Annotated in this window: 52 protein-coding genes (2 of these 52 cut by a window edge); 21 read left to right on the top strand and 31 right to left on the bottom strand. The window is 63.3% G+C overall.

Annotation, left to right across the window (positions count from 1 at the left end; all coding sequences use genetic code 11):
• The 6 genes in view from BM269_RS08235 to BM269_RS29640 are tightly spaced (each overlapping or abutting the next) and all read left to right on the top strand, a layout consistent with a single transcriptional unit that may run on beyond the window.
• Window positions 1-703, top strand: the final stretch of a protein-coding gene (locus tag BM269_RS08235) for an NAD(P)H-dependent oxidoreductase subunit E (RefSeq protein ID WP_090436529.1). Its footprint begins 986 nt before the window's first position; only the last 703 of its 1,689 coding nucleotides appear in the window; its start codon lies off the left edge, out of view; its stop codon occupies window positions 701-703.
• Entirely contained in the window at window positions 700-3,483 is a 2,784-nt protein-coding gene (gene fdhF / locus BM269_RS08230; protein ID WP_090436528.1) for a formate dehydrogenase subunit alpha, read from the top strand. The genes BM269_RS08235 and fdhF overlap by 4 nt, the downstream gene beginning before the upstream one ends.
• Complete coding sequence (locus BM269_RS08225) at window positions 3,480-4,436, top strand: formate dehydrogenase accessory sulfurtransferase FdhD (RefSeq protein WP_090436527.1); 957 nt, start codon at window positions 3,480-3,482, stop codon at window positions 4,434-4,436. Before fdhF ends, BM269_RS08225 begins: the two co-directional genes overlap by 4 nt.
• The gene (locus tag BM269_RS08220) at window positions 4,436-5,143 is read left to right on the top strand and encodes an ABC transporter permease (RefSeq protein ID WP_090436526.1); all 708 of its coding nucleotides are present in this window, start codon (window positions 4,436-4,438) and stop codon (window positions 5,141-5,143) included. Before BM269_RS08225 ends, BM269_RS08220 begins: the two co-directional genes overlap by 1 nt.
• On the top strand, window positions 5,140-5,793 hold the full coding sequence (locus BM269_RS29645; protein ID WP_211482670.1) for an energy-coupling factor ABC transporter ATP-binding protein: 654 nt from the start codon (window positions 5,140-5,142) through the stop codon (window positions 5,791-5,793). Before BM269_RS08220 ends, BM269_RS29645 begins: the two co-directional genes overlap by 4 nt.
• On the top strand, window positions 5,794-6,600 hold the full coding sequence (locus BM269_RS29640; RefSeq protein WP_211482669.1) for an ABC transporter substrate-binding protein: 807 nt from the start codon (window positions 5,794-5,796) through the stop codon (window positions 6,598-6,600). It begins immediately after the preceding gene.
• Here BM269_RS29640 and BM269_RS08210 read toward each other — a convergent pair.
• A complete protein-coding gene (locus BM269_RS08210; RefSeq protein WP_090436525.1) occupies window positions 6,597-7,478 on the bottom strand; it encodes an alpha/beta fold hydrolase in 882 nt (293 codons plus the stop codon). The genes BM269_RS29640 and BM269_RS08210 overlap by 4 nt on opposite strands.
• Window positions 7,479-7,539: 61 nt before the next feature.
• On the opposite strand from BM269_RS08210, the gene trxC reads away from it, so the two are divergent.
• On the top strand, window positions 7,540-7,974 hold the full coding sequence (gene trxC, locus BM269_RS08205; RefSeq protein WP_090436524.1) for a thioredoxin TrxC: 435 nt from the start codon (window positions 7,540-7,542) through the stop codon (window positions 7,972-7,974).
• Here the strand turns inward: trxC and BM269_RS08200 are convergent.
• Genes BM269_RS08200 through dctP form a run of 10 tightly spaced genes read right to left on the bottom strand, consistent with a single transcriptional unit; the run spans window position 7,971 to window position 16,934 of the window.
• A complete protein-coding gene (locus BM269_RS08200; protein WP_090436523.1) occupies window positions 7,971-8,864 on the bottom strand; it encodes an acyltransferase domain-containing protein in 894 nt (297 codons plus the stop codon). The genes trxC and BM269_RS08200 overlap by 4 nt on opposite strands.
• Window positions 8,861-9,787, bottom strand: coding sequence for a triphosphoribosyl-dephospho-CoA synthase MdcB (gene mdcB / locus BM269_RS08195; RefSeq protein WP_090436522.1), 927 nt, complete (start codon window positions 9,785-9,787; stop codon window positions 8,861-8,863). Before mdcB ends, BM269_RS08200 begins: the two co-directional genes overlap by 4 nt.
• Entirely contained in the window at window positions 9,784-10,446 is a 663-nt protein-coding gene (mdcG, locus tag BM269_RS08190; protein WP_090436521.1) for a malonate decarboxylase holo-[acyl-carrier-protein] synthase, read from the bottom strand. Before mdcG ends, mdcB begins: the two co-directional genes overlap by 4 nt.
• On the bottom strand, window positions 10,430-11,146 hold the full coding sequence (gene mdcE / locus BM269_RS08185) for a biotin-independent malonate decarboxylase subunit gamma (protein ID WP_090436520.1): 717 nt from the start codon (window positions 11,144-11,146) through the stop codon (window positions 10,430-10,432). Before mdcE ends, mdcG begins: the two co-directional genes overlap by 17 nt.
• Before the next feature lie 2 nt (window positions 11,147-11,148).
• Window positions 11,149-12,033 carry a biotin-independent malonate decarboxylase subunit beta gene (locus tag BM269_RS08180; RefSeq protein ID WP_090436519.1) on the bottom strand — a complete coding sequence of 295 codons (885 nt, stop codon included), beginning with the start codon at window positions 12,031-12,033 and terminating at the stop codon, window positions 11,149-11,151.
• Entirely contained in the window at window positions 12,030-12,344 is a 315-nt protein-coding gene (mdcC, locus tag BM269_RS08175; RefSeq protein ID WP_090436518.1) for a malonate decarboxylase acyl carrier protein, read from the bottom strand. The genes BM269_RS08180 and mdcC overlap by 4 nt, the downstream gene beginning before the upstream one ends.
• An 8-nt stretch (window positions 12,345-12,352) precedes the next feature.
• Window positions 12,353-14,020 carry a malonate decarboxylase subunit alpha gene (gene mdcA / locus BM269_RS08170; protein ID WP_090436517.1) on the bottom strand — a complete coding sequence of 556 codons (1,668 nt, stop codon included), beginning with the start codon at window positions 14,018-14,020 and terminating at the stop codon, window positions 12,353-12,355.
• A complete protein-coding gene (locus BM269_RS08165) occupies window positions 14,021-15,370 on the bottom strand; it encodes a TRAP transporter large permease (protein WP_090436516.1) in 1,350 nt (449 codons plus the stop codon). It abuts the gene before it with no gap.
• Window positions 15,367-15,921, bottom strand: a complete 555-nt coding sequence (locus BM269_RS08160) for a TRAP transporter small permease (protein WP_090436515.1) — start codon at window positions 15,919-15,921, stop codon at window positions 15,367-15,369. The genes BM269_RS08165 and BM269_RS08160 overlap by 4 nt, the downstream gene beginning before the upstream one ends.
• A complete protein-coding gene (dctP, locus tag BM269_RS08155) occupies window positions 15,918-16,934 on the bottom strand; it encodes a TRAP transporter substrate-binding protein DctP (RefSeq protein WP_090436514.1) in 1,017 nt (338 codons plus the stop codon). The genes BM269_RS08160 and dctP overlap by 4 nt, the downstream gene beginning before the upstream one ends.
• A gap of 128 nt (window positions 16,935-17,062) precedes the next feature.
• Between dctP and BM269_RS08150 the strand changes: the two genes are divergently transcribed.
• The 4 genes from BM269_RS08150 to BM269_RS08135 are packed head-to-tail and all read left to right on the top strand — an operon-like array spanning window position 17,063 to window position 19,947.
• Window positions 17,063-17,725, top strand: a complete 663-nt coding sequence (locus BM269_RS08150; RefSeq protein ID WP_090436513.1) for a GntR family transcriptional regulator — start codon at window positions 17,063-17,065, stop codon at window positions 17,723-17,725.
• 55 nt (window positions 17,726-17,780) lie between these two features.
• Window positions 17,781-19,022: an MFS transporter gene (locus tag BM269_RS08145; protein ID WP_090436512.1), complete on the top strand. Its 1,242-nt coding sequence runs from the start codon at window positions 17,781-17,783 to the stop codon at window positions 19,020-19,022.
• Entirely contained in the window at window positions 19,019-19,639 is a 621-nt protein-coding gene (locus tag BM269_RS08140; RefSeq protein WP_090436511.1) for a helix-turn-helix transcriptional regulator, read from the top strand. Before BM269_RS08145 ends, BM269_RS08140 begins: the two co-directional genes overlap by 4 nt.
• Window positions 19,640-19,689: 50 nt before the next feature.
• The gene (locus BM269_RS08135; protein ID WP_090436510.1) at window positions 19,690-19,947 is read left to right on the top strand and encodes a hypothetical protein; all 258 of its coding nucleotides are present in this window, start codon (window positions 19,690-19,692) and stop codon (window positions 19,945-19,947) included.
• Here BM269_RS08135 and BM269_RS08130 read toward each other — a convergent pair.
• Complete coding sequence (locus BM269_RS08130) at window positions 19,917-21,119, bottom strand: multidrug effflux MFS transporter (RefSeq protein ID WP_090436509.1); 1,203 nt, start codon at window positions 21,117-21,119, stop codon at window positions 19,917-19,919. The two genes, BM269_RS08135 and BM269_RS08130, sit on opposite strands and share 31 nt — an antisense overlap.
• A gap of 126 nt (window positions 21,120-21,245) precedes the next feature.
• Between BM269_RS08130 and epsC the strand changes: the two genes are divergently transcribed.
• From epsC to BM269_RS08110, 4 genes are all read left to right on the top strand, one after another.
• On the top strand, window positions 21,246-22,163 hold the full coding sequence (epsC, locus tag BM269_RS08125) for a serine O-acetyltransferase EpsC (RefSeq protein WP_090436508.1): 918 nt from the start codon (window positions 21,246-21,248) through the stop codon (window positions 22,161-22,163).
• 147 nt (window positions 22,164-22,310) lie between these two features.
• Window positions 22,311-22,877, top strand: a complete 567-nt coding sequence (locus tag BM269_RS08120; RefSeq protein ID WP_090436507.1) for a YceI family protein — start codon at window positions 22,311-22,313, stop codon at window positions 22,875-22,877.
• A gap of 3 nt (window positions 22,878-22,880) precedes the next feature.
• On the top strand, window positions 22,881-24,641 hold the full coding sequence (locus tag BM269_RS08115; protein WP_090436506.1) for an amidohydrolase: 1,761 nt from the start codon (window positions 22,881-22,883) through the stop codon (window positions 24,639-24,641).
• Window positions 24,642-24,850: 209 nt separating this feature from the next.
• Window positions 24,851-25,054 (top strand): hypothetical protein, encoded by a 204-nt coding sequence (locus BM269_RS08110; protein WP_090436505.1) that lies wholly within the window; start codon window positions 24,851-24,853, stop codon window positions 25,052-25,054.
• Between the two features lie 286 nt (window positions 25,055-25,340).
• On the opposite strand, the gene BM269_RS08105 is transcribed toward BM269_RS08110, so the two are convergent.
• The 3 genes from BM269_RS08105 to BM269_RS08095 form a co-directional block, all read right to left on the bottom strand.
• Window positions 25,341-26,039: a PleD family two-component system response regulator gene (locus tag BM269_RS08105; protein ID WP_229204545.1), complete on the bottom strand. Its 699-nt coding sequence runs from the start codon at window positions 26,037-26,039 to the stop codon at window positions 25,341-25,343.
• 293 nt (window positions 26,040-26,332) lie between these two features.
• The gene (locus BM269_RS08100) at window positions 26,333-26,950 is read right to left on the bottom strand and encodes a phosphohydrolase (protein ID WP_090436504.1); all 618 of its coding nucleotides are present in this window, start codon (window positions 26,948-26,950) and stop codon (window positions 26,333-26,335) included.
• Entirely contained in the window at window positions 26,947-28,599 is a 1,653-nt protein-coding gene (locus BM269_RS08095) for an ATP-binding protein (protein WP_229204544.1), read from the bottom strand. Before BM269_RS08095 ends, BM269_RS08100 begins: the two co-directional genes overlap by 4 nt.
• A gap of 161 nt (window positions 28,600-28,760) precedes the next feature.
• Here BM269_RS08095 and BM269_RS08090 point away from each other — a divergent pair, with 161 nt between their 5' ends.
• Window positions 28,761-29,390 carry a LysE family translocator gene (locus BM269_RS08090; RefSeq protein ID WP_090436502.1) on the top strand — a complete coding sequence of 210 codons (630 nt, stop codon included), beginning with the start codon at window positions 28,761-28,763 and terminating at the stop codon, window positions 29,388-29,390.
• On the opposite strand, the gene BM269_RS08085 is transcribed toward BM269_RS08090, so the two are convergent.
• On the bottom strand, window positions 29,374-30,000 hold the full coding sequence (locus BM269_RS08085; protein WP_229204543.1) for a YceI family protein: 627 nt from the start codon (window positions 29,998-30,000) through the stop codon (window positions 29,374-29,376). The two genes, BM269_RS08090 and BM269_RS08085, sit on opposite strands and share 17 nt — an antisense overlap.
• 466 nt (window positions 30,001-30,466) lie before the next feature.
• Between BM269_RS08085 and BM269_RS08080 the strand changes: the two genes are divergently transcribed.
• The 3 genes from BM269_RS08080 to BM269_RS08070 are packed head-to-tail and all read left to right on the top strand — an operon-like array spanning window position 30,467 to window position 32,608.
• The gene (locus tag BM269_RS08080) at window positions 30,467-31,165 is read left to right on the top strand and encodes a glutathione S-transferase family protein (RefSeq protein ID WP_090436500.1); all 699 of its coding nucleotides are present in this window, start codon (window positions 30,467-30,469) and stop codon (window positions 31,163-31,165) included.
• Between the two features lie 24 nt (window positions 31,166-31,189).
• Window positions 31,190-31,813, top strand: coding sequence for a glutathione S-transferase family protein (locus BM269_RS08075; protein ID WP_090436499.1), 624 nt, complete (start codon window positions 31,190-31,192; stop codon window positions 31,811-31,813).
• A 3-nt stretch (window positions 31,814-31,816) separates the two neighbouring features.
• Window positions 31,817-32,608, top strand: coding sequence for a substrate-binding periplasmic protein (locus tag BM269_RS08070; RefSeq protein ID WP_090436498.1), 792 nt, complete (start codon window positions 31,817-31,819; stop codon window positions 32,606-32,608).
• On the opposite strand, the gene BM269_RS08065 is transcribed toward BM269_RS08070, so the two are convergent.
• From BM269_RS08065 to BM269_RS08040, 6 genes are read right to left on the bottom strand one after another with little or no spacing between them, the layout of a single operon-like run.
• A complete protein-coding gene (locus tag BM269_RS08065) occupies window positions 32,577-33,644 on the bottom strand; it encodes a branched-chain amino acid ABC transporter permease (protein ID WP_170860317.1) in 1,068 nt (355 codons plus the stop codon). The genes BM269_RS08070 and BM269_RS08065 overlap by 32 nt on opposite strands.
• A 1-nt stretch (window position 33,645) precedes the next feature.
• Window positions 33,646-34,620, bottom strand: a complete 975-nt coding sequence (locus BM269_RS08060; RefSeq protein ID WP_090436497.1) for a branched-chain amino acid ABC transporter permease — start codon at window positions 34,618-34,620, stop codon at window positions 33,646-33,648.
• Window positions 34,621-34,633: 13 nt separating this feature from the next.
• Window positions 34,634-35,356, bottom strand: coding sequence for an ABC transporter ATP-binding protein (locus BM269_RS08055; RefSeq protein WP_090436496.1), 723 nt, complete (start codon window positions 35,354-35,356; stop codon window positions 34,634-34,636).
• Window positions 35,349-36,098: an ABC transporter ATP-binding protein gene (locus tag BM269_RS08050; protein ID WP_211482673.1), complete on the bottom strand. Its 750-nt coding sequence runs from the start codon at window positions 36,096-36,098 to the stop codon at window positions 35,349-35,351. The genes BM269_RS08055 and BM269_RS08050 overlap by 8 nt, the downstream gene beginning before the upstream one ends.
• 13 nt (window positions 36,099-36,111) lie before the next feature.
• Window positions 36,112-37,284, bottom strand: coding sequence for a substrate-binding domain-containing protein (locus tag BM269_RS08045; RefSeq protein WP_090436494.1), 1,173 nt, complete (start codon window positions 37,282-37,284; stop codon window positions 36,112-36,114).
• Between the two features lie 3 nt (window positions 37,285-37,287).
• Complete coding sequence (locus tag BM269_RS08040; protein ID WP_090436493.1) at window positions 37,288-38,154, bottom strand: alpha/beta fold hydrolase; 867 nt, start codon at window positions 38,152-38,154, stop codon at window positions 37,288-37,290.
• Window positions 38,155-38,291: 137 nt separating this feature from the next.
• On the opposite strand from BM269_RS08040, the gene BM269_RS08035 reads away from it, so the two are divergent.
• Window positions 38,292-39,194: a LysR family transcriptional regulator gene (locus BM269_RS08035; RefSeq protein WP_090436492.1), complete on the top strand. Its 903-nt coding sequence runs from the start codon at window positions 38,292-38,294 to the stop codon at window positions 39,192-39,194.
• Here the strand turns inward: BM269_RS08035 and BM269_RS29005 are convergent.
• From BM269_RS29005 to BM269_RS08015, 5 genes are all read right to left on the bottom strand, one after another.
• The gene (locus BM269_RS29005) at window positions 39,080-39,688 is read right to left on the bottom strand and encodes a hypothetical protein (RefSeq protein WP_139232687.1); all 609 of its coding nucleotides are present in this window, start codon (window positions 39,686-39,688) and stop codon (window positions 39,080-39,082) included. The genes BM269_RS08035 and BM269_RS29005 overlap by 115 nt on opposite strands.
• A 2-nt stretch (window positions 39,689-39,690) precedes the next feature.
• Window positions 39,691-40,569, bottom strand: a complete 879-nt coding sequence (locus BM269_RS08030; protein WP_090436491.1) for an MbnB/TglH/ChrH family RiPP precursor modification enzyme — start codon at window positions 40,567-40,569, stop codon at window positions 39,691-39,693.
• The gene (locus BM269_RS08025) at window positions 40,553-40,807 is read right to left on the bottom strand and encodes a hypothetical protein (RefSeq protein ID WP_090436490.1); all 255 of its coding nucleotides are present in this window, start codon (window positions 40,805-40,807) and stop codon (window positions 40,553-40,555) included. Before BM269_RS08025 ends, BM269_RS08030 begins: the two co-directional genes overlap by 17 nt.
• 150 nt (window positions 40,808-40,957) lie before the next feature.
• A complete protein-coding gene (locus tag BM269_RS08020; protein ID WP_090436489.1) occupies window positions 40,958-43,603 on the bottom strand; it encodes an ATP-binding protein in 2,646 nt (881 codons plus the stop codon).
• 66 nt (window positions 43,604-43,669) lie between these two features.
• Window positions 43,670-46,006: a TonB-dependent receptor gene (locus BM269_RS08015; RefSeq protein WP_170860316.1), complete on the bottom strand. Its 2,337-nt coding sequence runs from the start codon at window positions 46,004-46,006 to the stop codon at window positions 43,670-43,672.
• A 212-nt stretch (window positions 46,007-46,218) separates the two neighbouring features.
• Here BM269_RS08015 and BM269_RS08010 point away from each other — a divergent pair, with 212 nt between their 5' ends.
• A complete protein-coding gene (locus BM269_RS08010) occupies window positions 46,219-48,447 on the top strand; it encodes an alpha-galactosidase (protein ID WP_090436487.1) in 2,229 nt (742 codons plus the stop codon).
• A gap of 9 nt (window positions 48,448-48,456) precedes the next feature.
• On the opposite strand, the gene BM269_RS08005 is transcribed toward BM269_RS08010, so the two are convergent.
• The 4 genes from BM269_RS08005 to BM269_RS07990 form a co-directional block, all read right to left on the bottom strand.
• Window positions 48,457-48,957, bottom strand: coding sequence for a hypothetical protein (locus tag BM269_RS08005; RefSeq protein WP_139232686.1), 501 nt, complete (start codon window positions 48,955-48,957; stop codon window positions 48,457-48,459).
• A gap of 15 nt (window positions 48,958-48,972) precedes the next feature.
• Window positions 48,973-49,821, bottom strand: coding sequence for a CheR family methyltransferase (locus tag BM269_RS08000; protein WP_090436485.1), 849 nt, complete (start codon window positions 49,819-49,821; stop codon window positions 48,973-48,975).
• Entirely contained in the window at window positions 49,821-54,716 is a 4,896-nt protein-coding gene (locus tag BM269_RS07995) for a HAMP domain-containing protein (RefSeq protein WP_090436484.1), read from the bottom strand. The genes BM269_RS08000 and BM269_RS07995 overlap by 1 nt, the downstream gene beginning before the upstream one ends.
• A 255-nt stretch (window positions 54,717-54,971) precedes the next feature.
• A protein-coding gene (locus BM269_RS07990; RefSeq protein ID WP_090436483.1) for a prolyl oligopeptidase family serine peptidase crosses the window boundary here: on the bottom strand, window positions 54,972-56,927 show its 3' portion. 117 nt of this gene lie beyond the right edge of the window; only the last 1,956 of its 2,073 coding nucleotides appear in the window; the start codon falls outside the window, past its right edge; the stop codon is at window positions 54,972-54,974.

Raw genomic sequence — 56,927 nt, 5'->3', positions numbered from 1 at the left:
CGAAGAATCGGCGATGATCGAATCGATTGAAGGCAAGCGCGGCATGCCCCGGCTGCGGCCGCCTTACGTGGCCCAGGCCGGCCTGTTCGGCCGCCCCACGCTGGAACACAACTTCGAAACCTTGTATTGGGTGCCGGAGATCCTGGCGAAAGGGGCTGCATGGTTCGCCAGCCATGGCCGCAACGGCCGCCAAGGCTTGCGTTCGTTTTCCGTATCCGGCCGTGTAAAACAAGCGGGCGTCAAGCTGGCGCCGGCCGGCATCACCGTGCAAGAGCTGATTGACGAATACTGCGGCGGCATGCAGGACGGCCACCAACTCTATGCCTACCTGCCTGGTGGAGCGTCAGGGGGCATCCTCCCCGCCGGCATGAACAACATCCCGCTCGACTTCGATACGCTGCAGCCATATGGATGCTTCATCGGTTCCGCAGCCATCATCGTACTGTCGCAGCATGACACTGCACGCGCGGCAGCCGGCAACCTGATGCGCTTCTTCCGCCACGAGTCCTGCGGCCAGTGCACGCCATGCCGCGTTGGAACGGCAAAGGCGGTCGAACTGATCGGGCAGCCGGTGTGGGACGCAGGCCTGCTCGGTGAGCTATCGCAAGTCATGCGCGACGCCTCGATCTGCGGACTTGGCCAGGCAGCGCCCAATGCGGTCGACTGCGTGCTGAAATACTTCCCGCATGAGGTCGCGCGATGATCGCTTTTGAACTCAATGGACGTGCAGTGCATGCGGCGGAAGGCGAAACGCTGCTGCAGGCCGCTCGCCGCGAAGGGATCGAGATCCCGCACCTTTGCTACCAGGACGGCATGGCGCCAGCCGGCAACTGCCGCGCATGCATGGTGGAGATCGATGGCGAACGCGTGCTGGCCCCATCGTGCTGCCGCCATCCGGCGCAAGGGATGAAGGTCAGCACCGACAACCCGCGTGCACTCGCCGCGCAAAGGATGGTGCTGGAACTGCTGCTGGCCGATATGCCCGCGCAAGCGCATACGCGCCTTAGCGAGATCGATCACTGGGCCGCGGCGCTCGCAGTCGGCAAGCCGCGCTTCCCGGCCCGGCGGCAGCCCGCGTGCGACCTGACGCATGCGGCCATCGCGGTCAACCTTGACGCCTGCATCCAATGCACGCGCTGCCTGCGCGCCTGCCGCGACCAGCAGATGAACGACGTGATCGGCCTGGCCTGGCGCGGCGACCACGAGAAAATCGTATTCGACATGGACGATCCGATGGGCGCATCCACCTGCGTGGCCTGCGGCGAATGCGTGCAAGCCTGCCCGACCGGGGCCCTGATGCCGGCGCGCGATGCCGCGCTGGCGGTGCCGGACAAGCGTATCGACTCGGTGTGCCCCTATTGCGGCGTGGGCTGCCAGCTCACCTACAACGTCAAGGACAACAAGATCCTGTATGTGGAGGGCCGCAACGGCCCGGCCAACCAGGGCCGGTTGTGCGTGAAGGGCCGCTACGGTTCCGACTACGCCCATCACCCGCACCGCTTGACCATTCCCCTGGTACGCCGCGCCGATGCGCCGCCGAAATCCGGCGGCTTCAGCATGGATCCCGAGCGCGTTGACGAGGTGTTTCGTGAAGCCAGCTGGGAGGAAGCGCTGGCGCTGGCCGGCGGCAAGCTGGCCGCCATCCGCGATACGCACGGCGCGCGCGCCTTGGCAGGCTTCGGTTCGGCCAAGGGCAGCAACGAAGAAGCCTACCTGTTCCAGAAGCTGGTGCGCATCGGCTTCGGCAGCAACAATGTCGACCACTGCACGCGTTTGTGCCACGCCTCTTCGGTTGCTGCGCTGCTGGAAGGCATAGGCTCGGCTGCCGTCTCCAATCCGGTCAAGGATGTGATGAAGGCTGAGGTGGTCATCCTGATCGGCGCCAATCCGGCCGTCAATCACCCGGTGGCGGCGACGTGGATCAAGAACGCCGTGCGGCAAGGCACCAAGCTGGTGGTATGCGACCCGCGCCGCTCCGACTTGTCGCGCATCGCCAGCCACTTCCTGCAATTCAAACCCGATACCGACGTGGCGCTGCTGAACGCGATGATGAACGTAATCGTGACGGAAGGACTGGTGGACCAGGACTTCATCGCCGGCCGCACCATCGGCTACGACGAGCTGGCAGTGAATGTAGCCGGATACAGCCCGGAAGCCATGGCACCGATCTGCGGCATCGAGGCCGATACGATTCGCGAGGTGGCGCGCTTGTATGCCAAATCGCGTGCCTCGATGATCCTATGGGGCATGGGAATTTCGCAGCATGTGCACGGCACCGACAATGCCCGCTGCCTGATCGCGCTGTCCCTGATGACGGGGCAGATCGGCCGGCCAGGCACCGGCCTGCATCCGCTGCGAGGGCAGAACAATGTACAGGGCGCCTCGGACGCCGGCCTGATCCCGATGATGTACCCGGACTACCAGCGTGTGGCCGATCCGGCCGCCAAGGCCCGTTTCGAAAGTGCCTGGGGCGTGGCGCCCGGCACGCTGGACGACCAGCCCGGCCTGACGGTGGTGGAGGTGATGGATGCCGCCGAAGCAGGGCGGGTCAAGGGCATGTACATCATGGGCGAGAACCCCGCCATGTCCGACCCCGATGCCAACCATGCGCGGGCGGCGCTGGCCTCGCTGGAACACCTGGTGGTGCAGGATATCTTCCTGACCGAAACCGCCTATCTGGCCGACGTGATCCTGCCCGCCAGCGCCTTCCCGGAAAAGACCGGCAGCTTCACCAACACCGACCGGCTGGTGCAGATCGGGCGCCAGGCGTTGGACCCGCCGGGCCAAGCGCGGCAGGACCTGTGGATCATCCAGCACCTTGCGCAGCGGCTTGGACTGGACTGGCAGTACGGCAGCGCGGCTGACGTATTTGCGGAGATGCGGCAGGTGATGCCCAGCATCGCTGGCATCACGTGGGAACGACTGGAACGCGAACACGCGGTAACCTATCCCTGCCAGGAAGAAGGCGACCCCGGCACGCCGGTCGTATTTACCGAGGATTTCCCGCGCGATTCCGGCAGGGCGCGTTTTGTGCCAGCTGATATCATCCCGGCCGACGAAAGACCCGACGCCGCCTACCCGATGGTGCTGATCACCGGCCGCCAGCTCGAACACTGGCACACCGGCAGCATGACGCGCCGTACGGCGGTGTTGGATGCGATCGAACCGGACCCGGTCGCGCTGGTGCACCCGCTGGACCTGGCTGCCCTCGGTGGCAAGCCTGGCGACGTGGTGACGATTGCTTCGCGAAGGGGACAGGTTGCGCTGTATGCACGGGCCGACGACAGTTCGCCGCGCGGGGCAGTGTTCGTGCCGTTCTGCTACTACGAAGCGGCGATCAACAAGCTGACCAACCCCGCGCTCGACCCGTTTGGCAAGATCCCCGAATTCAAGTACTGTGCAATCAAAGTCACGCTGGGCGGCACGGTCGGCGCCCAATCCAGTTTTGGCGGCGGCAAGGCGATGGAGACAACAGGCGCATGAGACTACCGCAGATGACCCAGGCCAGCGTGCCGCTGACGCAGGAAGTGGAAGCGATCGACGAAAAGGGCCGTCGCTCGCTGATTCACATTCCCGCCGAACGCCCGCTGACGGTGTACGTGGACAAGCGCGAACTGGTGACCCTGATGACGCTGGGCGGCGCTCCCGAAGCGCTGGTGCTCGGCTACCTGCGCAACCAGCGCCTGGTGCGTGCGCTGGAAGATGTGGCATCGATCCATGTCGACTGGTCGGTTGGCGCGGCGGCGGTCAAAACGCGCGGCGGCGTGGCCGATATCGAAGAGCGCACCGCACGCAAGGTAGTGACGACCGGCTGCGGCCAGGGTTCCGTATTCGGCGACTTGATGGACGACGTGGACGGCATCGTACTGCCGCCGGAAGAGCGGCTGAAGCAATCGGGCGTATACCGGATTGTCGAAACCATCCGCACGCAGCAGTCGATCTACAAGCAAGCCGGCTCGGTGCACGGCTGCGCCTTGTTCACGCAAGCCGGCGAGCTGCTGTATTTTGTCGAAGACGTCGGCCGCCACAATGCGGTCGACTCGATCGCCGGGAAGATGTGGCTGGACGGCGTGGACGGCGGCGACAAGGTGTTTTACACAACCGGCCGCCTGACATCCGAAATGGTGATCAAAGGCGCACAGATGTCGATTCCCTTCCTGTTGTCGCGCTCCGGCACCACGCAAATGGGCCACAGCGTCGCCACCCGCCTCGGCATGACCCTGCTGGCCCGCTGCACCGGCCGCCACTTCCTGCTGTTGACCTCCCCCGAGCGCCTGATCCCCGAACCCGAGTTGGCCGAACTACCGCAGAGGCCGTGTCCCACCATGGGGTCACACCCGAATCGGGACACGGCCTCTGCCGCGCTCACAGTCGAGGCCGTGTCTCATTTCGGGTGTGACCCCAAGGTGGGACACGAGCTCGACCGGGAGGCGTGATGGGGCTGGTGGATGCGGTGCGCGGGGCGTTCGGGCTGCTGGTCAACGGCGATCCTGTGCTGTGGCGGATTGTGTGGATCTCGGTCAGTACCAGCGTGCTTGGCTTGTTGATTGCGACACCGTTCGCGGTCGCGGGCGGCTATGCGATTGCGATGACGCAGTTTCGCGGGCGGCGGGTGGTGATCTGGCTGGTGCAGGCGGCCTTGTCGTTGCCGACGGTGCTGATTGGGCTTCTGCTGTACATGACGCTGTCGCGCCATGGGCCGATGGGCGGGCTGCAATGGCTGTTCTCGCAGCCGGGCATCGTGGCGGGACAGGTGGTGATCGCGCTGCCGGTGCTGCTGGCCTTTACGTTGTCGGCGGTGCAGGCGGCCGATCCACGCCTTGCGGAAACCGCCATCGCGCATGGGGCCTCTCCCTGGCGCGTCATGTCGACCCTCCTGTATGAAGTGCGCTTTGGCGTGATGGCGGCGATCATCAGCGGCTTCGGGCGTGTGATTTCGGAGGTCGGCTGCGCGATGATGGTAGGCGGGAATATCGCCGGCGAAACGCGCACCATCACGACCGCCATTGCGCTGGAAACCAGCAAAGGTGAGTTCGCGCAGGGCATCGCATTGGGTGTCGTGCTGGTCACCATTGCGCTGGCGATGAACGGTGCGATGATGGTGCTGCAAGGCGATGCCCACGCTGCCAGGGGCCGGGGATGACGTCCATGCTTTCGATCGCGCGGCTGACCAAGCGCTATGGTGAGAACCTGCTGTTCGAGCTGCAGGATTTCAAGCTCGATGCAGGGCGCGCCTACGTCCTGACCGGCATGAACGGTGCGGGGAAAAGCACCTTGCTGCGCGTCCTGGCTGGCCTGGCGCCAGCCGATGCGGAGGGCGTGCACTTCGGCGGCAAGCCTGTGAGGCTGGCGCCTTACCCGGCCGCCCTGCGGCGCGACATCGTCTACGTGCACCAGCATCCGGTGATGTTCTCGACCAGCGTGGCCGGGAACATCGGCTACGGCCTGAAGGCGCGCGGCATGGCGCGCACCGAGGCGTCCAGCCTGGTCGAGGAGGCGATGTACTGGGCCGGTGTGCAGCATTTGCGAGGCAGCCACCCTGCCACATTGTCCGGCGGCGAAAAGCAGCGTGTGGCGCTGGCCCGCGCCAAGGTACTGCATCCGCGCCTGTTGCTGCTCGACGAACCGACCGCCAGCCTGGATGGCGAGGCGCGCGAACAAGTATTGGCTTTGATTCCATCGTTGACCCAGTCGGGCAGTACAGTCGTCATGGCCTGCCACGACCGTGACTTGATTAACCTGCCGGACGTACGGCGCTTGAAGCTGCGCGACGGCCAACTTGAGGAGAAATGAATGCAACGCAGGCTCCTGCTTATTCTCGCCGCGGCATGTGCGCTGTCCGGCAACGCTTATGCACAGCAAATTATCCGGCTGTCCACCACGACCAGCACGGAAAATTCCGGTTTGCTGGCCCATCTGCTGCCGGCCTTCGAGGCCGGGACCAACAGCAAGGTACACGTGATTTCGGTCGGCACCGGCAAGGCGCTCGAGCTGTCGAAAAATGGCGACGTGGATGTGACCCTGGTACATGCGCGCTCGGCGGAAGACAAGTTTGTCGCCGATGGCTGGGGTATCGACCGGCGCGACGTGATGTACAACGACTTCATCGTGGTCGGCCCGCCAGGCGATCCATCGGGCATCAAGGGTGGCAGGGATGTCCTGGCTGCCTTCCGCAAGCTGGCGGGAGGTCCGGCAAAGTTCATTTCGCGCGGCGATAATTCGGGCACGGACATCATGGAAAAAGCTTACTGGAAGCAGGCTGGCGCGCAGCCGGCCGGCGCGCAGTACGTTTCCGCGGGCCTGGGCATGGGCGAGGTGCTGAACATGGCGGCTGAAATGGGCGGATATACGCTGACCGACCGTGCCACATATGGCGTGTACCAGGCCAAAACCGGCCTGGCGTTGATGGTGGAAGGGGACCAGCGGATGTTCAACCCGTACGGAATCATCGCCACCAATCCGGCCAGGCATCCGGGTGTGAACTACAAAGGAGCGCGCCAGTTGATCGACTGGATTACGTCGCCGGAAGGACAAGCGAAGATCGCCCAGTTCCGGCCCGGCGGGCAGCAATTGTTCTTCCCGAGCGCCAAGCCTGATTAAGCGCGCTGCAGCCAGGCCAGCAGGGCGTCGGCCACGGCGCCCGGATTCTCGCGTTGGGGGAAGTGGCCGACGCCTGCCAGCAGTGCGCGGTGATATGGCCCGCTGAACAGGTGTCCCTTGTGCTCCGAGGTTTGCGGGCTGTTCGCGCCATCTTCCGTGCCATGCAAGGTGAGTGTCGGCACGCTGATCATGGATTCGTGCCGCAGCCGGCTTTCCTGCAGGGCGTAGCGTGGATCGGGTGAAGCCAGTCCCCAGCGGTGGCGGTAAGAGTGGACCGTCACGTCAACCCAGTCCGGGTTGTCCCAGGCATGCATGGTGTCGTGGAAGACGCCCTCGCCGAAATGCCATGAAGGCGACCAGGTGCGCCAAAGCAGGAGGGCGAACTCGCGGCGTTCCTTGCGCAGTGCTTCGGCGCCACGATCGGTGGACAGATACCAGTGGTACCAGTAATTGCGCGCCTGGTGCAGGCTCAGGGCCTGGTTCGGATCATTGGTACCCCAGCCGACCGACAGGGCCATGCAGCGCATCACGCGTTCCGGTGCCAGCAAAGCTGCGTTGTAGGCGGCGCGGGCTCCCCAGTCGTGGCCGGCCACATTGAATCGTTCGATGCCCAGCGCCGTGGCGAAATCCAGCAGGTCTTGCGCAAGGGCGCTCAACTGGCCGCTGCGCGGTGTGGCAGGATCGAGGAAGCGGGTTTCGCCGAAGCCGCGCAGGCTCGGCACGATCACGCGGTAGCCGGATCCTGCAAGGAAGGGCAGCACGCCGTCCCAGGTGTGCATATCATCCGGCCAGCCGTGAAGCAGGAAGATCGGCTCCCCCTGCATGTCGCCATGCTGGCGGAAGGCAATGCGCAAGCGGTCGGTGTTCACGTATTCCATGTTCCCTCCTGGCTGGCGAAGCGTGCCCTCGGGATTATAAGCCTGCGCTATACTGGGACCTATGGAAAACTTGCATATCGTCTGCCCACACTGCGACGCGGTCAACCGTGTTCCCTCGGTGCGCCTGGAGCAGGAGGCCAACTGCGGCAAGTGCCAGCGCCCCTTGTTTACCGGCCACCCTGTGGACTTGTCCACCGGGCGCTTCCTCAAGCATATCGAGCGCAACGATATTCCAGTACTGGTGGACTTCTGGGCGCCGTGGTGCGGGCCTTGCCGCACGATGGCACCGTTCTATGAGCAGGCGACCCAGCACCTGGAGCCGTATTTCCGTGTGGTGAAGGTCAATACCGAGGCGGAACAGCAACTGGGCGCCCGTTTCGCCATCCGCAGCATTCCGACCTTGGCGGTATTCAAGGGCGGCCGCGAACTGGCGCGCCAGGCCGGTGCGATGGACAGCAAGAGCATCATCGCCTGGGTGCAGCAGCACCTGCGCTAGACCTGCGCCAGCCAGTTCCGGATTCCGTCAATTGAGCGGAAGTCGGCCACCGAGCGGCATTCTATTCCAGGGTGGCGCGCCGACAACATCTTCGACAATGCACTTCCCGGTCCCAGTTCCAGGGCGGCTGTGATGCCACGCTCGGCGCAGGCGTCCATGCAATCAGACCACAGAATCGCTTCGGCAATCTGGCGGGAGAGATGGCTGAGAGCCGTTTCCTTATCGCGAATCGGCGTGGCGTCGATGCCGCCCAGGACGGGCGCCCGTAACGTGCCGAAATCTTCTTGCGCGAGCAGGCTGGCGAATGGTTCGACCGCGCCTTGCAGGTAGGGGGTGTGCGAGGCGATGGCAACCGGCAGCGCCACGATGCGTGCGCCTGGGACAGAGATGGCTGCGGCATCGGCAGCGAGGCCGCCGGCCACGCAGCTATCCTCGCCGGCTTCTATCGCGATATGGAAGCCATGGGACGCCAGTTGGGGGCGCAACGCCGCCGTGCGCCGGCCGCTGATCGCCAGCATGGCGTGCGGGCTGTCGGAGGCGACGCAGGCGTCCATCAGCGCGGCACGCTGTGCCGCGAGGGCGACGGTGCGCTCGGCGGTGAATGCGCCCGCCACGCCGTAGGCCGTCAGCTCACCAATGCTGTAGCCTGCCACCAGCGCGGGTTGCGGGCAATCGCGGCGCAGCGCCTCCCATGTGGCGAGACTGCTGGCGACGATGGCCGGTTGGGCGGCGCGGTTGGCGAATATTGCGCCTGGATCTGGCAGGCCGGGAAGCAAAGGCGCCAGTTGCGCGAGCAGGGCGGCTCCGTGCGGGTCGCTGCGGGCCAGATCGTACATGGTGGCATTCTGTCCGCCTTGGCCGGGGCACAGGATCAACAGGCGGCTTTTCATGGCGGGGGCATGGCAGTCAAGCTGTGCACCAGGCAGGTGGCGGCCAACAGGTCGGCGGCGCCGCCGGGCGACAGGCGCCGGGTGACGAAGCGCCGATGACAATCCAGGGCATGCTCTTTCCATCGCGGATTGGCGGTGCCGCCTTGGTGCAGGAAATGGCGGGCGCTGCGCAACACGGTGTCGGCGCCTTCAGTCCCTCCACGGTGGTAGATGTTGGTGTCGCTGACGTGGGCCATCAGGGCGAAGATGGCGTCGACACGGGCGTGCAGCATGGGGGCGCCGCGCGCCAGCGTGGATTGCAAGGCGGGCAGGCCGACGTCGAATACCGAAGGCAGGCCGAGCGCGCCCTCTTCGCGGGCGCCGCTGGCTGCATGCCGGGCTGCTGCTTGCAGTCCGTGCGAACTGCCGGTGGCGTGCGTGTGGTTGGACAGCGCGTCGCCCCAGTGCAGCAGGAGGGTGGTGCGCAGGGCGGCGGGTGTCAAGGTCATGCGCAGGGCGCGCACGCGGCCCATGGCGGCGCATAGCAATCCGAGGGCGAAGATGGCGCCGCGGTGGGTGTTGATGCCGTTTGTGGCGGCCATCATGCGCTGTTCAGCAGCGATGCCGAGCCTTTTCAATTCGGCGAAGGGCGCGCCATCGTAACCAGCGCGGCAAATGCGGGCGTAGTAGTGACGTAGCGAGAACAGGCTGCGCATGAAGGTGGCGGCGTTCATGTCGGCATGGCTGCCGTTGTCGATGAACGACACCAGGCCGGGCTTCGGATAGAGCGCCAGCTCGTGGTACAGGCTGCGCACAGCGCGCAAGGCGACTTCGCGGGATAGGGCGTGCGCGGCATGGCGGCACGGCCTGCGGCCGGAGGCCAGCCGCGCTGCGCCAGCCAATGCGCGTGCTTGCTGCGCCGCTTGGCTGGCGGGGGCGCTCATGCCGGCTCCAGTTCGGCGCGCAGTTCGGCCCGGGTGCCGAGTTTTACGCTGGCTTGGGATTTTACCAATACGCGCTCGGTGTGGGCGCGTGCGGAAATCCATTCCTTCCACGCCACCGCCTGGCCGCCGGGGAAGATGATCTCTCCGTCCAGCGGCAGTTCGTCGAGATATCCGGCCAGCAGCAGCATGCCTTGATCCAGTTCGGCGTTGTCGCCGGGACGGAACAGGAGGTCGATGTCGGAGGCATCGCGCAGGTAGGCTTGGCCTGTCAGGGATTGCAAGGCGAGTGAGCCGAATACACGCAGATCAAATCCTGCGCTGGCCTGGACCAGGCGAGCAAACGAGGCTTGCCAGCGTGCAGGCAGGGCGTGGACGGCGGCGTCCAGTGGCGAAGGAGCGCTATGGCGGGCGATGTGCCGCGCCGGTACACGCAATGGCAGGCGCAGTTTCGCTCCGCTGACGGGATGCGGCGGCGCTGCCAGGCCGAGACAAATGTCGTCGGCGCGCGCATCCGCGTCGTTGCGGCGGACTACCAGGGGCCAGTCGGCATCGGCCCAGCGGGAGATCGCTGCGTGGGCTGGTGTGGCCTGCGATGCGCTGGCCAGCAGATCCTGCCAGCCCTCGCGCGTCAGCCATACCAGGTCATGCCGCGGGTACATTGCTGCCGCCGACGATGGCTTCAATGACCGGCTGCGTTGCCTTGCGGCCGCCGCGCAGCAAGCCCAGGGCGCTGCGCTGGTCCTCGCGCGGTGCATTGGCGATGGCGTCTGCCAGGTGCGCGGCGAGGTCGCCTTCCCAGATCGCCTGCAGGCCGCCCATGCGCAAATAGTTCTCCGGCCCCGGCGCGAACACGGGATTGCTGCGCGCCAGTTCCACCAGTTTTTCTTCAGGCACCTTGGTGATGCGTGCCATTGCCGGCAAACCCATGACGCGGATGGTGGCTTCGGGCAAGGCGTAGCAGGCGTCGGCCATCATGCCGCTGGTGACGAAGCCGCCGGACAAGGCTTGGTCATATACCAGCCCGATAATGCGATGACCCTGGAGGCGCGCCAGGTCGATGCATTTTCCCAGGTGAGCCATATAGCTGTTGATACCCAACATTTCGTCGCGATGACGCAGGCGCTGTCCTTGCGTGTCGACCAGGAGCACTATCGGGCGGCCTGGGTGGCTGCGTACCGTCGCCAGTACGGCCTTGGCCTGGGCCAGCGCGATTTCGACGCCGATCGGCGCATGGCCGGTGGTGCCGATTACATTGACGGTTTGCCCGTCGACGCGCGCGGTGCCGTTCAGGAATTGTTCATGTTCGACGATGTCATGGCCGCCGGGGAACAGGGCATCGGCTAATATTTTCCATTCCATGGTCATGCTCCCATTCGATGAGGCGCCGCGGCGGCGGTAAACGACTCGATATCCAGCATCGGAACGCTGTAGGGCGAGGCGATGCCGAGCGCAGCCCAGATTTCAGATGGATCGCGCAGGCTGCCGAAGCGTTCGATGCGTTGCGCAAGCATGTCCTGCTCCGCTTCCAGGCCAGCCAGCGTCAATTCGACCGTGCCGCCTCGGACTTCCGCGATGGCATCCAGCGCGGCCTGGCGGAAGGCGGGAATGCTGTCCTCCACGATACGCTGAACGTCTCCCAACAGGTAACGGTGCTTGCCGCCGGCGGTGCGCCATACCAGCGCGCGGTCGCGCGAATCGAATTCTTCGACCCCGTTGGCGGTTTCGATCACTTCCGGACCGGACATCGCCAGCCGGCCTTCTTCTGAAATGACCAGCGCGTTGGCGCAGCGCGCCACGATGCCCATGCCGCCGAAGGCCCCGTTGGAACCACCGATCAGTGCGACGATCGGGATGCCCGCGGCACGCACGTCCAGCACGGCACGCATGACCTCCGACAGCGCGATCAGTCCCGCATTGGCCTCATGCAGGCGTACGCCGCCGCTTTCAATCAACAGCACAACGCCGGCGGGGCGGTCGATCAGCGCGCGGCGCAACAGGCCGACCAGTTTGGCGCCGTGCACTTCTCCCACCGCGCCGCCCATGAAGCCGCCTTCCTGCGCGGCTGCGAAAACGGTCAGTCCACCCAGTGTGGCGCGGCCGACCACCACGCCGTCGTCGAACGATACCGGCGCATTCAGTTGCGCCAGGTGCGGGCTGACCACGCGCTGCGCCGGGCCGATAAACTCTTCAAAACTGTCGAACAGCGCCAGGCGTTCGCGTGCATTGGCCTCCATGTAGCTGCTCATTGCCCTTCTCCCAGCATGGATTCGACCGCCTGGTCGAGGCGCAGGCTGACGACCGCCGGCGTCGCTCCCATATCGTTGATGGCGATGCGCGTGTCGGCCAGTTGCCAGCGCTCGTGGAAGTCGCTCATCACGGCCTGCCAGATGGGGCCGAAGCCCACGGCGGCGGTCTGGATGCTTATCTCGCAGGCGCCGTCCAGCGGCGTGCTTTCGATCAGCACTTCAAGATTGCCTGAACTGACCACGCCGACGACGCGCGGCTCGGCCGGCAGCGAGCGTCGGCCCTGTTCGAATCGGTAATTGAGGTTTTCCATTCTTTCTCCTACCAGTTGCGGAAGCGCTTAGGCGGGTCATACAAGCCGCCGGACGCCCGCACCAGGTCTTTCATGTTCTTAGCCGCCAGCAAGTCGCGCGTGGCTTGGCGTTTGTCGATGCCCAGGTCTTCCGCCCGCGTGATGATGCCACGAGCGCGCAGGTGTTCCACCATGCGCTTGTCGCGTTGCAGGCCGACCGGCGTGTAGCCCGCCACGCCGCGGATGGCCTGTTCGCGCTCTTCGGCGCTGCGGCACAACAGCAGGTTGGCGATGCCTTCTTCGGTCAGGATATGCGTCACATCGTCGCCATAGATCATCACGGGCGGGATCGCCATCTTAGCCTGTTCTCTCAGTTCCCAGGCATCCAGCCGTTCGACAAAGGCCGGCTGCATGTGCTCGCGGAAGGTTTCCACCATCTGCACCACCAGTTTCCGGCCGCGCGGCATCGACCCGCTGCCCGACCGTGCCTGTTCGCCGGCCTTCAGCCACGCGGGGCTGGCATGGCGCCGGCCACGGGCGTCGGCGCCCATGTTCGGTGCGCCGCCGAAGCCTGAAATGCGCCCCAGCGTGGCAGTGGACGAGTTGCCGGCCAGGTCGATCTGCAAGGTGGAGCCGATGAACATGTCGCAGGCGTAGTGTCCCGCGGCCTGGCACAAGGCGCGGTTGCTGCGCATCGAACCGTCCGCGCCAACCGCGAAAATGTCGGGCCTGGCGCGGATATAGTCCTCCATGCCCAGTTCGGAGCCGAAGGAATGGATAGACTCCACGAACCCCGCTTCGATGGCGGGAATCAGGGCAGGGTGCGGATTGAGCGCCCAGTTGGTGGCGACCTTGCCGCGCAAGCCGAGCGAAGCGCCGTATGTCGGCAACAGCAGCTCGATGGCGGCGGTGTCGAAGCCAATGCCGTGGTTCAGGCGCTGCACCTGGTATTCGGCGTAGATGCCTTTGATCGCCATCATCGCCATCAGTACCTGGATTTCGGAGATCTGCGCCGGGTCGCGCGTGAACAGCGGCTCGATGTAGTAAGGCGTTGGCGACTGCACGACGAAATCGACCCAGTCCCCGGGTATATCGACGCGCGGCAATTCGTCCACGATGCGGTTGACCTGCACGATCACGATGCCGTTCTTGAAGGCCGTGGCTTCGACGATGGGCGGGGTGTCTTCGGTATTGGGGCCGGTGTACAGGTTGCCGTTGCGGTCGGCCGCTTCCGCCGCAACCAGCGCGATGCGCGGCGGCAGGTCGATGAAATAGCGGCTGAACAGCTCGAGGTAGGTGTGGATGGCGCCGATATTCAGCTTGCCCGCCGCCGCCAGCTTGGCCACGCGGGCGGCTTGCGGACCGGAGAAGGAAAAGTCCAGCTTCGAAGCGACGCCGCGCTCGAACACGTCCAGGTGTTCCGGCAAGGCCAGCACCGATTGCAGCATGTGCAGGCCGTGCACACGCTGCGGATCAAGCCCCGCCAAGGCCTGCGCCAGGAAGTCGGCCTGTTTCTGGTTGTTCCCTTCGATGCAGACGCGGTCGCCGTTCTCCAGCACCGCGTGCAGCAGGTCGGCGATGCGGCCGGCGGGCAGCGCCTTGCCTGCCAGTTCGCCACCGAGCACGCTGTGCGCGCGCGCCAGGCGCTCGTCGCGGTTGCGTTGAAGGTTGTCCCACACACGGATTGGGGCATGCATTTACCTGGCTCCCATGATCATGTCGGGCAGGCCGGTGGCAATGCCGGGGAAGATGCACAGCAGGATCACGGCAACCACCATCAGCAGCAGGAATGGCATCACGCCCCAGATCACATCGCGCAGTGGAATGTCGGGCGCGATGTTCTTGATGACGAAGATGTTCAGGCCCACCGGCGGGTGGATCAGGCCCATCTCCATCACCACCGTCATCACGATGCCGAACCATACCAGGTCGAAGCCGGCTTCACGCAGCGGCGGCAGGATGATCGGGGCGGTCATCAGGATGATCGAGACCGGCGGCAGGAAGAACCCCAGTACTACGACCAGCACCAGGATGGTTGCCAGCAGCACCCATTTCGACAAGTGCATGCCAACCACCCAGTTTGCAGCCGCCTGGCTGATATGCAGGTAGCTCATCACATAGGAATACAGCAGCGACATGCCGATGATCAGCAGCAGCATGGTCGACTCCTTGATGGTGGAGGACAGGATCGGCGACATGTCCTTGGGACGCCAGGCGCCGTACACCACCGCGATCAGCAGCAGGGCGAGCAGGGCGCCCAGGCCGGCCGTCTCGGAGGGCGTGGCGAAGCCGCCGTACAGCGCCACCATCACGCCGATCAACAGCACAATGAAGGGCAGCACGCGCGGCAGCATCTCCACCTTTTCGCGCAGGGTGAAATGCTCGTCTTCCAGGTAGGCCGATTTCACTCCGCCATTCTGGTAAGCCACCAGCGCCAATTGGTATTCGGTGCGGGCACGATACACCGCATAGCCGGCAAACAGCAGGACCAGCAGCATGCCCGGGCCAATGCCGGCCAGGAACAGGCGGCCCAGCGACTGTTCCGCCGCTACCGCGTACAGGATCATGGTGATCGACGGCGGCAGCAGGATGCCGAGCGTACCGCCGGCTGCGATGATGCCCGCTGCGAAACCAGGCGAGTAGCCGCGCTTGCGCATTTCGGGAATGCCGGCGGAACCGATCGCCGAGCAGGTGGCGGGCGAAGAGCCGGCCATGGCGGCAAACAGCGCGCAGGCAAACACGTTGGCGATGCCCAGGCCGCCCGGCACCTTGTGCAGCCAGGTGTGGATGGCGGAATACAGGTCTTTGCCTGCCGGCGACTTGCCGATCGCAGCGCCCTTCAGGATGAACAGTGGAATCGAAAGCAGGGTGATGGAAGCCATCTCCTCGTATACGTTCTGGGTCACCGTGTCGAGCGAACTGGCAGGCATGAAGAAGTACATGAAGCTGGTCGCCACAATGCCCAGCGCATACGCGATCGGCATGCCCGAGAACATCACCACCAGCGTCACGATGCCGTACAAGGCGCCCAAAGTCAGCTCGCTCATTTTGCGGCTCCTTTATCAGTGATTCGAGCCAGCACTTGCAGCAGGATCTGCAGGGTCAGCAAGGTCATGCCGGCCGCCATCATGGAATAGGGAATCCACAGCGGCGGTGCAAAGGTGGAGGTGGTGGTCTGGCCATCCACCCAGGCTTCGTGCCACAGCGTCCACGATTTCCAGGAGAAGAAGGCACAGAACAGGAAGGACAGCAGGTCGACGATGAACAGGCGCACCGCGTTGGCTTTAGGCGGCAGGATCGCGGCCAGCGCCTCGATGCCGATATGGCCGCGCAAGCTTTGCACGTAGGCGCAGCAGAAGAACGTCACGCCGACCAGCATGAAGATCGACGCTTCGTCCTGCCAGTCCGTCGGCGCGTGGAAGAAATAGCGCGACACAACGGAGTAAGTGAGGATCAGGGCCGTGGCGACCATCGCCATCATGGACAGGGCCAGCAAGCCCCGGTTCACCTTCGCCAGCAGAGCGCCTACCGTTGACAAGCCGGGCGCCTGGGGCAGCGCCGCCTCCTTGGACGGATTGAGTTCGAAGCCGTGGCTCACAGCGTCTTCTCCGCCAGGGCCAGCAGCCTGGCGCAGTTGTCGTTACGCTCGCCGTAATCCTTCCAGGCCGTGGTGCGGGCGATGGCTTGCCATTTCCTGACCGAGGCTGCGTTCAGGTCGACCACCCTGGCCCCGGCCTTCTGGTAGACGGCGGCAACTTGCGTGTCGTCGGCCTGGGCCGCGCTCTTGGCGAAAGCTTCCAGTTCGGCGCCAACGGCCATGATGGCAGCCTGCTGTTCTTTCGGCAGGCGCTCATAGGCGGCGCGCGACATCATCAAGGGCTCGAACATGAACCAGTAAGCGGTGCCGCGCCCGGTGGTCAGCGCTTTCGATACTTCCTCCAGGCGGAAGGAAATCAATGAGGTGGAGGAGGTCAGCGCCGCGTCCATGGCGCCGGTCTGCATGGCGGCGTAGATTTCGTTGGATGGCAGCGATACCACGGCGGCGCCGGCGGCTTTCAGGATCAGGTCCATCTCGCGCGAACCGCCGCGGATCTTCATGCCCTTGGCATCTTCCGGATCGACCACCGGCTTGACGCGCGAAGCGACGCCGCCCGCTTGCCAGATCCAGCTCACCAGCACCACGCCTTTTTCCCACAGCAGCTGCGTCAGCGCCTTGCCGATTTCCTTGTTCTTCCATCCGTAGCCCTGTTCATACGAGGTGACCAGCCCGGGCATCAGGCCGATATTCACTTCCGGGACTTCGCCGCCGGCATAGGACAGCGGCACCAGCGACAAGTCCAGCGCGCCCTTGCGCATGGCCGAGAACTGGGCATTGGTCTTCATCAGCGAAGAACCAGGGTAGATGGAGAACTTCAAGGTGCCCTTGGTGCGCTTTTCGACTTCGGCGGCGAACATGCGGGTCAGGCGGTCGCGGAAGTCGCCTTCGGCCAGGGTGCCGCCGGGGAACTGGTGCGAAATCTTCAGGGCGCCGGTCTGGGCCCAGGCGGTTTGCAGCCACAGCGGGCTGGTGGCGAGTGCGGCAACAAGGGACCTGCGGGTCATCTGCGACATATCATCCTCCAAGGTTAAGTATGCAGCTTTGTTTTTTATGTATACAAGAATATCTTCGCGAAATACATTGTCAAGTGAAATATGCGTCTTATAATGGAGTCCTATATACATGCCGAACTTGTAGTTCTATGACGAAACATTCTTCCACCCTGCGGGAAACCATCGAGGAAATGATTGCGATGGGTGAGCTGCAGCCCGGGCAACATCTGGACGAGACCGAGCTGGCAACGCGGTTTGGCGTGTCGCGCACGCCGATCCGCGAGACCTTGATTCAACTGGAATCGATGGGGCTGGTCGTGATCCGGCCACGCCGCGGCGCAATCGTGGCCGAACTCGGGCCGCAGCAGTTGGTCGAAATGTTTGAAGTCATGTCCGAGTTGGAGGCCACTTGCGGCCGCCTGGCGGCGCGCCGCATGACGCCGGAAGAGCAGCAGGTGCTGCTGGCCGCGCATGAAGCGTGCAAGGCTGCGGTCGAAGCACAGGAGCCGGACGAATACTATTACCGCAACGAGGCATTCCACGAGGCGATTTATGCGGGTGCCCACAACAGCTTCCTGTTCGAGCAGACGCGCGGCCTGTATCGCAGGCTGCGGCCTTACCGCCGTTTGCAGCTGCGCGTGCGCAACCGCATCGGCCATTCCTATGCCGAACATGAAGGCGTGGTGCAGGCCATTCTCGCCGGCGACGGCGACCAGGCGGCCGAGCTGCTGCGCAGCCATGTGATGATCCAGGGGCAGCGCTTCTCGGACCTGATGGCCTCGCTGCCGCAGCTGACCAAATCCGCCGCCTGATAATAAGTAACGTTTTTAGTTTACTTATTGTCGAGGCCTGCGTATATTGGAGGGCATGAACAATGTCCTCCTCATTGCGGCTACCTGCCTGCTTGGCCTGCTGTCCACTACGGGCGCTTCGCTGCCATACCCGATCCTGCCGCCGCTGTTTGCGGCGGAAGCCCACAACTCGCTGAACAACTTCCTCGGGCTGCCGCCCAAGCTGCTGTTCGGCATCGCGCTGACCGTGAACCCGATCGGCCTGGTCATTGGCTCCGCCTTGCTCGGTCCTTTGTCGGACCGTTACGGACGGCGCCCGATCCTGCTGGCGACCGCACTCGGTGCCGCCGTCGGCCACGCGCTGACGGCAGTGGCGCTGGTGATGCAGTCATATCCCCTGTTTATCCTGGCCCGCTTCGGCACCGGCCTGCTGGAAGGGAATGGCGCCGTGGCGCGTGCCCTGGTGGCGGAGAAGCTGGAAGGCCCGCAGCGCTTGCGTGCGTTGTCGCTGGTGAATGGCTCGCTGCACCTTGGCTGGCTGGTGGGCCCCGTGCTGGCAGGCTTCACGCTGGCGTTCGGTATTACGGTGCCGTTCTGGGTGGCCGTGGCCGCACTGATACTGGCAGCGGCGCTGGTGGCGCTGACGGTGCCGCGTGCAGCCAAGGCTCCGACCGATGGCGCCTCGTGGTGGCAGGTGGCGCGCTCGCACCACGCCATGAACCTGCTGCGCTTCCCTGAATTGCGTACGCTGTTCATCGTGCAGTTGGCGCTGACCTGCGGGATTACCGGTTTCTACGAATACTACCCGCTATGGCTGGTGGAGCAGGGTGGCTACGACGCGCGCGGCATTGCGACCATCAATATGGCGATGTGCGCGATCATGACGCTGGCGGCCATTATCGCGGGCCGGCCGAGCAGGATCGAACCGCTGCATCGTGCCAGCTGGCTGGCCTTCGGCCTGGCTGCGTCAGTTGCGGGTGTTGCGCTTGGCAACCTATGGATCGGCATGGTGGCAATCTGCCTGTTCGGGCTGCCGAATGCCTTCTATAACGCGACGGTGCAGTCGTGGGCGGCGGACCGCTTTGCGGTGCACGGGCAAGGCTCCGTCATGGGGCTGCTGTCGATGACGTTCTGCTTCGCGAACATCGCGATGGCGGCCATCGGTTCGGTGCTGGCACTGGTCGATACACGCCTGATCCTGCTGCTCGGCGCCGTGCTCGCAGCGTGGGCCGGCTGGCGCCTGCGCGGCTGGCGCGCGGAACTGGCGGCGGCGCCCGCCCAGCGCACGGTGGCAGGTCCGGAAGGGGCCAGCGTATGAACACCGCCGACCAGATCCTGTTCCTGCTCAAGACACGCGGCCCGCGCACAGCGCAGCAACTGGCCGAGTTGCTTGACTTGACTTCGATGGGCGCGCGCCGGCACCTGGAAGCGGCGCAAGAGCGGGGCTTCGTCAGCTTCGAAGATGTGGCGGAAAAAGTCGGCCGCCCATCGCGCCGCTGGCTGCTGACCGACGCCGGCCACGCGCGCTTCCCCGACCGCCATGCCGACCTGACGCTGCAGCTGATCACGCAGGTGCGCGCCCTGTTCGGTGAGGACGGGCTGGAGAAGCTGATCACTGCACGCGAGCAGGCCAGCGAAGCGTTTTATCGAGAAACAATTGGTGACGGCGCCGCGCTGGCAGGGCGCGTGCAAGCCCTGGCCCTGGCGCGCGATGTGGAGGGCTATATGGCCGAAGTCGAGCCGCAAGGCGACGGTAGCTTGCTCCTGGTCGAAAACCATTGCCCGATTTGCGCGGCAGCCCGGGAATGCCAGAATTTCTGCCGCTCGGAACTCGACGTTTTCCAGCGCGTGCTTGGGCCTGACTGCACCGTGCAGCGCGAGGAACACATCCTGGCCGGCGCACGCCGTTGTGCCTACCGGATCAAGCCTGTGTGACAGCATTCCCGCCGCTGGTGTAGAGTAGGGGAAACCCAACGGAGGCAGCAATGGACGATGAAACCAGGCGAAAATTTGTCACCGAAGTGTGGAAGCGGTTTGTCGAAGTCCAGAACTGGGCCATCGCCAACTGGCCGGACGCGGAACATCCGCTCAGCTCTTCCGATTTTGTCGAGGGCAGGAAGGAAATCCTGGGCCTCGGCTTGCCTGCCAATCTCCGGCTGGGCCACGAAAAGCCCCAGCCAGCCCCGGAGCCGGAACAGGGCGGCCCGCAATATCAGGAAGTGACGCCAGCTCCCTGGCCGTGAGGTCGGCCATGGGTGGCGCCGCGGTAGGTTGCGTAGCTGACCGCCAGGCAGGCCACCAGGCCGAAAGCCAGGTGCAGCGCACTGTCGAACAGCAGCGGCGCCACCAGCCCGGACACCAGCGCAAACAGCATCATCTGCAGGAACGACTGCATCGACGCGGCCAGCCCGCTATTCTGAGGGAACAGGTTCATGCCGGCCAGCGTCAGCGGCGGCATTGCCAGGGCCAGCGAGAACGAGAACAGGAACAAGGGCAGCACGGCCCATGGAATGGTCGCTGCGAAGAACCAGTTGTAGCCCACGTTGAGGGCCGCGGCAATGGCCATCAGGCCGTAGCTCAGTTGGATCAGCTTGGAAGGCGCCATGCGGTGTGCCAGCTTGCCGCTCACGGTGGCGCCCAGCACGTGGCCGCTGATGAGGGGGATGAACAGCCAGGCGAAGGCGGTTTCCGGCAACTTCAGGATGTGCATGATGAAGTAGGCCGCCGACCCGATATACAGGGCAAACCCACCGAAGGCCGCGCCGAGCGATACCGACAGCAACAGGAACTGGCGGTGCTTCAGCACCATCCAGTAATTGCGAGCGATGGCGCCCAGGTGCAAGGGGTGGCGCTTTTCCTGCGGCAGGCTTTCAGGCAGCCAGCGCCAGACGGCAATCCACATCAGGACGCCAAAGGCGGTCAGGAACCAGAAAATCGAGCGCCAGCCGAAGGAAACCTGCAGCCAGCCGCCCAGTACGGGCGCAATGGCAGGCGCCAGGCCGAACACCATCATGATGTTGCCGAGCATTTTCTGCGCTTCCATGCCGTCAAAGCGGTCTTGCACGATGGCGCGGCCGATCACCGACCCTGCGCCGGAGGCCAGGCCTTGCAGGATGCGGGCGCCCAGCAGGAATCCGAAGGAGCCGGCCAGGGCGCCGCCCAACGAAGCCAGGACGTACAGCACCAGCGACCACAGGATGACCGGGCGGCGGCCAAAGCTGTCCGACAAGGTGCCGTAGAACAGCATCATGAAGGCGAAGGTAAACAGGAACAGGCTCAGGGTCTGCTGGATCGCCATCGGGCTGGCGTTGAAAGTCTCGGCGATCGCCGGGAAAGAGGGTAAGTAGGTGTCGATTGCCAACGGGCCGACCATGGTCAGGCCGGCAAGCAGCAGGGTAAGCAGGATGTTCTTCATGTGGTGCCCGAGAGTGAGCGCGTTATTTTAAGGGAATCCCGAACTATCTGCTTATGACTGGAAAGCATAAGCTTGTGCAAACAGTTTCTTTCGCTTTTTGATGTAATCTCGATATTCTTGTGTCTTATGGCTATCGATTCTTACGGCGCCTCCAGCGGCGCAACGCGTTGGGACCTCGACGAGGTGGTTCACCAACTGCGCGTGTCGCGCGAAGCGACCCACAATATCCGTCACCAGCGCCGCGTGCGCGAGCTGCCTTCGCGCGCGGAACTGGTGCAAATCCTCGAGGGCTTGTCGGCTGCCTTGTTCCCCACGCATTATGGGCGTCCGAACCTGACCGATGAGAGCATCGACTACTTCGTCGGCGACACCCTGAACACCACCCTGGACCGTTTGCACGAGCAAGTGCGGCGCGGCCTCCAGTTCGGTGCCGAAGTGGCAGAGACTGAAGAAGACCAGACGCGTGTGGCGCTGGATATCACGCGCGCGTTTGCCGCCTCGCTGCCGCAGATCCGCGCGCTGGTGGTATCGGACGTGCAGGCGGCCTACGCCGGCGACCCGGCCGCGACATCGATTGCGGAAATCCTGTTGTGCTATCCAGGCATGGTAGCCATCCTGCATTATCGCCTGGCGCATAAGCTGCACGAGCTGGGCGCCCCCTTCATTGCACGCATTGTCAGCGACATTGCCCACTCGAGGACAGGCATCGACATTCACCCGGCGGCGCAGATCGGCGCCAGTTTCTTCATCGACCATGGAACGGGGGTAGTCATCGGCGAAACCACCATCATCGGCGAACGCGTGCGACTGTACCAACACGTGACACTGGGCGCCAAGCGCTTCCCAGCCGACGAGTCCGGGCAATTGATCAAGGGGACGCCGCGCCATCCCATCGTGGAGGACGACGTCGTGATCTATGCTGGCGCAACGGTGTTGGGGCGGATCACCATCGGCGCCGGTTCCACCGTGGGCGGCAATGTCTGGCTGACGCAGAGCGTGCCGCCAAACAGCAATGTCTCGCAAGCCCAGATGCGCAGCGACTAAAGGCGGGAAACCGCAAAAGAGTGATCGTTTCGTTCCCGCTTGGTGACTACTATCGAAAAAGTCGATCGGTAGCGCGCATATTATGCGTTTTACACTGATCGGCAGTCGTCGCATAATGGACCACCATTCCCCACTGGAGTCCAGACAATGAAAAAACTGATCGCCTTTGCCCTCGCCGCCGGTTTCTCGCTTGCCGCATCGGCCGCACCTGAAACCTATGCCATCGATCCAAGCCACTCCTTCTCCCGCTTCGAATACAGCCACTTCGGCTATTCGACCCAGGTCAACAAGTTCAATAGCACCACCGGCAAGATCCAGATCGACCGCGCCGCCAAGACCGGTTCCGTAGAGGTGACCATCGACCCGAAATCGGTGAATACCGGTTCCGACCTGTTCAATGGGCACCTGCAAGGCCCTGACTTCCTCGATTCGGCCAAATACCCGGCCATCACCTACAAGTCGACCAAGTTCCTGTTCAACGGCGACAAGGTGGTCGGCGTGGAAGGCAACCTGACCATCAAGGGCGTGACCAAACCGGTGAACCTGGAAGTGACTTCCTTCCACTGCATGCCGCACCCAATGTTGAAGAAGGACGCGTGCGGCGCCAATGCTGTCGCCAAGATCAAGCGTTCCGACTTCGGCGCCGGCAAGTATGCGCCGCACGTCAGCGACGACGTGACGCTCGGCTTCTCGGTCGAATCCGTCAAGGAATAAGGCATGAACAGACCGATGCTGGCCGCAGCCTTGCTGGCTGCCGGTCTGTCGCAGGCCTATGCGACGGACATGATCATCACGAACGGCAAAGTCGCCACGATGACGCGCGAAGGAGCCTTTGCGCAGGCAGTAGCCATCAAGGGCGGCCTGATTACCGCAGTGGGCAACAATGCCCAGGTGCTCAAGCTGAAGAAGCCGGGCACGCAGGTAATCGACGCCGGCGGCCGCACGGTCATTCCTGGCCTGAACGACTCCCACCTCCACATCATCCGCCAGGGCCTCAACTACAACGCCGAGCTGCGCTGGGATGGCGTGACCTCGCTGAAGCGCGCCATGCAGATGCTGCGCGAGCAGGCGGCCCGCACGCCTGACGGCGCGTGGGTCAAGGTGGTGGGGGGATTCAATGAATTCCAGTTCGAAGAAAAGCGCCTGCCGACGCTGGAAGAACTGAATGATGCGGTGCCGGACAAACCGGTGTTCATCCTCTACCTGTACGGCCTTGGCTTCGTGAACAAGAAGGGCATCGAAGTCCTGGGCTACGACAAGGACACCAGATACAAGGACGGCGTGGTCGAACTGGGCGCCGACGGCAAGCCGACCGGCCTGCTGGTCGCCAAGCCGAACGCCATGGTGCTGTATTCCACGCTGGGCAAGACCGGCGCGCTGCCGCGCGAACAGCAACTGAATTCAACCATCCAATACTACCGCGAGATGAATCGCCTTGGCGTCACCAGCGCCATTGATGCGGGCGGCGGCGGCCAGGCCTATCCCGACGACTATGCGGTCAGCCTGGAGCTGGCCAAGGGCGGCAAGCTGACTGTACGCACCTCCTACTACCTGTTCGCACAGAAGCCGGGCAAGGAGCTGGAAGACTACCAGCGCTGGCTCGCCACGGCCAAGCCGGACCACAACGACCATATGTTCTACCCCAATGGCTACAACACCGAAGGGGCAGGGGAGAACCTGGTATGGAGCGCCGCCGACTTCGAGAACTTCCTCGAACCGCGCCCCGAAATGCCGGCTCATATGGAGAGTGAATTGGAGCAGGTGCTGCGTCTGCTGGTGAAGAACCGCTGGCCATTCCGCATCCACGCCACCTATGGCGAGTCGATCGAGCGTGACCTGGGGGTGATCGAAAAGGTCAACCGCGACATGCCGTTCAATGGCCTGCGCTGGTTCTTCGACCACGCCGAGACCATCACCGACGAACAGCTGGCGCGCGTGAAGAAACTGGGCGGCGGCGTGGCGGTGCAGGACCGCATGTACTTCCAGGGCGAGCACTATTGGAAGCGCTATGGCGAGCAAACGCGCCAGATGCCGCCGCTGCGCAAGATGCTGGAGATGAAGATCCCGGTCGGCCTGGGCACGGACGGCACGCGCGTATCGAGCTACGGACCATGGCCATCGATTTATTGGGCGGTGACCGGCAAGACCGCCGGCGGCATGCCGATGTGGCGGACGAAGGACCGCCTAAGCCGCTACGAAGCCCTGCAGCTGATGACCCAGGGCAGCGCCTGGTTCAGCGGCGAAGAAAAGCTGAAAGGCCAGATCGCCAAGGGCCAATACGCCGACCTGGTGATCTTGCCGAAGGATTATTTCAAGATTCCCGAAGCGCAGATCAAGACGCTGGAAAGCGCGCTCACGGTTGTGAATGGCCGCATCGTCCACGCCGGCGCCGACTTCGGCCAATATGCCCCCGAGCAGCCCCCCGTGCAGCCCGACTGGAGCCCCGTCAAATACTACGGCGGCTACCAAAACCGCTAAACCCCACGCCCGAGCCCGTGTCCCACCTTGGGGTCACACCCGAATTGGGACACGAACTCAGCAGATAGTCGGCTGAGACCGTGTCCTGTTTTGGGTGTGACCCCAGGGTGGGACACGAACTCAGCAGTAGGTGTTGCGGGCGGGCCATTGACTTCTTGGCGGCGTGGCCGATACTTCCTTGACCGCCCATCCTGCCTGAAGGTGTTCCCATGGATCTGCTGCAATACCTGCCACGCGTCGATGCGGCGCGCAGTGCAATCGTCGACCGCGGTATCGAGGTGCAAGCCAGTTTCAGCACCTTGTGCGCAGTGGAGTATATGAAGTCCCATAACATCGCTCCCCACATCATCCAGCGCGTCTTGTTGCAGCCCGCGCAACGTCGTGCGGCTGCTCAGGTTATGCACAAGAGTTAACGACAAGTAACGAGCGACTTTAATTAGTTAAAGAATGCGGGTGATAATTTGTGATATTTTAAGTCATTGATTCTTAGGGTACTTTTTTCTGCACATTGAACAGGCAGTTTGTTGGAAATGGCGTCGTTGCGGGCTGTTTGCCTTGTCAAGACCTGCTTATCAACAAAGATATCCACAAACAATGTGGATAATTGGAAAAGCCCTTTTCAATCCGCCACTTACGGGAGTTTCGGCGGAATTCGAGGCGAGATGAGGGTAAAATAAATACTGTACGCGTGTACAGTGGTTATTTCAGGATGTGCCCGGAGGCCTTGAAACTGCCTGCTTCCGAACCCGGCTGGACCTGGATATCCACAGTTGAGGCAGGCTGGCCGATGACCAGTTGGCCCGACCATGCTTCACCATGTTGCAGACCCTGCAAGATCGCCGCAAATTGTTCGCGGTGCTGGTTATACCTGGCCAGCTGCGATTGCAGGATTTGCAGGTCGGAGTAATTGCGCAGCGAGGAAATCACCGTGGTGAACAGCTTGCGCGTGGTGAGGTCGGTCTTGCACCAGAAATCGTTGATATCGTAATCGAGGATGATGCTGTGCTCGAGCGCCTGGCCCGGCTGGCCGGTCCGCAGCACGATGCGCACCAGTTCATTCTTCAGTTCGGAGCGGATCTGGTTGGCCACGCGCAAGCCGGCATCGCTGGTTTCCATGATCACGTCCAGCAGCACCAGGGCCACGTCGGGATTGTTGCGCAGGGTGGTCAGGGCTTCTTCGCCGGAGTAGGCGTGCAGGAAGCTGAGGCGGCGCCCCATGAAGCATGCATTGCTGAGTGAGAACTTGGTGACCACGTGCACGTCAACGTCATCATCGACGATCAGCACCCGCCATGGGGCGGGATTGGCGCCTGGAGCCTGTTCGGCGGTGCTGGCTTGCGCCTCGTCGTCGATCATCCATCCTTCGCTTGCGTCGTCGTCAGGAACTTTCACGTCCATGCATTTTCCTTTGTCGGTTGTGGACACACTATTCCGCGCCGGAACATTTGTCAAAATATTTTCCGAACGCTCAGTGAGTTGCAAGAAGGCATGCACTCAATCTTGCTAAGTCATTGATTTCATTCAAACTAATTGCTTGCCAAAGAATTGGGCAATTTATTGAAAGCCGCGCCGTTAAAGGCGAAAAGGGCTGTCAAGACCGCCTTTTCCACATGCTTATCCACAGTGGAAGTGGATAACTGGAATTTCCTCTTTAAAAACTTCGTATTACGGCAATTTTATCATCCGGACTATCAAGCTGCTGCCTTGAGGCGGTCCAGTTCGTTCAGGAAGCGCTCGCAGGCCAGGCCCGGCGCCCAGGGTTCCCAGGCGTTTTCTCCATACAAGGCCTGCAAGGGATCTTCCTGCAAGGGCACGGCGGTAATCTTCAATGTGCGCCGCACTTCATCATTGCTCCAGCCCACCACATGGACGGCTTCGCTGGCCGCTGCCAGGCGGTCGGCCCGCTTGTGGACCTGGTATTCCTTCGGCGTCCAGGCCGGCAGGCCATAGCGCAGGAACACGGCCTGTTCCAACCGCTGGCTCAGTTCGCGGAAGCTGTCGCCGAGGAAGGGCTTGAGCACCGAGATGCAATCGAAGCCAAGCAAGCCTTCTTCCGCGTCGTGCAGCAACTCGCGCAGGCAGCGCAGCGGGTCGAGTGGAGTGGGCGACCACAGGCGCCTCAATTGCAGCACCGTGATCGAATGCTGGGCGACGGAGAGGGGCAGTGGCCAGGCCGAGTGGCCGCCCCAGCGATAGGTGCGCGCCAGCCCCAGTGCAAGGTCGGAGTCGTCCCAATCGAAGGGCGTGGGATCGAGCAAGTCCAGCCGCCGGCCGGATGGCATGCGCACCCAGGCGCGTTGTGTCGTCATGCCGCTATCGTATCGTCGCGACGCAGGTCGTTGCAAGCTTGCAGGATAAGCGTTTCGAGTTCGGGCAACAGTGCGGCAGCGGCTTCCAGGTCGCCGGCGGCGCTGGCCTTTTCCATTTGATGGCACAGGGTGTGCAGTTCGGGTGCGCTCAGGTAGCCGCAACTGCCTTTCAGCGCATGGAAGGCGCTGGTGGCGGCTTCGCCATCGCCGTTCTGCAGCCCCAGGCGGCCTTCGTCCATCCGGCGCGGCGCTTCCTCCAGGAAGGCTTGTGCGATGCGCTGCTGGTGGCGTGCCGTCATGCCGCTGAGCGGCAGGATATGGATTGCAGGGTTGGCCGGCGCCACGCCGAACATATCGTCCAGTTCGGCCAGCGTGGGCGCGGTGCGCGGCAGGCTGCGGCCGCGATTGAGCAACTTGGCGATGGTTTTGTCGAGCTGGTCGAACAGCAGCCGTTCGTCGACCGGTTTGCTGAGGAAGGCGTCCATGCCGGCCGACAGGTAGCGTGCGCGGTCAAGGTCGTTGGCGTTGGCGGTGAGGGCAATGATCGGGATCAGCGGATCGCGCGAAGGATGGTCCTGGCTGCCGCCACGGCGTATCAGGCGCGTGGCCTGCTCGCCGTCCATTTGCGGCATGCGGCCATCCATCAGCACCATATCGAAATCGTGCTGGTTCAGGGCGCGCAGCGCTTCCAGGCCGTTTTCGACGACCACCACTTCGTGACCCATGCCTTCCAGCAGGGTACTGATGATGATCTGGTTGGTGCGAACGTCTTCCGCGCACAGCACACGCAGGCGGTAGGCATGGCGCAGGTGGACCGGGATCTTGACCGGGTCTTGCTCCGGCAGTCCGCCCAAGGCGAGCGGCAGCGAGAAGCGCAAGGTAGTGCCTTTGCCGAGGCGGGTGTCTGCTTCAATCTGGCCGCCCATCAGGTCGACCAGCTCCTTGCAGATGGCCAGGCCAAGGCCGGGACCATCGGCGCGGCGGGTCGACGACAGGTCGGCCGGCTCGAATTTACGGAACAGGCGTGGCAGCATTTCCAATGGAATGCCGGGGCCGGTGTCGGTAATGCTGAAGCTGACGCGCGCCAGGCCGTCGGTTGTTTCGCCCGAGGCGCGCAGCCGTACTTCGCCACGTTCCGTGAACTTGATGGCATTGCCCAGGAGGTTGAGCAGGATCTGGCGGATGCGATTGGGGTCGCCCTGTACGTGGCGCGGCAGGCCCGGCGCCAACTCGCAGCGCAGCAGCAGGGCCTTGGCGTCGGCTTGTGGGCGCAGGATGGTGATGGCTTCGTCGATGATGTCGATCAGGTCCAGGTCCTGGGTGTTGATCGACAGGCGGCCGGCGTCGATGCGGGAGAAATCGAGCAAGTCGTTGAGGATGGCCAGCAGGGCTTCGCTGTTCTTCAGCCCGATCCGCAGGTATTCACCGGTGCGGTCGGCGATGGTGCGGTCGCGCAAGGCAAACTTCAGCATGCCGATCACGCCGGCCAGCGGCGTGCGGATGTCGTGGCTCATGGCTGCCAGGAAGTCGATGCGGTGGCGGCCCAGTTTCTCATTTTGAATCTGGGTTTGCCTCAGCGCGGCTTCCCGCGCTTGCAGTTGCTTCTTTAGGCTGCGGTTCTCCCATATCAACAGGATAAACGCCGCCAACCCCAGAATTAATAACAGGGGCGCTACTGGTTCAATCAACGATGCAAACGAAGAAAACAAAATATTAATGATCTCCTCAATAGCAATTATTGTAATGGACAAATAATCATGGCGTGATACTGAATTGTTATGCCCCGGCGCACTCGTGTATGATCCGGGCTATGTTAATTTCTCCAGAACAAGGGCTGGCCTTCCTGGCCGCCGCCATGCTCATTACGGTTTCCCCAGGCCCGGATAACCTGATGGTTTTAAGTATGGGCATGTCCCGTGGACGCAAGCAGGGCGTGGTGTTCGGCCTGGGCTGCGCCCTGGGTTGCCTGAGCCACACGCTGCTGGCCGCGCTGGGCGTGGGCGCGCTGATTGCCGCATCGCCAACAGCCTTTACCGCACTCAAGGTTGCGGGGGGACTCTACCTCATCTGGATGGGATATGGCGCACTGCGCAGCAAGGGCGGCGCCCAGGTCGGCCAGGCGGCCCTGCCGGAAGAATCTTTGGGCAAGCTGTTTGCCAAGGGTTTGTTCGCTAATGCGATCAATCCGAAGGTGGTGCTGTTCTTCCTGTCGTTCCTGCCACAGTTCGTGGTGGCAGGGCGCGGCGACGCCAGCTGGCAGACCGCGCAACTGGGCCTGATCTTTACCATGCAGGCTTGCCTGCTGTTCGGGGCGCTGGGCTACTTTTCCGGTGCCGTGGGCAAGTGGATCAACCGCAATCCGCGTGCCGGGCTGTGGCTCGACCGCGGCGCCGGTGCGATTTTCGTCGGCCTGGGATTGCGCCTTATCGTCGCGCGCTGATCGCGAATTTCAGCTCCAGCTCGTCTTTCACGGCCAGTGCGCCGCCAAAGACGGCAAACGGCGTAATGCCGAAGTCGCTCTGCTTCACCGTGAAGGCGCCGTTGGCCAGCACGGTGCTGCCGTCCTCGCGCAATTGCATCTGCACCTGGTAGGAGCGCGTCACGCCGTGCAGGGTGACTTCCACGCGCAACCTGTCTTTCATTCCCGCTTCGAACGCGGCTCGCACCAGCACCCAGGGGTAAGCCTGCGCTTGCAGCACCTTGCTGAACATATTCCTGCGCGTGCCATCGATGGCGTCGGCGGAGGGCTGGGTCGCAAGCCCGGCTTCCTTGCGCAGCGCAGCTTCGTCGACCGTGAGCTGGTCGAGGCGGAAGCGCAATTCAGTACGGCCCTGTTCGAGGTCCACGAAACCCTCGATCTGGCGGGTGGCAACCAGGTGATCGTGCCCCATGCGCGCCAGCGGCCCGCCGCGGCGGACTGTGATGGCGATCAGCGATTCGCCAGCCACAATGCGGTGCGCCGCCTGGCTGGCCTGCAGCGACGGAGCCGCTGGTGCCGGGGCGGCGGCAGGTGGTGCGGGAGGCGGGGTGCCGCAGGCGGAAATGGCCACAACCACTGCAGAAAGCGCGGTGCGAAAAGTCCATTTGCAAATTTTTTTTCGCATTGTGACTATTGGAGAGTTTCTAATTTAAAAAGTGTACTATCTTAAACGAAGTCGTGATGTTTTCGTTTTCGAGAATATCCCCTTGCACTTTCAAATCTCTCCCGATTTGAATCCCTTAACCCGCGCAAAGACGCGGGTATTTTTTTTGAGCCGCGCGAAGACGCGGGTATTTTTTGCCCGGCATATTTGATTCCTTAATGAACTCCTAAGCCTTGGCCGGACGAAAGCTGGCAAAGTACGTCCATAGCGCACAGCATCCCTGTACGCCGGGTTGCCGGATTCCTCAATCCGGCACGGTTTCTTCTATCCCCGCGCCCTAAAAAGCGTTTTTCACCGGCCCCTCCAAATTGGCCGGTTTTTTTTTGCCGCTGCAGGTTATCCTTTGCGCCTCGACGCGAATTAAGGATTCCCGATGATCGACCTGTACACAGCTGCGACGCCGAACGGCCATAAGATTTCGATTGCGCTCGAAGAGCTGGCGCTGCCTTACGAACTGCATGTGCTCGACCTGGGCAAGAAAGAGCAGAAGGAGCCCTGGTTCACGGCCATCAATCCGAATGGCCGCATCCCGGCCATCATCGACCGCGCCAACGACAACTTTGCGGTGTTCGAATCCGGGGCCATCCTGATCTACCTGGCCGAAAAGAGCGGACGCCTGATGCCGCCGGACGCCAAGGGCCGCTCGCTGGTGCTGCAATGGCTGATGTTCCAGATGGGCGGCATCGGCCCGATGATGGGCCAGGCCAATGTGTTCTACCGCTATTTCCCCGAGAAGATCCAACCTGCCATCGACCGCTACCAGGGCGAATGCCGCCGCTTGTTCCACGTGCTGGACGACCGCCTCGCCCACCATGAATTCCTGGCCGGCGAGTATTCGATCGCCGATATCGCCAACTGGGCCTGGGTGCGCACCCACCGCTGGTCAGGCGTCGACACCGGGGGATTGCCCCACCTGCAGCGCTGGATACGCCAGATTCGCGCCCGGCCCGCCGTGTTGCGCGGGATCGAGCAGCCGCCCAGCAACGTGTTGGAGCGCGCAGACAGCCCGGATAAAGTCGAGCAATTTGCCGCCGAGGCGCGCAAAATGCTGGAAACCGGCCAATCGCGCTGAATAATTAAAACAAGAGGAGACTTGATGAAGCTGTATACCGCCGCCCGTGCCCCCAACCCGCGCCGCGTCGCCATGTTCATGGCGGAAAAGGGCATTCAGCTGGACCTGCAAGCAGTCGACCTGGGCAAGGGCGAACATCGCAGCGAGACTTACCTGGCCGTGAATCCATTCGGCCGCGTACCGGCGCTGGAGCTGGACGACGGCCGCATCCTGTGCGAAACGCGCGCCATCTGCACCTACCTGGAAGGCCTGCACCCGACGCCGAATTTGATGGGTGAGGGGCCGGAAGAACGCGCCTTTATCGAAATGGCCGACCGCCGCATGGAGCTGCACCTGTTTGCCATTGCAGCGAACAGCATCCGCCATTCACATCCCGGCTTTGCGCCGATCGAGAATCCGCAGTTTCCCGACTTCGGCGCTTCGCAGGGCGAGAAGTTCCGGGAGAATGCGAAATGGCTGGACGCGGTGCTGGCAGGGCAGCTTTTCGTGGCGGGACAACGTTTCACGATTGCCGATATCACCGGTTTTTGCGCGATCGAATTCGCGCGCGGGCTGATGAAATTCCGTCCGTCCGATCACGGGCTGGTGCACCTGCAGGCCTGGCGCGACCGCATCGCCGGGCGCCCAAGCGCCGCTGCCGGGGCTTGAGCGATGAACGCGGTACAGCGCCGGCGCTGGCTGGGCCGCATGGCCCGCTGGTCCGGCGCGGCTGCCGCCCTGGTAGCGATGGCTTCGGGCTCGTGGCCGCCGCGTGCCGTCGCCAGGCCACGGCCTTTACGCGCAGTGGCGTTGGCCATTCCTCCGTATGCCACGCTGGACGCCAGCGGCCGCAAGACCGGCCTGTTCGTGGAGGCCCTTGAGCTTATTTCCCGCGAGACGCGGCACCAGGTCGAGATCACTGTCGCCCCGTACGCCCGCGCCGTCGCCATGCTGCGTTCCGGCGAGGCAGACCTGATGATCGCCACGTCAAACTCCGCTATCGCGGAGGCGGCCGATCCCATGGGCATGTTGTGGACGACGGAAGTTATCGCCATCGGCCGGGCAGGTTTGAAGCTCGAGGGCCTGCAAGACCTGCGAGGCCGCACGGTTGGGATGTTGCGCGGCTCGGATTATGGCGCTGCCTTCCTGGAAGACCATGAATATCGCAAGCATGAGATTACCGACCAGTTGCAGGGCATCCGCATGTTGCAGGAAGGGCGGCTCGACGCTTCGATCGGCACCCGGCTGGCGGTGTTCCATGCCATGCGCCTGCTCGGGGTGCCACGCGCCAGGCTGGGCGGAACGCTGCCGGTGCAGTCGCGTGAAATCCATTTGCACCTGAGCCGCCGCAACGCCGATGAAGCGCTGGCGACGGAGTTGCGGCGCGCCGTGCAGGAACTGCGCAGCAGCGGCAAGGCCGATGCCTTGGTGGCTAAGTACCTGGCCGGGCTGCCTCTTGCCTGAATTTTCCGACGACCCCGCTCGGGAAGAAGTAGATGGCAAGGATGAACAGGATACCGAGCCACAGCAGCCAGCGGTCCGGATGCAGGGCCGCTTCCAGCAATGGCACGCCGGCCACCGCACCTGCTGCTTGCGCCATCAAGGACTTGAGGTAGTTGTTCGCCAGGATGAACAGGGCGGCGCCGATGACGGATCCATACATGGTGCCCATGCCGCCGATGACGACGATCAGGAGGATGTCGGTCATGACCTCAAAGCCGAGCGTGGTCTTGGGCCCGACATAACGCAGCCACAGCGCCATCAGCGCACCGGCCAGGGCTGCGGCGACGGCGCCGATGCAGTTGGCCGCGATGCGGTACACCACGGTGCGGTAGCCCAGGGCTTCGGCACGGAATTCGTTTTCGCGGATCGCCTGCAGCACGCGGCCGAACGGCGAGTTGACGATGCGCAGCAGGGCCAGGAAGATCAGCACCGCGCAGAAGAACACGATGTAGTAGGTGAGTACCTTGCCGTCCACGATGCGTCCCATGAACTCGCCGAACTCATTGGCCGGCGATAGCAGGTCCGGCACGTCGAAGGTCTTGCCGTCTTCGCCGCCGGTCCACTCCGACATTTGCGATGCCAGTACGGCGAATGAGGATGCGACCGCCAGCGTGATCATGGCGTAGAAAATGGCGCGTACCCGCAGTGCAAACAGGCCGATGATGAAGGCCAGGACCAGCGTCAACGCCAGCGCTGCGGCCAGACCCAGCGCCATGCCGCCCCAGGCCGGAGCGGGGCTGTCGAATCCGAGCCCGACGCCGTAGGCGCCGATGCCGAAGAACATGGTGTGGGCGAAGGACACGATGCCGGTGTAGCCGATCAGCAGGTCGTATGAAGCGACCAGCACGATGTAGATGCAGATGGTGGCCGCGGTATTGAGCGGGCGGGCGCCGCTGGTGATGAAGGGGGCCAGCGCGAGCCCCAGTACGACCACAAGCAGCAACACGGACAGCGCACGGCTGCGCGGCAGGTCGCCTGAAAGAAGGGTGTTCAGCATTTCATTTCCTCGACAGGCCGGCGGGACGCCATAGCAGGATGGCGATCATCAGCACGATATGCGATACAAGCGCCAGCTTGGGCGCCAGGAAGCCCGCGTAGTTGGCTGTCAAGGCCATCAGCAGTGCGCCGATGAAGCAGCCGCTGACCGACCCAAGGCCGCCGATGATGATCGTGATGAAGACCATGACCATCACTTCGCCACCCATCGAGGCAGTCAGCGTTTCCTTGTACAGGCCCCACATCACCCCGCCCAGGCCTGCCAGCGCGGAGCCGGCTGCAAACACCGCTACGAACAGGCGGCGGATGCGGTAGCCAAGCGCTTCGACCATTTCGCCGTTTTCGACGCCGGCGCGGATCAGCAAACCCAGCTTGGTGCGGTTCAGCACCAGCGTGAGCACGATGAATACCAGCACGCCGACTGCGACTGCCAGCAGGCGATATTTTTCGATTGCCGCGTCGCCTGCCACGAGGGCGCCGCGCAGGGCGGTCGGCAGGGGCATCGGATGATGGTCCCCGCCCCAGATCACGTGGATCAACTGTTCGACCACGATCATGCCGCCCATCGTGATCAGGATCTGCTTCAGGTGCTGGCCGTACACCGGCATGATGATGACGCGCTCAAAGGCCCAGCCCAGGATGGCCGTAACGGCCATCGCCATCACGATTGCGAGGCCCAGGGCAGCCAGGTTCATGCCGAGAGAGTCGGCCTCCACCCAGCCTTGCATTGGTACCAGCACCAGTGTTGCGGCAAACGCGCCGACGGAAACAAAGGCGCCGTGGCCGAAGTTCAGTACATCCATCAGGCCGAATACCAGCGTCAGGCCGCTGGACATGATGAAGATCATCATCCCCATCGCCAGCCCGGCCACGGTCAGGGTGACCCAGGTAGGCATGCTGCCTACCAGCGGCAGCATGGCCAGCATCAGGGCCGGCACCAGGAGCATTGGAATGAAGTCGCGTGGGACGGAAGGCATCGCGGGCGGCTCCTTATTGGTGTGAATCGAGGGCCAGGCCAAGCAAGCGCTCCTGCAAGGCGCGGTCGGCGGCCAGTTCGGCCATCGAACCGCCATGGACGATGCGGCCGTCGTCCATCACAGCCACGGTATCGCCAAGCTGGCGCACGAAGTTGAAGTTCTGCTCCACCAGCAGCACCGTGGCCTGGCCCTTGAGCTGGCGGATCGCATCGGCCAGGTTCTGGACGATGGCGGGGGCCAGGCCCTTGGTCGGTTCGTCGATCAGCAGCAGTTCGCGCGGCTCGACGATGGCGCGCGCAATGGCAACCATCTGCTTCTGGCCGCCGGACAGGTTGCCGGCGGGGTAGTTCCAGAACTTCTTCAGTGCCGGGAAGAAGGAGAAAATCCATTCCAGCCGCGCCGTCTCCATTGGCCCGCTGCGTGCGGCAAGGTAAAGATTCTCGCGCACGGTCAGGGCGTTGAACACGGCCATCGATTCGGGCACGTAGGCAATGCCTGCCTGCGCGATATCCGGCGTGCGCAGCTTGCCGATGTCGCGGCCATTGAATTCGACCTTGCCGGCGCTGGCCTGCCATAAGCCCATGATGGTGCGCAGCGTGGTGGTCTTGCCGGCGCCGTTGCGGCCCAGCAGGACCGTCAGTCCGCCGCGCGGCACCACCAGGTCGACGCCTTGCAGGATATGGTATTCGCCGATGTGCGTGTGCACGCCGGACAGTCTGAGCAGGGCGTCAGTCATGTTGCGCAGTCCCCAGGTAAGCTTCCTGCACGATGGCGGAAGACATGACAGTGGCCGGTTCGCCGTCCGCCACCAATGCGCCGTTGTGCAGCACGATGATACGGTCGGCCAGCGCACGCACCACGTCCATCTTGTGTTCGACCAACAGCACGGCCTTGTTGCGCTCTGCCTTGACCTGCTGGATCAGGTCCAGCACCACCGGCACTTGGTCCACGCTCATGCCGGCGGTTGGCTCGTCGAACATCATCACGTCCGGCTCCAGCGCAAGCATGATGGCCACTTCCAGCTTGCGCTTGTCGCCGTGCGACAGTGCGGTTACCGGCGTATCGCGCCGCGCCGCCAGCGCCACGCGCCCCAGGTAGTGGTCGGCGCGCGCGATCAGCTCCTTGTGGCTGGACCAGGTCGACCACAGCTTCATGCCGGCCTGGGCACGCGCCTGCACTGCCAGTCGTATATTCTCGTGCACGGACAGGTGGGGGAACAGGTTGGTGAGCTGGAACGCGCGGCCGATACCCTTGCGGGTACGGGCCGCCGGGCCGCTGCGCGTGATGTCTTCACCGCGCAGCAGGACCTTGCCGCTGGTGGCGGGCAACTGGCCGGACATCAGGTTGAAGTAGGTGGTCTTGCCGGCGCCGTTCGGGCCGACGATCACCGTCAACTGGCCCGCTTGGAAGTCGGCACTGACGTTATCGACGGCCGTGTGGCCTCCGAAGCGGATGGTCAGCCCGCGTGTGGACAGCAATGGAGTCATTGGATCAACGCCGCTTGTTCTTGATCGGGACCGGCAGCTCGGACGCCGGGATTTCGCGCACCAGTTCCAGCAAGTCCCATTCGCTTTTCTGGTCCTTCTTGATGCGGAAGTGGTACATAGGCTGCATGGCCTGGTGGTCTTCCTTGCGGAAGCGCATTTTGCCTTTCGGCGTGTCGAATTCCATGCCTTCCATGGCGGCGATCATCTTCTGCGCGTCGCCGCCGCCCGTCTTGGCCAGGGCGGTGTAGACCGCACTGGCTGCGCTAAAGCCGCCCGCCGTGAACATATCCGGCGGTTTCTTGTAGCGCTTTTGGTGCTCGGCCACGAACCAGTCGTTCATCCTGTTGTTCGGGAAGTTGTAGTAGTAATAGATGGTGCCCTCGGTGCCGGCGAACGATTTCCAGGTCTTCAGAACCGGCAGGATATTGCCGCCCGGCGCCAGCGTAATGCCATAGCGCTCCGGTTTCATGTCGGCGATCTTGTTCATCGGGTTCGGGCCGGCCCAGATGATCTGCAGCACGCGCGGTTGTGGGGCATCTTTCAGCTTGTCGAACAGGCGCTGTGCCGAGGCGGTGAAGTCGGTCGCGTTCTGCGGTGCGAATTCCTCATGCACGATGTTGGCTCTGGAGCCGGTCAGCTGCAGCGCTTCGCGCGCCGCAGCCACGGCGTCCTTGCCGAAGGCGTAGTCCTGCGCCAGGAAGGCCACGCTGCCTTGCTTGAAGGTGGAGGCGGCGGCCAGGCCATCCTGCATGGAGTTGCGGGCCGTGCGAAAGATGTACTTGTTCCATTTGGCGCCGGTGATCGCGTCGGCCACCGCAGGCTCCACGATCAGGACTTTTTTGTATTCCGCCGCGATGGGCAGCATGGCGATGGCGGAGCCGGAGGAGCTGGTGCCGACGGCGATATCGACCTGGTCGTCGCCATAGGCCTCGGCCAGCAGCGTGCGGCCAAGGTCCGGCTTGCTCTGGTCGTCCTTGACGAAGACTTTCAGCTTGCGGCCGTTGATTTCCATCCTGCCGCCGGTAAGGTATTCAAGACCCATCATGAAACCGGTCTCGGTCTCCTTGGCGTACGGCTCGAGGATGCCGGTTTTACCGGCGATGAGTGCAACCTTCAGTTCCTGCGCGCCGGCCATGAGCGGCGCCCAGGCGAGCAACAGCGGTATCAGCTTTTTCATCGATTAATCCACACTGGCGAGGAAGTTGCGCAGCGCTTCTTGCGCAGCGGGCTCGGACAGCATCGGCGCGTGGCCGACATCGGGCACCTCAGCATACAGCATGCGCGGTGCGGCAGCACGCATCGCATTGGCCTGCGCCGGCTCGATCAAGTCCGACAGCGCGCCGCGGATCAGCATGGTCGGCCGGCGGCGCGCCAGGCGGCGGAAGGCGAAGTGCGCCGCCATGGAAGTCGATCGCAGTTTGTTGGCGCGGATCGGCACGGCGATATTCGGGTCGTAGCGCATCGCCAGGGTGCCGTCGCCTTCCTCGCGGAAGGCGCGGCGCGCCCAGCGTTCCCATTCCCGGGCCGAGTTGGCGGGAAAGGCGACTGCGTTGATGCCGCTGATGTAATCGGCAGCCTGCTGCCAGCTCGTGAACTGCTCGCCCTTGCCGGTATAGCTCCGGATACGCGACAGGCCGCGTTCGGACAACGTCGGACCGACGTCGTTCAGGACCGCCGCTGCGATCAGCGGCGATTTGCGCAGGGCCAGGGTCATGGTGATCAAGCCGCCCATCGAGGTGCCGATGAACACGGCGCGCTCGATGCCCAGGTCGTGCGCCAGCTTGACCACGTCGTTGGCATAGACCATGGGGGTGTAGCGGTCGGGCTGCGAATCGTATTCGGAATTGCCGCGGCCGCGCACGTCGACGGCAATCACGCGGCGGCCCTGGGCCGCGATCCATGGCGCGACGTCTTCGAAATCGGCCGAATTACGGGTCAGGCCGTGAATGCAGATCACGGGCAGGCGCGCAGGGCCGCTGGCGGCAGGATAGTCGCGCGCATACAGGCGCAGGCCGTCGTCGCTGGTGTAGCTGATCTCGGAATACATGGTCCTCGTGGGCAGCGTTGCAGGAGCGTGCAGTGTGCAAGAAATGCATCGAAGCTGGAACCGGCGGCCGCGCCCACTGTGTGTGCAATTTTGCACAGCAACACTATGACGCGGGAAAATGATGCACAATACCCCGCATGAAAACCCTGCCCGAATGGACTGACTTGCGCTTCTTCCTGGAGCTGGCGCGCTCCGGCACCTTGTCCGGCGCCTCGCGCAGGCTGGAGGTGGAGCACACCACGGTCTCGCGCCGCATCGACCGCCTGGAGCAGCAGTTGGGCGCCACCTTGTTCGACCGCTCGCGCGAAGGCTACGAATTGACGGAGATGGGGCATGCCGTGCTGCCGCATGCCGAGGCGATGGAAAGCGCGGTACTGGCAGCGCAGGGCCAGTTGTCCGGTACCGAGGTCGCGATTCGCGGCGTGGTGCGCCTGGGTGTGCCGGAAGCGCTGGGCGTACGCTTCATTACGCCGCTGCTGGCGCAATTCCTGCAAGATTATCCCGAGCTGTCGGTCGACTTGCTGGTGCAGCCGCGCTTTGCCAACCTGGCCAGCCGCGAGGCCGATCTTGGCGTCACGCTGGATGCACCCAACACCGGCCGCTACATGGTGACGCGCCTGGCGTCATTCCGGCTTTACGTGTACGGTTCGCCGGACTACCTGGCGCGCCACCCGCCTATCCTGAAACGCAGCGACCTGGTTGGCCATGATTTTGTCGACTATGTGCAGGATCGCCTGGCCAGCAATGAGTTGAACTTCCTCGACGAACTGGGCGTCAACCCGCGCCGGCGCCTGTGCTGCACCGGCATGCTGGCGCAGGCCGAAGCCGCCGCCGCCGGCCTGGGCCTGATGATGGCACCACCGTATATGGCGACCGACGGCCGCCTGGTGCCGGTATTGCAGGATGAGGTTTTCGTGGAGCGCGCCTACTGGCTGGTGGCGCCGGTCGACTTGTACCGGCTGCCGCGGGTCAGGGCCGTGTGGAACTTGCTCCGTTCGTTCGCCGAATCGCGCGCCAACCTTTTTATCTCGAACAGATAAGGCAGATCGCTCGAAATTTCGGTCCGGTGCAGGTCGGGATCGGCCCGGTCCGGCAATGGCTCGCGCTGCGCCAGCGCCTGCAGTATGGGCCCGGGATCGTAGCTCCAGTCGACAACGTAGTGGCAAGGATCGCCTTCGCGCACCTTCATCAGCGCCAGTTCGAATTGGGACACTGAAACGACCAGCGGGTCGGCGTGCCCGCCCAGGAAGTCGAGGAAGGCCAGCGGCTGGTACTCGCGGAACGGCGAGATATTCTCCTGCCGGATGAAGGCCTGCAGCGCTTCTTCCAGCACCTCGGCCTGGCGCAGCAATTCAACCGTCAGCACACAGGTGCGCTCCAGCACATAGATCCGCCATAGAAGCACATTTCCGCGCGCTTCCTGCAAGTCCGGCGACCCGGCGACGCGGTGGTAATAGGGCGCATCGCCGGCGCCGGGCTGGTAAGTGGAGCGCATCAGGCCAAGCAGGATGCGCTGGTGGCTGGCAAGGTCCATATTCATCTCCATTCCCGCTGCCGCATTTGCTGAAGGGTGTCGGCGATGGCCGCATTGCCCAGGCCGGGCACGGCTTCCGGCATGAACTCGAATACGATCACTTCCGCCTCGGTCGCCACCTCGCGCAGGACTTGCTGCGCCAGGTCCATGGTGCAAGGGCGCGGCAGGCGCGAATGCACATCGAGCATCAGGCCATTGTGCTGCACGCCGCACGCCACGTGCAGCTCCTTCACATGGCGCCCATCGAGCTCCGCCAGGAAGGCCTGGATATCGAGCGCATGGTTATGTTCATCGCATTCCAGGTTGTACACGTCCAGGATCAGGCCGCAACCGCTGTCGCGCGCGACCGCGTTGAGGAAGCCGGCATCGCTGTAGTCGGCCGGGCAGTCGGGCACCACGTGCACGATATTCTCCAGCAGGAAGGGCACCCCGTAGCGCTGCTGCAGGCACCAGGCCCTTTGTGTGACCAGTTCCGCCGATTGCTCGGTGCGCGGCATGGCCAGCATGATGCCGAGGTGCTCGCCGTCGACCCGCGTGTAGCCAAGGTGCTCGCTGTGCCAGCGCACCCGCACCTGGTCCATCAATTCATCGAGCAAGTGCAGGTAGGTCGGCGACCAGCCGTCGTGCGAGCCGATGGACAGGCTGACGCCATGCACCACGATGTTCTTTTCGCGATCGATATTTTTCAGTTCGGCCAGGATGCCCTTGTCCAGCGAAATCTTGTCGCCGTCGGCCACCGCCATGGTTTCCGGCGTAACTTCGATGATGTCCACGTGCGGCAGCATCATCTCGAGCAGCGCCGGATCGCGCCCCTCATAGCTGACCCCCACGCCCAAGGCAGGGCGTGGGTCGCGCGCAGCCAGTTTAGCCGCGGAGTTCATGTTCCAGCACCGCGCCTTCGATGTGCGGCACTTCGCGCAGCACGCGGCCGATCGCCGGGTCGCCGCGCAGGAAGGTCAGGTCGAAGCCTGTCAGGCCGCAGTTGCAGCCGCCCTTGGGCACCATCTGTGCCACGGCGATATCGAGCGCTTTGTGCAATTCTTCCAGTGTGACCTTGCCTTCGCTGACGACGATTTTGAGATGGTTTTTCTTGGCATTGATCTGGCGTAGTTCTTCCATGACGATCTCCAGGCGGTCCGGTATCGGGGAGGGGGCGGGCCCTTCGGACCAGGCTATGGACCGCGCCCCGTGCTTTCCATGGAAGTCACTTTAGGCGGCAAGCGGGCGCGGCGAATTGGTACTGGCACCCAAATTCCGGAATGCCAGCACCTAGTTTTTATGCAGCGGGGCAGGTGGCCGGCGCAGCAAGTCGAGGCGCGTGGTGGCCCCCAGTTTGCCGAGCAGGGTGGAAACGTGGTGCTCGACGGTGCGTTCGGAACGGCACAGGCGCTGGGCGATCTCCAAATTGCTGAGCCCATCGAGCAGCAGTTCGAGTACCTGTGCTTCGCGACGGGTCAGGCCGCTCGGGTGATCGCGCGCTGCGGCGTAAGGACCGCGCCGCGACTTGGGCAACTGTGCCTGCGCGCCGCAGGCACGGGCGCGCTGCCGCGCCAAGGCCGCCGCCGGTGCGGCGCCGATCTGCTCCAGCAGCGCGACGGCCTTGGGCATGGCCTGTGCTGCCGCGTCGCCCGGCAGGTCAAGCAGGGCCAGGGCCGCTTCAAACGGCAGGCCCAATGCCAGCCAGGCATCGCAGGCGGCCTGCCCATGGCCGGCGTGTTCCGCGGCGCGCGGCCGCGGGGCGGCTGCCGCCTGTTCGCGATCGGCCGGCGCGATCGCCGCCCGCCGCTGCCAGGCACCGACTTCCGCCAGGTCCCAGGCATTCACGCCGGACAGGTCGAACCGGCCGATTTCATCCAGCCAACGGCGGCAACTATCCAGGTCCTGCACCTGCCAGGCCGCTTCCGTCAGCGCCAGCAGCACCGGCAGCAGGCGTTGCGATTCGCCGGTGGCGCGGGCCCACTGCAGCGCTTCCTGCAGGCAGCGCGCGGCCTCCTCCTCGCCCTGGCGCGACAGCGTGCGGCCCAGCACGGTCAATGCCGGCAGCCGCATCACCAGGCTCAGGTCGGGCAGGGCGAGCACCTGCCGCGCCAGCGCGGCCGCCTGGGCAAACTCGCCCTTGTCCAGGTGGAGTTGCGCCTGCCAGCCGGTCAGGTAATGCACCCAGGCGTCCAGTTCATGTTCGCGGTGGTAGCTGAAGCCTTCGGCCAGCAGGCGTTCGGCCAGGGCGAACTGCTTGAACACCACCGCGTATTCGACCCAGTTGCTGTAGATGCGCGCCGCGTGTTCGTGCAGGTGCTGGGCCAGGGCGCATTGCAGGCCGTCGGCCAGGTCTTGCTGGCCGCTGTCGTCGCCCAGGAACAGTTTGGCGCTGCCGATATTGGTCAGCGCATGGACGCGCGTGTCATGGTCGTCCAGCGCCGTCGCGAGTTCCAGCGCCAGGTGGCCCCATTCGATGGCCGACGCGGGATGGTCTTGCAATAGCTGGTGCTGGGATCGCATGCTGTAGGCCATGGCCAGCTCTTTGCTGTTCGGCAGTTGCTCCAGCGTGCGGATCGCTTCCAGCCCATAACGCTCCGCTTCCTTCGCCTCGCCGCGGTACCAATGGGTGCGCGCCAGCCAGCGCAGGTTCAGCCCGACCTTGTCCGGCCGCTCCACGCTTTGCCACAGCGCGATCGCTTTCAAGCGCGCTTCGATCAGGCGTTCGTCGATGCGCAGCAAGCCCGCTTCGTAGGCCCAGTCCTCGTAAAGCTGGGCGGCTTCGCCGGTCCAGCCCACCGCGTCCACGAACTGCAGCGCGCTTGCCAGGTGGGCCGCCGCCTGGCGGTGTGCGCCCAGCCGCGCCGCCTGGCGCGCCGCGCGCGGCGCCAGTTGCAGCACCATATGCGCATCCTGCGCCCCGGTCGCATGGTGGACCAGCCGCGCCAGTTCGATGCGGGCATGGGGCTGCGCCTGTTCGGTCAGGGCGCTGCACAAGCGTTTGTGCAAGGCACGGGTGGCTGCGGGACGCAGTCCGCTCAACACCGCCTGGCGCGCCAGTTCGTGGCGGAACGACAACAGGCCGTGACCGGCGCGCTGCAGCAGGCCGCTGTCGACGCTGCCGTCGATGGCATCGTGTCCATCATCGCCCAGCAAGGCTTCCAGCAAGCGCTCTTCCAGGGCCACCGGACTGACGCTGACCAGCTCCAGCACGGTGCGCACCTTGCCATCGAGGCGCGAGGTACGGGCCCAGACCGCGTCGCGCACCGAGGCCGGCAAATGGCTGGGGTCCCGGCTGCAGTCGGTCAGCAGTTCGGACAGGAAGAAGGGGTTGCCGCCGGTGACGCGGTAGAGCTCGGAGGGGTCGCAGTCGGCATCGCGTGCCAGCGTGGCGACCGCATCGGGCGACAAGGGCGGCAGGTCGAAGCGTTGGGTGCTGGCGGGCGGCAAGTCGCCGGCCCAGCGCCAGAAGGCATGGTCGGGTGGAAGCTCATCGTTACGGGCGCTGGCCAGCAACATGATGTGCTGGTCGGCGATGCGGCGGGCCAGGTACTTGAGCAGGTCCAGCGTGGCCTGGTCGGCCCAGTGCAAGTCTTCGCACATCACCAGCACCGGCCGCGGTTGCGAGGCAAGATGCCCCAGCAGCATCGGCATCAGGATGTCGGGACTGCCGGCATTGTCGATGGTGGACACCACGTCGGGGCCCAGTGCCGGCGCAAAGTCGCGCAGGGGGCCCAGCACGCGCGGCGTGGACAGGTCTTCGCACGCGCCTTGCAGGACGAAGAATTCGCCCTTCAGCGGCGCAGCAAAGGCTTGCAGCAGGGAAGACTTGCCAATGCCGGCTTCACCCAGCACCAGCGCCATTCCGCCCGCGCCTGAGCTAACGCGGCTGGCAAGCCGCTGCAAATCCTGCAATTGCCTTTCGCGCTCGAGCAGCATCTGGCTCTCCTCACTGCCATCATATTCCTGTCAGCGCAAAAAGATTCTCACCAATCGTAACGCGCGTCAGAACTTGTATGAAGCGGTCAGCTTGTAGGTGCGAGGATCGCCGTAGTAGGTGGTGACGGTGTTGAAGAAGCCACCGAAGGCATAGCCGGCCACCTTGTAGCGTTTATCCGTCAGGTTGCGGCCGTGCAGGCCGATTTGCAGGCGGCGGTCGGAACTGCTCCAAACCAGGCCGGCATCCCACAGCGTGAAGCCGCCTTGCGCCAGCATCAGGTTCTGCGGCACCAGCGCATCCATCGAAGCGATCCCGGTCGGGCGCACAATTTCGGCCTGGTACACCTTGTCCTTGTAGGACAGGCTGTTGTTGAAACTCATATTGCCGCCGCGGCCGAACAGGCTGACCGGCCATTCATACGTTGCGCCCAGGTTGGCCGATTTCTTCGGGGTGTTCTGGAATTCCGCGCTGTGCGCCACATTGATCAGGGTTGCGCCGCTGGCCACCATCCATTCCTTGTACTCGGCATCGATGTAGCTCAACATGCCGTTCAGCGACAACCCATCCGTGACGCGGGCAATGGCTTCCAGTTCAAGGCCCTTGATCTTCGCTTTGCCGGCGTTGGTCAGCGTGCCGGCAAAGCCGTTTACCTGGCCTTGCGCATTGAAAGTCGGAATCGAACCCGGGATCTGCACGTTCTCGTAGTCGGTATAGAACACTGCCGCATTGGTCTGCAGGCGGCCGCCGTTCAGCGACGATTTCAAGCCCAGTTCAACGGAATCGACTTCCTCGGGGTTCACGCCCTTGCGTTTTTCCAGCGAGGCCGGGGTGTTCGGGCCGCCGGTCGCCGCCAGGTCCATGCGCGGATCGAACATGCCGCCTTTGAAACCGCTCTGGTAGCTGCCGTAGATGTTGTGTTCCGGCGACAGCTTCCAGCCAAAGCCCAGCTTCGGGGTGAATTTCTTGTCCTTGCGGTGCAACTCGCCCTTGCCGAGATCGGTGTTCGGCGCCAGGCCCACGGCAGCGGGATTGCCCAGGTTGGGCGACCCGGCCAGGCCGAGGTAGCTGCGCTTGAAGATGGCGGCTTCGCGTTCGTCGTCGGTCCAGCGCCCGCCAACGCTGACGCTGAAGGTGTCGGACACGCTGTAGCTGGCATCCGCGTAGATCGCCCAGGTCTTCGAATCGATATCGTCGCGGGTCAGCAGCGACAGGCCGCCGGCAGCGTTGTACAGCACGTCGAATTCGTTGAAGGCATTGGTCTTCATGTAGAACAGGCCTGCCACCCCCTGCCACCTGGATCCGGTATAGGTGAGCTGGAATTCCTGGCTGTCCTGCTTGTCGGTGTAGATAGCGGGTGCTTCCCACAACGGCGCGTTCAGGGAATCGAAGTCGATGGGGGCGTAGGAGCGGGACGAGCGATGCGCGGTGACGGACTTGAACATCGTTTCGGCATTGATGTTGTAGTCGATGGTCAGCGAGGCGCCCTTGGTGGTCACTTGCTGTTCGTGACCGTTCACCTTGTACAGGTTGGCGCGCGTGTCGTAGCGCCCTTCCAGCGGCGGTTCGTTACCCGGCGGCGGGCCGTTCAGCAGGCGATAGCCTTGCTTCGGCTCGGAATTATCCTTGGTGTAGTCGGCGGCAAGACGGATGAACAGGTCGCTGTTCGGCACCAGTTCCGCGCTGATGCGGGCGGCGTTGACGTCCTTGTTGTAGTTCTCGCGGCCGTTGATCACGTTTTTGCCGAAACCGTCGCGGTTGAAGGTGCCGACTGTGCCGCCGATCCGCAGGATATCGCTGACCGGCGTGCTGCCTTTCAGTACCAGGTCGCGCTGGCTGTAGTTGCCCAGGGCGCCCTTGATTTCGAAGGTCGGCTTAGGGGACAGCTTACGGGTCACGTACTTGACTGCGCCGCCGATGGTGTTGCGGCCATACAGGGTGCCTTGCGGGCCGCGCAGGACTTCGATGCGTTCCAGGTCGTAGATGTCGGTCAGCGCGCCTTGCGGGCGGGCCAGGTAGACGTCGTCCAGGTAGATGCCGACGCCTTGCTCGTAACCGGCCACCGGGTCTTGCTGGCCAATGCCGCGGATGAAGGCGGTGAGGGTGGTGTTGGTGCCGCGCGAGGCCTTGAGGGTGGTGTTCGGCACGATATCGGTCAGGGCGGTGATGTCGGGCAGCGCCTTCTTCTCGAGCTGCGCGCCGGACAATGCGGTGACCGCGCCCGGCACGTCCTGGATCAGCTCTTCGCGCTTGCGGGCGGTGACGATAACCCGGTCCATCCCGCCTTCCGCCTGCTCGCCGCCGGCGCTTTGCGCCAGGGCCGGGTGGGCATACATGGCAGGAAGCGTCATCATCACGGCTGCTGCCGAGCGGCGCAGCATGAAGTTGTGTTTCGACACAGGCATCAAAGTCTCCTCAGGTTTTGTTATGCGAGGAGTGTGCATGTTTTGCCAACTGTGCGAAACTGACAGGGTTGCACTCACGTTGTGCAATTTTGCACACAATCGCGACTAGTGCTATTTCAAATTCAGTAAGAACTAGTCCGTACTGATATAGCTTCGGTATAGCTGTCCGCCTGCTTGATATCCTCAGCCAACATAACCAGCGGAGGAGTCGGATGACGGGCACGAATGAAACCAGGCGCAAGGTCTTTCTCGGCTTGCTGGGCGGCGTTGCCGGCCTTGCAGTTGGCGGCGGCGCGGCGGCCCGCGTGCTGGTCGACCACGAGGCCAAAGTATTCTGGCTGGATGGCGGCGGCGCCACTTACACGTTCGGCGTCAATGAACTGGGACAATTGCAATCGCTGTACTGGGGCGCTGCGCTTGCCGCCGGAGACAAGTTGCTCCCGCCTGTTACGGTTGAAGGCAATTCCTCCAACGAAGTACCGATTGCAATCTCCCCTTACGAATTTGCCGGCTTTGGTGGCGGACTGACCACCGAACCTGCCTTGAAGGTACGCTTTCCCGATGGTGTGCGCGACCTGGACCTGCGCTATGTGAGTCATGAGTCGCGGGACGGGCGGCTGGTCCTGCAACTGAAAGACGTGAAGCGCGCAGTCCACGTTTCGCTGGCCTATGCGATGGACGAGGCGAGCGGCATCCTCACCCGTTCCGCTACGGTGGAAAACCGCACGGGCAACTGGATCCAGGTCGACCAGATGGCGGCAGCCTGCCTGAATCTTCCTTACAGCGACGATTACCAGTTGTCCTTCCTGTCCGGGAGATGGGGCGGGGAGTTCATGCTCCAGACGAGGCCCGTCACGCCCGGTGCATTCGTGCTGGAAAGCCGCAAAGGCGTGACTTCCCACCAGGCTAACCCTTGGATTGCTTTAAGCCGCGGTGGCACTGGCGAAGAATCAGGGCCGGTATGGTTTGGGGCCCTCGGATGGAGCGGCTCGTGGCGTATCAACGTCGAAATGGATGCGATGGGCGGCGTGCATGCAACTGCAGGCTACAATCCATTCGACTTCAATCACCGCCTCAAACATGGCGAGAGCCTGGCATCCCCCGTCTTCCACGCGGGATTTTCCAACGAGGGCTTTGGCGGCGCCTCGCGCATTTTCCACCGCTACCAGCGCGAGCGGATCCTGCCGCACGCACCGGCACCACGCTTGCGGCCAGTCCTTTACAACTCATGGGAGGCGACCTTCTTCGATGTGACCGAGGCCGGGCAAATCGCATTGGCTGAAAAGGCCGCCCGTATCGGCGTCGAGCGTTTCGTGGTCGACGATGGATGGTTTGGCGCGCGGAACAGCGACAAGGCCGGCCTTGGCGATTGGGTGGTCAACCGGAAGAAATTCCCGAATGGACTCGGACCGCTGATCAAGCGGGTCAATGTACTGGGCATGCAATTCGGGCTGTGGGTCGAACCGGAGATGGTGAATCCGGACAGCGACCTGTATCGCGCGCATCCCGACTGGGTCATCAACTTCCCCGGCAGGCAGCGTTCCGAGGCGCGCAACCAGCTGGTGCTCAACCTCGCCAGGAAGGATGTGTACGAATACTTGCTGAAAAAGCTCGATGAACTGGTCGCCGGCAACAACATCGAATACCTCAAGTGGGACCATAACCGCACGTGGTCCGAGCCGGGCTGGCCGGAGGTGGGGCCAGATCAACAGCAGCGGCTCTACGTCGACTATGTGGACAATCTGTACAAGCTGCTGGCGGAGCTGCGCCGCCGCCATCCGAAGCTCGAGATCGAGTCGTGCGCCAGCGGCGGAGGCCGCGTCGACCTCGGTATCATGAAACTCACCGAGCAGGTCTGGACGTCCGACAATACAGACCCGTACGACCGCCTCGTTATCCAGGATGGATACAGCCATGCATATGCCCCGGCCGCGATGATGGCCTGGGTGACCGATTCGCCCAATTTCGTGAACAAGCGCGTTACATCGCTGGAGTACCGCTTCCTGTCCGCCATGCAGGGTGGGCTGGGAATCGGCGCCAACCTGAATCATTGGGTGGAGGAGGATTTCGCCAGGGCCCGTCGCATGGTCGAGGAGTACAAGCGCATCCGCGCCACGGTGCAATTGGGGAGTCTTTACCGGCTGGTCTCGCCCAGGAATGGCGCGCAGCGTTCGGCCACGCTATCGGTGTCGCAAGACCGTCGGCAAGCAGTGCTGTTCGCCTTCCTGCACTCGAGCATGATGCGCGCAGCGCAGCCCGTGATCCAGTTGCGCGGCCTGGCGCCTGACACGGTCTACGCCTTGCGTCCAATCGCCGGCAATGCAGCGCCGCGCACCCCGTCCAAGGCCAGCGGCGCTTACTGGATGGGGAACGGCCTGAAAGTGGCCCTGGAAGGCGACTTCCAGGCGGCAGCCTTCGTGTTGGAGGCCTTAGAAGCGTGAATTTTAAGTTCAGTCCGGAGTCTGGACCTGATAGGCGATGTTAAGAATGGGACGATAATCCTCTTTAGCCATGAAGAAGAAGGTTTTTTCTGTGCCGTTCGATATCCAGGTTGCGGCCTTGCCCTTGATTTTTCCGTTGCTTTCGCGTCGATGGGTCTCCTTGCCTGATTTTGAAACTTCGGATGCGTAAAGCTCGTCCCAAGCATCAGCGGCATCCTTGGCGGAGAGATCGTTGCTTAATTCAAGGGTCACTTGGGTCAACCGGGAATCTTTGAAGTAGAAGCGCGCCGTGAAAGAGTTTTTCCCAAGCTGGATGCCAGGAAGCTCAAGCTGTTCGCTGGCGCCATTTTGAAGTGTGCTCGGTTTAGCAGGGTTGGAAGCCTCGGGATTAATGCTACGCACTTCGGCGACGGACATCCCGTAAGCGCTGTTACGCCAAAGCGACTGGGCAACGCATGAAAGCGACACGAAGGAGAGTACTAATGCAAGCACTGAGCGGATCACACCCATAAACAACCTCTGAGTTCAAAGTACGCGTTTATACCATGACTGGCCTGGCGAAAGGGGCTCGTAGCTGCGAGCCAGAGCTTCGCCTGGATCCAGCTCCCGGTCCAGGCCGAGGGTACCGAAGGGGACCAGGCTTTCGTGGAATAGCTGCAGTACGCGCTGGCGTAGCAAAGGGCCGAAATCTGGCATGGCGCGCTGGCAGGCGATCAGGTTGAATTCGTTGAACGAGGCGTCGGTAACGAGGTTGTACTGGGCCCAGGTGATGTGGCTGCGCAGCGAAGGCACCAGGACGGCGCGGCCACCGTGCAGGTTGAGATAGTCGGCGAGGCGCCCCTTGCCGCCGACGGCCACGTAATTCTCCTGCGCCTGGTCAAGGTCGGCTTCCGGGAGCCAGGCTGCCGCCGCTTCGTCAAGCATCTCGTCGCTGGCGACGGTGGCGTGGATTTCGGCGTGGGACAGCAGGCCCATTTCAGCCAGGATGATGGCGAGCGTCCAGGCCTGCCCTGCGCCGGCGCAATCGGCCAGCCAGATGCGGGGCAGGGCAGCGCCGCGCAGGGAGTGTTCGGCGGCCTCGCGCAGCATGAGCGCTTCTGAAGGATTGTCGAACAGCGCCGCGGGCGGCACGTGCAGGGCACGCAACAGGGCGCTGGACGTGGCCGGATCGTGCAGGATCTGGTCCTGAACCTGCGACAGCGTAGCCAGGCCACACTGCTGCATAAATGCGAGCATCTTCTGCTTCAACGGCGCCCGCTCGTGCAAGCGAAAATCGAAACCGAAGCGGCGCACCAGCGCCTCAAGCAGCAGCTCCAGCTCGAGCTCTTCCAGTTCCGGCGCCGTGTTGCGGCGCAGTTCCCCGTTGGCGCCCATCAGTGCAGCCAGACCCGCATCAGCGACAGCAATTGCGCCACGTCCACCGGCTTGGTGATGTAGTCCGAAGCGCCGGCGGCGATACACTTGTCGCGGTCGCCCTTCATCGCTTTCGCCGTCAGCGTGATGATTGGCAGCGAGCGGAATTTCGGAATGCGGCGGATGGCGCGCATGGTGTCATAACCGTCCATCTCCGGCATCATGATGTCCATCAGGACGATCTCGATGGTCGGGTCGCGCTCCAGCACTTCGATGCCGTCACGCCCGTTTTCGGCGAAGGACACCAGCATCTGCTGGCGTTCCAGCAGCGAGGACAAGGCAAAGATATTGCGCAGGTCATCGTCGACGATCAGCACCTTGCGGCCCGCCAGGCCGGCATCGGCGGCATGCACTTCCTCCAGCATGCGGCGCTGGGCCTCGGGCAGGTTGGCTTGCGAACGGTGCAGGAACAGGGCGGTCTCATCGAGCAGGCGCTCCGGCGAACGGGCATCCTTGATGACGATGGTCTTGGCGTAGCGTTTCAGCTTGGCCACCTCCTTGCGGTTCAACTCCTTGGCGGTGTTGATCACGATCGGCAGGTCGCGCAGGCGCTGGTCCTTGCCGATCAGGTCCAGCAGGTCGAAACCGCTGATGTCGGGCAGGGTCAGGTCCAGCACCATGCAATCGAAGTGCGAGGCATGCAGTGCTGCCAAGGCGTCCTGGCCAGTGCCAACGGCCGTGATATCGACGTCGGAGTCGCCAATCAGCTTGACGATGGCGTCGCGCTGGTTCTCCTCATCGTCCACCACCAGCAGGTTGCGCTTGCCCCCGATCAGGAAGCGCTGGATGCGAATGAACTCCTCGTTCAGGTCTTCCTTGCTGACCGGTTTATTCAGGTACGAGATGGCGCCGGAACGCAGCGCGCGTTCGCGCTCGCGCAGGCTGGACATCACGTGCACCGGGATGTGGCGCGTGCTCGGGTCGCGTTTCAGGCGCTCCAGCACGGTGAAGCCGTCGATGTCCGGCAAGTCCAGGTCGAGCAGGATGGCGGAGGGCAGGTAATCGCGGGCCAGGCTCAGAGCCCAGTCGCCCTGGTGCGTGACCACCCCCTTGAAGTTCTTTTCGCGGGCAAAGTCCAGCACCACCTTGGCAAAGCGCTCGTCATCCTCGACGATCAGCACCGAAGGGTCGCCCGGTGTCGTGATCCCGCGGTCATCGAGGGTCGAACCATAGACCTGGTCGTCCTGCTCGACCAGTTGTTCCGGTGCCGCCGGCGTGTACACCACGGCAGGCGTCGCAAAGACCAGCGATGGCGGAGCGCCCGGAGCCGGCAGGCGCGGCATGGCCGGCTGGCGGGCCGTTTCGTAGTACACAAAGCCGGAACGGTTATAGGGCAGGAACAGGGTGAAGGTCGAACCGGCGCCGACGGTGGATTCCACCCGGATCTCGCCGCCCAGCAGGCGCGCCAGCTCGCGCGAAATCGACAGGCCAAGGCCGGTGCCGCCATATTTGCGCGCGGTGGAACCGTCGGCCTGCTGGAACGCTTCGAAGATCAGTTGCAGCTTGTCGCCCGCGATACCGACCCCGGTGTCGCTGACCGAGAAGGCCAGCACCGCATCGGCATTGCCAAGGTTCGGGTGGTCGTTGCTCCAGCCGCTTTGCACCAGCGCGATGCCCAGCGAAACCTGGCCATGGTTGGTGAATTTGAACGCGTTCGACAGCAGGTTTTTCAGCACCTGCTGCAAGCGCGTGGTGTCGGTCATCAGCGAGGCGGGCAGGTTGTCGCCCAGTTCCACCGTGAAGCCCAGGTGCTTGGCCTCCGCCATGTGGCGGAAGGTGCGCTCCACATAGCTGCGCAGGTTGGCGAACCGGTATTCCGAGACGTCCAGCGTAACGGTGCCGGATTCGATCTTCGACAAGTCCAGGATATCGTTGATCAGGGTAAGCAAGTCGGAACCGGAACCGTGGATGGTCTTGGCGAATTCCACCTGCTTGCCGGACAGGTTGCCCTCCGGGTTGTCGCCCAGCTGCTGCGCCAGGATCAGCAGCGAATTCAAGGGGGTACGCAGTTCGTGCGACATATTCGCCAGGAACTCGGATTTGTACTTGGAAGACAGGGCCAACTGGGTCGCTTTTTCTTCCAGTGCCAGTTTGGCCTGCTCCACCTCGCGGTTCTTCCGTTCCACCTCGATGTTCTGCTCGGACAGCAGCCGCGCTTTCTCCGCCAGCTCCTGGTTGGTCTGCTGCAGTTCCTGCGCCAGCGACTGCGACTGGGTCAGCAGCGATTCGGTACGGCTGTTCGCCTCGATGGTATTCAACACCACGCCGATCGATTCCATCAACTGGTCGAGGAAGGACAGGTGGGTTTCGGTGAAGCGGTCCAGCGAAGCGATCTCGATCACCGCCTTCACCTGCTGTTCGAACAGGATAGGCAGCACCACGATATTGGTCGGCGGCGCCGCGCCCAGGCCGGAACTGACCACGATGTAATCGCGCGGCACGTCGGTCAGCCAGATGCGCATTTTCTCCAGGGCGCACTGGCCAACCAGGCCTTCGCCGGGCAGGAAGGAAGTCGGCAGCTTGCGCGAAGAGCGGTAGCCGTAGCTGGCGATCATGCGCAGGCGGGCATCGGCCAACTGCGAGTCCATCATGTAGAACACGCCGTGGTGCGCCGACACCAGCGGCGCCAGTTCGGACAGGATCAGCTTTGTCACGGCCTGCAAGTCGCGCTGGCCTTGCAGCAGGCGGGTGAAACGCGCCAGGTTGGTCTTCAGCCAGTCCTGCTGCGCATTCTTCTGCGTGGTTTCCTTCAGGTTGCGGATCATCTCGTTGATGTTGTCCTTCAGGTAGGACACCTCGCCGCGCGCCTCCACCTGGATGGAGCGGGATAAGTCACCGCGCGTCACGGCGGTCGCCACCTCCGCAATCGCACGCACCTGGTTGGTCAGGTTTGCCGCCAACTGGTTGACGTTCTCGGTCAAGTCCTTCCAGGTGCCTGCCACGCCGGATACGTTAGCCTGGCCGCCCAGCTTGCCCTCGGTGCCCACCTCGCGCGCCACGCGGGTCACTTCCGAAGCGAAGGACGACAACTGGTCCACCATCACGTTGATGGTGTCTTTCAGCTCGAGAATCTCGCCTTTCACGTCCACGGTAATCTTCTTCGACAAGTCGCCGCGCGCCACGGCGGTGGTCACCGCCGCGATATTGCGCACCTGGCCGGTCAGGTTGGATGCCATGAAGTTCACGTTATCGGTCAAGTCCTTCCAGGTGCCGCCGACGCCCGGCACATAGGCCTGGCCACCCAGTTTGCCCTCGGTACCGACCTCACGCGCCACGCGCGTCACTTCCGAGGCGAAAGAGGACAACTGGTCCACCATCACGTTGATGGTGTTTTTCAGTTCAAGGATCTCGCCCTTCACGTCCACGGTAATTTTCTTCGACAAGTCGCCGTTCGCCACAGCGGTGGTCACCTCGGCGATGTTACGCACCTGGCCCGTCAGGTTGGACGCCATGAAGTTCACATTGTCGGTCAAATCCTTCCAGGTGCCGCCGACGCCGGACACGTTGGCCTGGCCGCCCAGCTTGCCCTCGGTACCCACCTCGCGCGCCACCCGGGTCACTTCCGAGGCGAAGGAGTTCAACTGGTCCACCATCACGTTGATGGTGTTTTTCAGCTCAAGGATCTCGCCCTTCACGTCCACGGTAATCTTCTTGGACAAGTCGCCGTTCGCCACGGCGGTAGTCACCTCCGCGATATTTCGAACCTGGGAGGTCAGGTTACCCGCCATCGAGTTCACGGAGTCGGTCAAGTCCTTCCAGGTACCCGCCACGCCTTTCACCTGCGCCTGGCCGCCCAGCTTACCCTCGGTACCCACCTCGCGCGCCACCCGGGTCACCTCCGATGCGAAGGAAGACAGCTGGTCCACCATCACGTTGATGGTATTTTTCAGTTCCAGGATCTCGCCCTTCACGTCCACCGTAATCTTCTTCGACAAGTCGCCGTTCGCCACCGCGGTCGTCACCGCCGCGATATTCCTCACCTGGCCGGTCAGGTTGGAGGCCATAAAGTTCACGTTATCGGTCAAGTCCTTCCAGGTGCCGCCGACGCCCGGCACGTATGCCTGGCCGCCCAGCTTGCCTTCGGTGCCCACCTCGCGCGCCACGCGCGTCACTTCCGAAGCGAAGGAGCGAAGCTGGTCCACCATCACATTGATGGTGTCTTTCAACTGCAGGATCTCGCCGCGCACGTCCACCGTGATTTTCTTGGACAGGTCGCCGTTCGCCACCGCGGTAGTCACCTCCGCGATATTACGCACCTGGGAGGTCAGGTTCCCCGCCATCGAGTTCACGGAGTCGGTCAAGTCCTTCCAGGTACCCGCCACGCCTTTCACCTGCGCCTGGCCGCCCAGCTTGCCCTCGGTACCCACCTCGCGCGCCACCCGGGTTACTTCGGAAGAGAAGGAGGTAAGCTGTTCCACCATGGTGTTCGCAGTCATTGCCGCACGCAGGTACTGGCCTTTCAGCGGGTGCCCGTCGACTTCCAGCGCCATGGTTTGCGACAGGTCGCCCTTCGCCACGGCACCGATCACGCGCGCCATTTCGGTCGTCGGGCGCACCAGGTCGTCGATCAGGGTATTGACCGCACTGATGATGGTCGCCCAGCCGCCGGAAACATGAACAGTCGCCCGCTGCGTCAAGCGGCCTTCGCGGCCCACCACGCGGCTAACCTCCGTCACCGACTTCACCATGCGCTCATTGGTTTCGATGATGTCGTTGAGGGTGTCGGCGATCTTGCCCGACACACCGGTCCAATCGGACGGCAAGCGCGCAGAGAAATCGCCTTTTTTCAGGGCCATCAGGGTGGACAGGATCAGCTTCAGGTCCAACTCTTCCGGCAGTTCGGTCATGTCGTTCATTCGACGGTACCTCAGGTATGAAGATGGAATGCGAGGGAAGGCTTAATGTCACTCCGGGCGGTGCGACAGTCAAGTACAAAGGTGAGCAAATGCTTCACTTTGTCAACTAAGCAACACGCTGGGAAACATTTTCCTAAGCATAACGACGCGCCACATTCCAACGCGCACGATTGAGGCGAGCAAGTAGAAAGTCGGGGTCAGCTCTGGCAACCGGACATTTTTAGCTCCTCAAGAAGCCAGAGCTGACTCCGACTTTCATTTCAGTTGCTTGAGGAGGAAGGCGTAGGTCAGGGCCCACATCTGGGCTTGCTGGTCGTTGTTGGCGGCGCCGGCGTGGCCGCCTTCGGTGTTTTCCCAGTACAGCACGTCGTGGCCTTGGTCTTGCATCTTGGCCACCATCTTGCGCGCGTGGCCGGGGTGGACGCGGTCGTCGCGGGTGGAGGTGGTGAACAGCACGCGCGGGTAGTGCTTGTCCTTGAACACGTTCTGGTAGGGCGAGTAGCGGCTGATGTAGGCCCATTGCGCCGGGTCGTCCGGGTCGCCGTATTCGCCCATCCAGGAGGCGCCGGCCAGCAGCTTGCTGTAGCGTTGCATGTCCAGCAGCGGTACCTGGCAGACCACCGCGTTGAACAGGTCCGGGCGTTGGGTCAGTGCGGCGCCGACCAGCAGGCCGCCATTGCTGCCGCCCATGATGCCGAGGTGGCGCGGGCTGGTGATCTTGCGCTTGATGACGTCCTGCGCGACGGCAATGAAGTCGTCGAAGGCGCGCTGGCGATTCTCTTTCAGCGCGGCCTGGTGCCAGCGCGGGCCGAACTCGCCGCCGCCGCGGATGTTGGCCAGCACATAGGTGCCGCCTTGCTTGAGCCATGCTTCGCCGGTGGTGCCGCTGTAGAAGGGCTTCATCGACACTTCAAAGCCGCCGTAGCCATACATCACGGTGGGGTTCTTGCCGTTCAGCCTGGCCTTCTTGTTCATCAGGACGAAGTAGGGCACCTTGCTGCCGTCTTTTGAGACGGCCATATGCTGCTGCACGGTATAGGGTTTGGCGTCGAAGTAGGCGGGCAGGGACTTCAGCGCGCTGCGGTCATCGCTCCCGGCATGGGCCAGGTACATCGTGGTCGGCGTCAGGAAATCCGTCACCGTCAGGAAGTACTGCTCCGATTCGATCGGGTCGAGGGCCTGTACTGCGAGGGTGCCGAAGGCTGGCGCATCGACCTCGCGGCGCTGCCATTTTCCTTCAACGTGGCGCAGTTCGACCAGGCGGTTCTTCACGTTATCCAGCACGTTGAGCAGCAGCGCGCTGCGGGTGGCGGAGACGCCGTCAAGCGAGCTGCTTGAGGTCGGCGTGAACAGTACTTCGAGCCGGCGTTCACCGGCCATGAAGCGCTTGAAGTCGGCCGCCAGCAGCGAACCTTGCTTGTAGGTGGCGCCGTTGATGCTCCAGTCGGAGCGCAGGTCGATGATCAACTGGTCGCGCACCGTGTAGGCGTTGGCGTCGTCCGGCTTGTCGATCTTGACCAGCCTGTCGCCTTCGCGCACAAACAGTTCGCTGGCGTAGAAGCCGATCTGGCGGTTGATGAACTGGTAGCTGTGGCCGGGCGTGAAGTCCTTGTAGGCGCCTACCCCAAGGTCTTCCGGCTTGGCTTCATACAGCGTCGCTGCTGCTGCCAGCGGCGTGCCGCGCTTCCATTCCTTGACGATGCGCGGGTAGCCGGACGTGGTCATGCTGCCTTCGCCGAAATCGGTCGAGACGAAGATGGTGTCGGCGTCGATCCAGCCGATATCGCTTTTCGCTTCCGCCAGGTTGAAGCCGCCGGCGACGAACTTGCGTTTGGCGACGTCGAATTCGCGCACCACGTGCGCATCGCCGCCGCCACGCGAGAGCTGCACCAGGCACTGCTCGCCTTTCGGGTACAGGCAGGATACGCCGTGCCAGACCCAGTTTTCGTTCTCATCGGCGGCCAGCTTGTCGATGTCGAGCACCGTTTCCCACTGCGGCTCCGACGTCTGGTACTGCTGCAGCGTGGTGCGGCGCCAGATGCCGCGCGTATGCACAGCGTCGCGCCAGAAGTTGTAGTAATAGTCGCCGTGCTTGGTGACGTAGGGGATGCGTTCTTTGGAATTGAGGATGGTCTTCAGGCGTTCGTGAATGCCGGGATAATCCGCTTGCGCCTGCAATTCCTTGAGGGCGACGGCATTCTGTTCCTTGAC

The sequence above is a fragment of the Duganella sp. CF458 genome, assembly GCF_900113115.1.
Lineage (GTDB): Bacteria > Pseudomonadota > Gammaproteobacteria > Burkholderiales > Burkholderiaceae_D > Rugamonas.
This window is presented reverse-complemented; position numbering and strand designations above follow the sequence as displayed.

Coding starts and splice junctions, on each gene's coding strand:
- fdhF (WP_090436528.1), top strand. CDS start 700: ATGATCGCTTTTGAACTCAATGGACGTGCAGTGCATGCGGCGGAAGGC.
- BM269_RS08225 (WP_090436527.1), top strand. CDS start 3,480: ATGAGACTACCGCAGATGACCCAGGCCAGCGTGCCGCTGACGCAGGAA.
- BM269_RS08220 (WP_090436526.1), top strand. CDS start 4,436: ATGGGGCTGGTGGATGCGGTGCGCGGGGCGTTCGGGCTGCTGGTCAAC.
- BM269_RS29645 (WP_211482670.1), top strand. CDS start 5,140: ATGACGTCCATGCTTTCGATCGCGCGGCTGACCAAGCGCTATGGTGAG.
- BM269_RS29640 (WP_211482669.1), top strand. CDS start 5,794: ATGCAACGCAGGCTCCTGCTTATTCTCGCCGCGGCATGTGCGCTGTCC.
- BM269_RS08210 (WP_090436525.1), bottom strand. CDS start 7,478: ATGGAATACGTGAACACCGACCGCTTGCGCATTGCCTTCCGCCAGCAT.
- trxC (WP_090436524.1), top strand. CDS start 7,540: ATGGAAAACTTGCATATCGTCTGCCCACACTGCGACGCGGTCAACCGT.
- BM269_RS08200 (WP_090436523.1), bottom strand. CDS start 8,864: ATGAAAAGCCGCCTGTTGATCCTGTGCCCCGGCCAAGGCGGACAGAAT.
- mdcB (WP_090436522.1), bottom strand. CDS start 9,787: ATGAGCGCCCCCGCCAGCCAAGCGGCGCAGCAAGCACGCGCATTGGCT.
- mdcG (WP_090436521.1), bottom strand. CDS start 10,446: ATGTACCCGCGGCATGACCTGGTATGGCTGACGCGCGAGGGCTGGCAG.
- mdcE (WP_090436520.1), bottom strand. CDS start 11,146: ATGGAATGGAAAATATTAGCCGATGCCCTGTTCCCCGGCGGCCATGAC.
- BM269_RS08180 (WP_090436519.1), bottom strand. CDS start 12,033: ATGAGCAGCTACATGGAGGCCAATGCACGCGAACGCCTGGCGCTGTTC.
- mdcC (WP_090436518.1), bottom strand. CDS start 12,344: ATGGAAAACCTCAATTACCGATTCGAACAGGGCCGACGCTCGCTGCCG.
- mdcA (WP_090436517.1), bottom strand. CDS start 14,020: ATGCATGCCCCAATCCGTGTGTGGGACAACCTTCAACGCAACCGCGAC.
- BM269_RS08165 (WP_090436516.1), bottom strand. CDS start 15,370: ATGAGCGAGCTGACTTTGGGCGCCTTGTACGGCATCGTGACGCTGGTG.
- dctP (WP_090436514.1), bottom strand. CDS start 16,934: ATGTCGCAGATGACCCGCAGGTCCCTTGTTGCCGCACTCGCCACCAGC.
- BM269_RS08150 (WP_090436513.1), top strand. CDS start 17,063: ATGACGAAACATTCTTCCACCCTGCGGGAAACCATCGAGGAAATGATT.
- BM269_RS08145 (WP_090436512.1), top strand. CDS start 17,781: ATGAACAATGTCCTCCTCATTGCGGCTACCTGCCTGCTTGGCCTGCTG.
- BM269_RS08140 (WP_090436511.1), top strand. CDS start 19,019: ATGAACACCGCCGACCAGATCCTGTTCCTGCTCAAGACACGCGGCCCG.
- BM269_RS08135 (WP_090436510.1), top strand. CDS start 19,690: ATGGACGATGAAACCAGGCGAAAATTTGTCACCGAAGTGTGGAAGCGG.
- BM269_RS08130 (WP_090436509.1), bottom strand. CDS start 21,119: ATGAAGAACATCCTGCTTACCCTGCTGCTTGCCGGCCTGACCATGGTC.
- epsC (WP_090436508.1), top strand. CDS start 21,246: ATGGCTATCGATTCTTACGGCGCCTCCAGCGGCGCAACGCGTTGGGAC.
- BM269_RS08120 (WP_090436507.1), top strand. CDS start 22,311: ATGAAAAAACTGATCGCCTTTGCCCTCGCCGCCGGTTTCTCGCTTGCC.
- BM269_RS08115 (WP_090436506.1), top strand. CDS start 22,881: ATGAACAGACCGATGCTGGCCGCAGCCTTGCTGGCTGCCGGTCTGTCG.
- BM269_RS08110 (WP_090436505.1), top strand. CDS start 24,851: ATGGATCTGCTGCAATACCTGCCACGCGTCGATGCGGCGCGCAGTGCA.
- BM269_RS08105 (WP_229204545.1), bottom strand. CDS start 26,039: ATGGACGTGAAAGTTCCTGACGACGACGCAAGCGAAGGATGGATGATC.
- BM269_RS08100 (WP_090436504.1), bottom strand. CDS start 26,950: ATGACGACACAACGCGCCTGGGTGCGCATGCCATCCGGCCGGCGGCTG.
- BM269_RS08090 (WP_090436502.1), top strand. CDS start 28,761: ATGTTAATTTCTCCAGAACAAGGGCTGGCCTTCCTGGCCGCCGCCATG.
- BM269_RS08080 (WP_090436500.1), top strand. CDS start 30,467: ATGATCGACCTGTACACAGCTGCGACGCCGAACGGCCATAAGATTTCG.
- BM269_RS08075 (WP_090436499.1), top strand. CDS start 31,190: ATGAAGCTGTATACCGCCGCCCGTGCCCCCAACCCGCGCCGCGTCGCC.
- BM269_RS08070 (WP_090436498.1), top strand. CDS start 31,817: ATGAACGCGGTACAGCGCCGGCGCTGGCTGGGCCGCATGGCCCGCTGG.
- BM269_RS08065 (WP_170860317.1), bottom strand. CDS start 33,644: ATGCTGAACACCCTTCTTTCAGGCGACCTGCCGCGCAGCCGTGCGCTG.
- BM269_RS08060 (WP_090436497.1), bottom strand. CDS start 34,620: ATGCCTTCCGTCCCACGCGACTTCATTCCAATGCTCCTGGTGCCGGCC.
- BM269_RS08055 (WP_090436496.1), bottom strand. CDS start 35,356: ATGACTGACGCCCTGCTCAGACTGTCCGGCGTGCACACGCACATCGGC.
- BM269_RS08045 (WP_090436494.1), bottom strand. CDS start 37,284: ATGAAAAAGCTGATACCGCTGTTGCTCGCCTGGGCGCCGCTCATGGCC.
- BM269_RS08040 (WP_090436493.1), bottom strand. CDS start 38,154: ATGTATTCCGAGATCAGCTACACCAGCGACGACGGCCTGCGCCTGTAT.
- BM269_RS08035 (WP_090436492.1), top strand. CDS start 38,292: ATGAAAACCCTGCCCGAATGGACTGACTTGCGCTTCTTCCTGGAGCTG.
- BM269_RS29005 (WP_139232687.1), bottom strand. CDS start 39,688: ATGGACCTTGCCAGCCACCAGCGCATCCTGCTTGGCCTGATGCGCTCC.
- BM269_RS08030 (WP_090436491.1), bottom strand. CDS start 40,569: ATGAACTCCGCGGCTAAACTGGCTGCGCGCGACCCACGCCCTGCCTTG.
- BM269_RS08025 (WP_090436490.1), bottom strand. CDS start 40,807: ATGGAAGAACTACGCCAGATCAATGCCAAGAAAAACCATCTCAAAATC.
- BM269_RS08020 (WP_090436489.1), bottom strand. CDS start 43,603: ATGCTGCTCGAGCGCGAAAGGCAATTGCAGGATTTGCAGCGGCTTGCC.
- BM269_RS08015 (WP_170860316.1), bottom strand. CDS start 46,006: ATGCCTGTGTCGAAACACAACTTCATGCTGCGCCGCTCGGCAGCAGCC.
- BM269_RS08010 (WP_090436487.1), top strand. CDS start 46,219: ATGACGGGCACGAATGAAACCAGGCGCAAGGTCTTTCTCGGCTTGCTG.
- BM269_RS08005 (WP_139232686.1), bottom strand. CDS start 48,957: ATGGGTGTGATCCGCTCAGTGCTTGCATTAGTACTCTCCTTCGTGTCG.
- BM269_RS08000 (WP_090436485.1), bottom strand. CDS start 49,821: ATGGGCGCCAACGGGGAACTGCGCCGCAACACGGCGCCGGAACTGGAA.
- BM269_RS07995 (WP_090436484.1), bottom strand. CDS start 54,716: ATGAACGACATGACCGAACTGCCGGAAGAGTTGGACCTGAAGCTGATC.